Raw genomic sequence first — 56,794 nt, 5'->3', positions numbered from 1 at the left:
CAAGGCGGGGTCTACCTTGGCACGCGCCAAGGCTTCGCGAATCACGATTGAGCCCAACTCGGTAGCCGCTACTTTGGCGAGTGAACCGCCAAATTTACCTACGGCAGTACGAGCGGCTGAAACGATAACGATGTCTTCCATGAAAGTCTCCAACTAATGATTTGAAAGGTTTGAAAATTAATTGCTTGTGCGTTGTTTCACATAGCGGCCGGGGGCGTTCTCGATCGCTTTGTATGCGCCTTTGCCGTATGTCTTGGGCGCAAGGATTTGCTTTCCAGCATGCGATTTGAGCCAGGTTGACCAATCGGTCCACCAGCTGCCCGCGTGTTCTTTGGCTTTGCCAATCCACTGATTGGCATCGCTAGGAAATGTAGTCTCGCTGCCCGTCCAAAAGCAGCGTTTATTGGCTGCAGGCGGGTTAATCACGCCGGCTATGTGGCCTGACGCACCCATGACGAAACGCTTTTTGCCTGGAAAAACTTGCGTGGTGGCGTAAGCGCCGCCAATCGGCACGATGTGGTCTTCGCGCGAACCGTAGATGTACACGGGAAGATCGACTTTACGGAAGTCAATTTTCTCGCCACACACGGTGGTTTTGCCTGGCTTGATGAGGTTGTTCTCAAGATAGGTGTTGCGCAAGTACCAGGCATACATGGGGCCAGGCAAATTGGTGGAATCGCTGTTCCAGTAGAGCAAGTCAAACGGTGGCGGTGTTTCACCTTTGAGGTAGTTGCCCACCACGTAGTTCCACACCAAATCATTGGGGCGCAAGAAGCTGAAGGTCGACGCCATGTCTTTGCCCTTCATCAGGCCACCTTTGGCAAACTGGCCTTCGCGGTATTTCACAAATCCTTCGTCGATGAACACATCCAACACGCCGGTGTCGGTGAAGTCAATCAAGGTGGTGAGGAAGGTGGCACTGGCCACAGGCTTTTCGCCACGCGCTGCCAACACCGCCAGTGCATTAGACAAAATCGTTCCACCAACACAAAAACCCAGAGCATTGATTTGCTTGGTGGCACCAATTTCTTGCACCACAGAAATGGCTTTGATCGCCACCTGCTCCACATAGTCATCCCACGTGGTGTTCTTCAGCGACTCATCGGGGTTGCGCCAGCTGACCACAAATGTGCGGTGGCCTTGGCTCACTGCATAACGAATGAGTGAGTTTTCGGGCTGTAAATCGAGAATGTAGAACTTGTTGATGCAAGGAGGAATCAACAAGAACGGACGCTCGTAGACCTTGGCGGTGAGCGGTTTGTATTCGAGCAATTGGAAGAACTCGTTTTCAAACACCACTTTGCCTTCGGTGGTGGCGACATTTTTACCGACCTCAAACAAGCTTTCGTCGGTCATCGAGACATGGCCTTGTTGCAGATCGTGCAACAAGTTTTGAATGCCTTTGGAAATGCTTTCACCCTTGGTCTCAATCGCTTTTTGTTGCGCTTCGGCGTTGAGCGCCAAATAGTTGCTGGGGGCAGAGGCTGCGGCCCATTGCTCAACCGCGAATTGAATACGGGCTTTGGTTTTGGCGTCTGTTTCGGCGGCTTCGGTGAGCGCCATCATGGTGCGGGTATTGAGTAAGTAAGCCGCGGCTGTAAATGCAGCCATGGGGTTTTGTCCCCATGCTTCACCTTTGAAACGGCGATCTTTCACCTCAGGCTTGCCGTGCAAGCTTTGGTTCCACAGCTCGGTGGCTTCAGCGATGTACTGCTTTTGCAAGGCCTCGAGTTTGTCTGGAGAGAAGCTCAGCGAAGGCGTCTTTGCATCTCCTCCACCGATTGTTTGAAATGAGGCCAAAGCTTTGAGCCAGCTATCCCCCAGGCTCTTGAGGGCCGCATTCTGATCCATCGCGTATCTCCTATACAGTCGCTGTTGTCTTTTTAACTGTCTCCAGTATGTCAGCGAATTCCCTTCGAATTTCTGACAGACATCAAACTCAAGCGAAAACCCCTAGATGTATTTAGTCCTGATCGCGTGGATTTACGTGGCTTTCATGATGGCAGTGGCCGAAGCGACAAGCCCTGTGGGCTCTTTGCTCGGCGCAGTGTTTACTTTCTTGCTGTATGGTCTGCTGCCCATGAGCGTGGTGGGCTACATCATGGGCAGCCCCGCCAGACGCAGAGCCATCAAGGCCAAACAAGAGGCTGAGCGCGCACAACTGCAAGCAGAAAACGGTATACAACCCGCCGACAATGCCCGCGCGTCAGTTGCGCCAGATGCACACGGCGAAGCGTCCGGTCACACCATCGCGCCTGAACGAAAAGAGCCTTGAACGCTGCGACACAGTGCACCACTCGGGCGCACTGTCGTTACCCGCCACTGAAGTGACACCTAAGGCCTGCAAACGCATGCGCGCTAGGCCAGCGAGGTCAGCCAGCCACTTGCCCGCGTGCGTGGGATGCGGTTTGAAATAGCGCTCAGCATCAGATGCGTCTCCCTGTGCGGTGAACGCCATACGCACATCGTCGCCCACTTCAAACACCTCCGGCCCAATGCAAGGACCCAACCACACACGTACCTGCGCAGGGACAACGCCTGCGGCTTCACACACGGCACGCACCGTTTGTTCAATCACACCGGCAGCCAACCCACGCCAGCCCGCATGTGCAGCCGCTACAACGTGGCCCGACGCATCGGTGAACAACAAAGGCAAGCAATCAGCCACCATGATGGTGCACGCCACTCGGGACTCTTGCGTGACGCATGCATCGGCATGCGTTCCATCGGGCGTTGCGATGTTGAGCTGAGCCACATCCACACCATGCACTTGGCTTAAGAACACGGCTCGCGCGCCACCCAACTGGGCTTGTAGCAAAGCACGGTTTTGCGCCACGGCTTGCGGGTCGTCTTGCACATGATCGCCCAAATTAAAGCCATCAAATGGCGCCTGCGACACACCGCCTAAACGTGTGGTACACACCGCCTGCACACCTGCAGGCAACGCCCAATCCATGGGCCAAAACAAAGGCGGCGTAGTTGAATTGGATGTGTGACTCATAAGGCGAAAGGATATCCCGAATGCGACGCTTGGCTGGGCGCGGTGACGGTAGACTTGGGCTCAGTTTTAACTTGCAAGACACACACCATGATTCTCGAACTCGCCGACATCCGCATTCAACCCGGTCAACAAGCTGCATTTGACGAAGCCATTCAGCGTGGCGTGGACACCGTCATCGCCAAAGCCAAAGGCTTTGAAGGCTACAAAATCAACCGCGGCATTGAGTCGCCCGAGCGCTATGTGCTGCAAATCTTTTGGACCACGCTTGAGAACCACACCGTGGACTTTCGCGAGTCGCCCGCCTTCGGCGAGTGGCGCGCTATCGTGGGTCCCTTCTTTGCCCAGCCACCAGTGGTAGAGCACTTTGAACTCGTGAGCAAATCACAAGGCTAAGCCTTTTCAACTGGAGACCACCATGAGTTACGCGTTTGAACCTACGCCCGTTGTGTCTGTGCCCGTGGTGGGCAAAGCGGCACGTTTTCCTGTGCACCGCATTTACTGCGTGGGACGCAACTACGAAGAGCACGCCAAAGAGATGGGCTTCACAGGCCGCGAACCGCCCTTCTTCTTCATGAAGCCCGCTGACAGCGTGCTGGTGGTCAATGCGGGCGAAACGGGTGACATGCCCTACCCCAGCCTCACCAAAAACTTGCACCACGAAATTGAGTTGGTGGTGGCGATTGGCAAAGGCGGCAAGAACATCCAAGCAGCGGATGCCATGAGCCACATCTACGGCTACGCCGTGGGCTTAGACATGACACGTCGCGACTTGCAAAACGACATGAAAAAACAAGGCCGCCCTTGGTGCATTGGCAAAGGCTTTGACCACAGCGCGCCGATCGGCCCGATCACACCTGCAGCACTTGCGGGCGACGTGGCCCACGCTGAGATTTATGTGCAAGTCAACGGCCAAGACCGTCAACGCAGCAGCGTGAGCCAACTCATTTGGAACATCGCTGAAACCATCGAGCACGTGTCTGCTGCGTGGGAGCTGCAAGCCGGTGACTTGATTTACACCGGCACACCCGAGGGCGTGGGTGCTGTGGTGGCCGGCGACACCATGGTCGGCGCCGTGGCCGGCTTGGGTGAACTCAAAGTTCGCATGGTTTAAACCCATGCTGCACCGTCCGCTCATCCAACATTGCAAATCGTGCGGCAGCGCGGTGACTTACCGCGTGCCTGACGATGGCGACACGCGTGAGCGTGCGGTGTGCAACGCCTGTCACACCATCCACTACGAAAACCCACTCAACGTGGTGGGCACCGTGCCGGTGTGGGGTGACAAGGTGTTGCTATGCAAACGCAACATCGAACCGCGCTTTGGCAAATGGACGCTACCTGCAGGCTTCATGGAACTCAACGAAACTGTGGCCCAAGGCGCAGCACGTGAGACCGTAGAAGAAGCCGGTGCGCAGTTTGAAATGCAAGAGCTGTTCACGCTGATGAACGTCACACGCGTGGGCCAAGTGCATTTCTTTTACCGCGCACAACTCACCAGCGACCAGTTTGACCCTGGCCACGAAACGCAAGAAGCACGTTTGTTTGCCGAGCATGAAATACCCTGGGACGAGATTGCGTTTCGTACGGTCAAAGAAACCTTGCAACATTATTTTGCTGATGCAAAGAAGGGCAAGTTTGAACTGCACCACGTGGACATTGTTTAAAGCGATTTAAACGACGCCAGAAAAGACAAAAGGGTTAGCAACTTGCGTTGCTAACCCTTGGTCATTTTTGGTCGGTGTGAAAGGATTCGAACCTTCGACCCCTTGCACCCCATGCAATTAAAACAAAATATCCTTAACCATCCTTGAATGTCATTGCAGTGATTTATCTATATAAATCAACAGTTTAACAAACTCAAGATGACAAGGCCGTACAATTCACGTCATAGAGTGGCATTTTTTGGTTTACCCCTCGGTTTACCCCTAGCCATGAACAGGACGAATCCATGACCCGTTACCCAAAATCCGGCAAAGGTAAGAAATGGACGCAATTGGAGCTGAAATCTATCCCAGTTGAGTGGCGCGGGGACACGCTCAGTGACAGCGATGGACTATACGGAGAGGTGCGTGTTGTTTCAAATTCAAGTCAAGTCTCCATACGATTTAAGTACGCATTCAAGTGGAACAAGAAGCTGACTTGGTATCAATGCGGAACTTGGCCAACTTTAAATATGGAAGCAATTCGCGCCAAACGTGAGCAAGCGCGAGAACTGGTCAAACAAGGTATCAATCCCAATGACGGCGTTGAATTCCACTGGGTAGCCACCACCGAGCATAAAACGGGAAAAGGCAAGGTGGAGTTCTTGATACCCGAGCTCACGGTCAAAGTTCTGAATCTGATGAGCCACTATGCAAAGCCGCTTCAAGAAAAGCTGGCTCTTGAAATTGTGGAACTGGAGTGCAACCCCACGCATCAGGACTTAACGAATCGGATGCTGCGGTTGGCAAAGGCGAAGAGAGACGCTAGAAAATTATTTCTTTGCATTAGCAAGTCTGGGCAGAGTGAATCAACAGGCTATCACTTTGACGCGCTGTCCAATGGTGGGTCGAAGGTCTCATTCCGGAGGTTGGCGAAGGCTGCCGGCACCGACTGGCAGTTGGCACCCCATCAGTGCCGCAGAACTTACGCGCGCAATATTGTGGAGTCGCGCATGGGGCGAGCCTCGCTTGTATTTCTCAAATGGCAATTCAAGCATTCCAGCATGAGCATGACCCAGTTGTATGCATCTAACCCGATGCAAGACGCATCGCTGTTCGATGAAGTGCTGGACGAGATGCCCGAGTTCAAGGTGGACTTGATTGAGTCCTGGCTTGGTGATCAGGCCTTGAGCGGCGGTGCTGGACGCGAAATCAAAAAGGCGCGTGCGATTACCCTGAAAAGTCGAACCGCATTGTTGGCTGAAACAGCAGCCCAGGTTCACATCCGCGCCACGGGCCACGGATGGTGCCTGGCACAAGAAAAGGGGTGTGGTGGCGCGGGTCTGTATGAAGCGACCCGGTGCGTTGGCTGCAAGAATGGTGTCATTGATGAGTCGTTTACCGAAATCTGGAAAGGCATCTATGAGCAACAAACCGAATTGTTGGCCATTGACGATGCTGGCCCGGCGGTCAAGCAACGTGCTGAGCGTGACGTTCAGTGGGCGCACCAAGTGATGGTTGACCTTGGTGTTCTGCTGACACCGGACACCTCAAATCTGAATGGAACATCAAATGAGTGACCCCAAGGCTCGCAGCCGAAAAAATACCGTAGATGAAATCCAACAAGCCATTGCGCAGGTGCAGGCTGGTCAAGGCAAGGTATCCATCTCTGCTGTTGCAAAGTTGGCCGGGGTCACCCCTGCCTTGATTCACAACACCTACCCGGACCTCGCAGAAAAAATCAGAGGGCTGGTAGGCAAGGCGACGCGAACACAGCGTGATGCCAAGCATGACGCGCTGGTTCGTGAGCGAGAGATCAACCGTGCCCTGAGGCAGGAACTCGCAGAGTCGCGTGCGGACTTGGCCAAACTTGCATCTGTCAACCAAGTGCTTTTGAACGAAGTAGCCTTACTCAAAGGCGTGGCTACAGGCAAAGTGGTATCGATTCTTCAACTAAAGGGCGCAGGCGTTTAGCCCTGTTCAAAGGCTCTGGTCATGTTCGCTCTGGTTGATGGCAATAATTTTTATGTCAGTTGTGAGCGGGTGTTCCGGCCCAGCTTGAACGGTCGTCCAGTGATTGTGCTATCTTCAAATGATGGTTGTGCGATTGCGCGCAGCAATGAGGCCAAGGCGCTGGGTATCAAGATGGGCGCGCCGTGGTTCGAGATCCGGCACTTGGAAGAGCAGGAAGGCCTAGTCGCGCTGTCGGCCAACTTCGCCTTAACCCAGTAAAAACTCATGAACAGTGAATTTTGTATTGCTATTCGACAAAAGGAACAACGAAGAAGCGAACAGCAAAATTAGAGGACACCATCTTTCCTCATTGGATAGGTCCCCTGATTTGAATGCGGCAGTTGCTTTGAGGCTGCCAATTTGGAGAGAAAATGACCATCGTTTTACCCTGGTGTTTTAAATGGATGTCTCCACCGAAATTGTTTTATCTGACGACCACCTAATGCGACACGGACAGGGGTGGCCAGGCGTGCCCATGATCCTTGTCGATGGGCTGCTTGCAATGGAGCAAAGCGCGTGGCTTCTCGATTTGCGCATCCGAGGTTGCTCGCCGCACACCCTCACTTCATACGCCAAGACGCTTGCGCTTTGGTTGAAGGCGCTGGCCGCAAATGACCTCCATTGGCGAAACATTGGAAGTGGAGCCGCAGAACGTTTCTCCGCGATGCTCACGCGTGAAGGCTGCGCGAATGGAACCGTCCGCCTGCGGATGATTCATATCCAGGAGTACTACCGCTGGGCTCAGGTCAAGGGCCACATCAAGACTCTTCCCTTCCACCTGCAACGCAACGATGGCGTCCAATCAAAGAAGGCGGAAGGCTCGCCACCCGTGAAGCTCGCAAACAAGACCCGTAGGAGCGTGAAGCCGCAGACGCGCGCGGACTTCGACAAGGTCTTGGCCGCGACCCCAAGGAAAACCACCTCCCTGCTCCTCCGTGACGAGCTCATTGCCGAGGCCGCGCGATACATGGGTCTTCGACGCAGCGAGGTCGCGGCTTTGCGCGTGGATCAATTCGAACCGCTCAACCCAAGCAACAAGACGCAGAGCATTGAAATCTTCTCAGCCAAGAGCGGCAGGCTCGACTCCGTGCTGGTGCCAGCTCCCTTCATTAAGAAGGTCCAGGACTTCATATCCATCCACCGCGTTGCAATGGTCGAGGGCTTTCAAACTCGGGACGCAGACTATGAACCGCCGCCCAACATTTTTCTGAACGAACGCGGCAAGCGCAGAGGACAGGCCGTCTCGCCGGACTATATCGGCGAATCATGGAGGCGATCGTCCGTGGCAGCAGGCCTCGACACGCGCTTTCACGACCATCGATCCTCATTCGGCACGAACGCGGCGAAGGCCGCCCGGCTCGCCAACGCGAATACCCGGGCCATCGTCAAAGAGCTTCTACGCCACAAGCATGAGCACACCAGCGAAATTTACGTCAAATTCGACGAGCTTCAATCGGATAGACTTATACGGGCCCGCATCGTCAACGACGGGTGCTTTGATGCTCCCACGCAGGAGCATCCTGAGTGAAAGAACGCCTAACGGCTCTCGACCTAACCTTTGGCGCGGATGTCGTTCAGTTGGACGCTCCTCGGTCACCAATTGCCCAGGACCTCGACGGCAATGCTTACGACTTCAGGCCGACGCCCACATCAAACACATGTATCCCCAGCCTGCTCGCGAAAGCGTTTGTCCTCGGCCAGTCCAAGAACGACCGACCGGTCTCGCGCCGGCGCAGCAACCTTCTCTCATCGACATTGCTCCGCCAGTTCGCCAACTTTTGCGATGAACGAAGCGAGACCCATCTTTCCGCATCGTTGCTGGCCGACTACCGCAACGAAGTCTTTGGGCGGAATGCCGCATCAACCGCGCAGTCGGCTTACGGAAAGGCCGCCAGCACGGCGCGCATGCTCATGGCCCATGGCGCGATTACGCGGTTTCAGTTGCCGGACAACGCAAGCTCGGCGCAGGTTGCGGCTAGCCTGAGTAGTTCTGGCGCCTCGTTCGCCACCGCGTTGAACGCCCCCACGCACGCCGACGGAATCGACACATTCAACGAAGAGACCCTCGCCGCGTGGATCAAGGCGGCTTGGACGGAACTCGACGCCATGTTTTCCCGCATCCAGATCGCCAAAGGTTGGCGGGAAGAGGTGGTCGCGGGCTGGCGTCCGCCAGATTGGTTCGCCTCCTACCGCGAGCTACCGTCGCTGACCCGCGCCGATGCGTTAAGCCTTTGCAAATCGATCTGCGAGAAGCACTTGGGAGGCGTAGTCCCCGTAAACGTGACGCGGCCGCGCGAAAGCGAACCTCCATCCTGGACACGCAGCCTGAAAGCGATCGCCTCCCAGTATGGGGTGTGGCACGGGATGGGAGTGACGGTCGCGCAGATTAAGGCGGCTCTACGCGACCCTGATGTTCCCTTGCTCGAAATTCCAGTTTGGGCGGAAGATTTCGAATGGTCCATTGGCGGACATCGATCCGACTGGATGAAGCTGATAGTTCAACTGCTGCACCTCGAATACGGAGGCTTTCCTTTGGGTCGACCGTCCGCGCTAAGAAGCGTAATGGACTCAGACTCCCACGCGGGGCGTGCCCTGGGCATGCTGATCGAAAGGGCCCGAGAGCGGGATTGCCGGATAACCACCCCCGAGGTCGTCTCCCACTTCCACCCCTCCGCGGCTACGGCGGGGCTCGGCGTTTCGCTGTTGTGCGCGGCGCACGTGAACCCCATGAGCGCAACCCAGCTCAAATTAGCCAGTCTCGTAGACGACGAACAACCTGGCGTTAAACGCCTGCGTTGGGATAAGCCACGCGGCGGCGGCGAGCAGCTGGCGATGCCATTTCCCCAAGGCGGCATCAACGCCAAGACGATCCCTCGCATGTGGGAAAAGATCGTCCTAGCTTCCTCGGAACTGCGCAGCCAGGCCCCAATCCACTTGCGCGGCGAGTTGTTTCTGTGGGCCAATGGCGAGGGCAATGAGAGACGCGTCAAAAGCTTCGCCGACAAAGCGTGGACGAACGATGTCTGGGTTTTTACTCGCAGATACCTCGGTGGATATTTTTCGCCGATGCAGCCCGCGTCGGAGACGACCGAAACGCTGTCTCCTTTGCTCGCGCATTTGGAGTCAATCTCCCTGGCGTTGATCCGCAACACCGCGATCAACATCGCCTCGGCCAGGCTCGGTCGAGATTTCAACTCCACCGCAGCCATGGACGGCCGCCGCGACGTGGGCGTGTTGGAGTCGGCCTACTTAAACAACATCCAGACCCGCGATCACCTGGATCGGCAAGTCAGAGAAGGCCAAGCGAGCTTGGTGGCATGGCTATCCGCACCACCTATCGTCTTGCCGCCCGACGCCGACGCCGAGGCCGTAGCGACGACGCTGTCTATCGAACGCGACGCCGCGCGGGCGGTGGTTGACGATGATCTCAATCTCGGCATGGGTGCTAGCATGATTGACGACAAAGTCATCTTCATCGACACACCTTTGAATGCCCTCCGGGTAATCCAGTGGATCGCGCATTTGGATGCGGCGCGGGATAGGTTGCTAAGAGACAGCCCGGGTCGATGGAGACGCCAATACGAACCACAGCGCACTCTGTTTGCCCAGGCGTTGCAACTGTTCTCCCGCCGCAACAGGGCGGAAGCGGCTGCGATGGACCGCGACATACAACTTCCATTTCCCGAACTGCACTGAATCCACATGGACGGCAAATGACTACTTCTTCGGCCCCCCACGCACCTGCCCGCATCGAGTTCCCGGCGCCGCGCCTCAACGCTCGCACGTCGCCGTCGTGGACGAACGACGCCTTCGACGCGGACGCGTGGCGGGCCAACGACGCGAACCCATCACAGGGCAGAGCGGGCGTGATCACTTTCAGCACCATTCCCTACAACTTCCGAACAGCCTGTAAAGAATTTCTGTCTGCCATGGACCAAGGGGTGGACGCTGGCTATCGCAGGGTTCGCAGCTCCGGCACCGCGGTTCTCCTCGCTGGGTTCCTGCGTCACTTGGCCACGCACCTCGAATCGAAAGGTGTTCATTCCTTCTTGGCGGCAATAGCGGCCGATGTTGAGGAAGCGCAGCTTCGACATTCCGGCTTGCTCGATGGCGCCCCGGTTACGTCGTCACACGCGAGACGATTTCTAGCGACGTTGGGGCACCTTCATCGCCTCGGGCCGGCGGGATCAGGCACCATTAGCGACGGGCTGTCGTTCGATCCGAGCCAGCGAGCCGTCAACATCGGTCTAAGTCGCAACCTGAAGCCCACGGGATCGACTCCAATGCTTTCCGAGGACACCGCACGCCTCTTGCTCACGATGGCCGTGGACTGGGTCGAAAACAAGTTCGAGGCCACCAAATGGATTCTGGCAGCCCATGACCTTTATTCCCAAGCTGAAGGCAACAACCTTTCTAAGGCGCGGCGCTTCATGCGCGAGAACCCAGGATTCGAAGCTAGCTTGAACCAAGCGAGAACGACCTTCGGTGGGCCTCTCGTTGGACTCCTTCCAAGGCGCCTCACGCCCTCGATTGAAGAGAGGGGCATCACCGACATCGAGCTAGACCTCCTTTGGCTAGGCCAAGTCGCGCGCTCCGTCCAGCTCGCTTTCCAAGGCTTCTGCTACGTCGTCTGCGCAGGCTTCAACGGATGGCGAGCAAGCGAAATCATGTCCATCGAATGGGATTCTCTGAGCGAAACACCTAGCGGACACGTCCTTACCACCAAAATCCGCAAGACTGCCGCGAACCCGCGTCAGAGCATTTCTCGCCCTGTCCCACCCATTGTTGCACTGGCGGTCAAGCGCCTGTCTGAGCTCAACGCGCGGGCCGCGTGGCCCACCACTCGCCGAGACCGGGACGTGGAGGGCGGCTCGATCTTCCGGACCTCTGTCGGGGGACTCACCAACAGCTTGTCCATCAACGACAGCCTCAGCGCGTCTTGGACCCACTTCACCGGCGACGAGCAGCGGATCACAACACACCAATTCCGACGCTTCTTCGCCTACTTCTTCCTGCGCAGACATCAAGGCAACCTCGACGCCGTGAGGAGACATTTTCGCCATGTGTCGCGCGACATGGTTTGGGCCTACGCCAAAGACGCTCTGAACGCCAGCTATCTGACTCTCGAGAAACAAGGCCTGGCCCAAGATATCGCAAAATCTGTTGTATTCGGCGAAGGGCATGTCTCGGTCGGCGTCGCCCAAGATTTGAAGGCCGTGTGCGATACATTGCGTCTAGGGGCGAAGGTTCTCACCGTGGAGGATGCCGCCACCTACATCGACAGACAGATCAAGAAGTTTTTTTTGGACGTTCAGGCTATGGAGTGGGGTTACTGTCTCTTACAGGGTGGCGACAAGGGTGGCGCTTGCGAAGGTCAGGTCGGCCCGATTGAAGACCGGTCCGAACCCAGCGTCTGCGGACGCTGCAAGTTCTTTTGCACCGGGCCGGAGAACGAGGAGTTTTGGAGGCAGTCTGCCGGGCTCCACGAGGAGATCATGGCCCATCCAAAATCAACGCGCCTTATGAAGAGCGAAAGCGAACGGTTCGTGGCGACCGCCGAGAGAATTCTCAAGCGGCATGACAAGCCGTCGAACGTGGAGGTTGTCCATGAGTAGAGTTTTTTCCATCGACGGTTATCGACGGACTGCGTCTGAAGCGGCGGCGCCTAGCGTAGCTGAACTGGGCGAGCCAGTCGCTGCTAGGCGGGAGAAACTGGACGAGCCGAGAGTAACGCCAATGCAGGAGTTACCGCAGCCCAAGCTGACCAAAGCGGGCCTCGATTTCAGGCAGCGCTTCCATGACGCGCTTGCCCAACTCAAAGCCGAGGCGACGACGGAAATCAAGGCGGCGGCCAAACCTGCCGACGCGAGAACAAAAATCACCGTCAGCTCGGTCTTGAAGCGAGCCAAGGCATCTCCACTGGCGGCCTACTCGCCACTGCATAGAGACGCTCTGTTGCCTCTCGTGGAGGCCGCCAGCGATGAAATTTCGGCATTGATGGCGGCCTCTTTCAAGCGGAAAACGCGCAGCCGCCCATCGGCAAAAGAGTTGGCTGCCGAGCTTAAAAAAGCTCGGCATGATCACGCCAAAGCCATAGCAAAACTGGCATCGCAACGACTCTCAGAGTTTCTTGCTAAATCTGGATGAAATGGACACCTGTTCTGACAGTACATGGACAGCACAATGTTTTTGCTGGTCAGGCTGCTATTGGGTCAGAAGCGGCCTTTCAGCACCTGGCGCCGACCGACCGCTAGAGACTGAATGCTGTCCTTCATCAGTCGTGAGCCACCGACCGGTTTCGACGACAAAGCGGAAGTCCAAGTGTCTGAACTGGCCGCCATAAAGCAGACATTCACCATCGCTTGTCGACAACTCTGGTGCCGGGCTCAGATACAAAATATGTGGTCGCTCAAGTTTGACGTTTGAACGACTATGGCAAAAAACAGCCTGGGTGTCACCGAAGCGTGCGAAAGAACCGGTGCCCACATCAATGACGGTTCTCGGTACGCCATCAAACAATTCAAGGTAGCTGTTGCCAGCGCTGCCAGTCGTTCGTGAACCACCCAAGCCGAACGCCACCAGTTCCAGTGGTGCAGCGCTTGAAGTTTGAGCCGGATTCCCGGAAGCTAAAGGTGCTGGCGGCCCCGCAATGGCAAGAGTCGCTATCGCAGCGTGACAGCCAGCCTTGTCAGAGCCTTACAGCGGCCTCTATCTTCACGCTGTACCGGACAACGCTCACTTCGACTGCTCGTTGCCGTAGGTTTTGGCCAGGTAATCCACGATGAGCGGAATGTCCGCATCGTCTACCGGCGCCTTGAACACGGTCTTCATGCGCTTGACCATGGCCTCCCAATAGGGACGCGCCGCCGTTGGCGGCTGGTACTGCATGTATTCGGCGGAATGGCAGGCCGCGCAAATGGCCTGCGCCTTGGCGTAGCCCGGCAGGATACTGGGCTTGAGCTGCACGCCATCAGGCGGCAAGTCAATGGATTTGGAGCCAGCCTGGGCCAGTGCAGACACCGCGAGAAGTACAACTGCAATCAGGGTTTTGGGCATAGGGTACCTTGAAAAGTGGGACATGCTCATGCTCCTTAAACTGCGGTGACTTTGACGGACTCGACCACATTGCGCATGTAACCGGCGGGCTGCCACAGCGCTTCCATCGGCTGGCTTTGGCCGGAGCGGTTCCAGGCACGCACACGCAGATCGTGGTTGCCCTTTTCCGGGGTGAATGCGAAGGTGAACTCGCGAAAGGAATAGCGACCCATGTCGGCACCCAGCCTGGCGCCGCGCCAACTCTGCCCACCATCAGTGGAGTAAGCCACTTCGCGAACGCCCTGCCCGCCATCAAAGGCGATGCCCCGCACCACGGTCTGCTCACCCGCCCGCACCCGGCCACCGTTCTGGACCGAGGTGATGAAGGAGCGCACATTGAAGCGACCGATGGGCCGCGTCGCCGCTGGTGCCGTCCCCGGCTCGACACAGGCGCAGTCGTTGTCGGGAATGCGGTAAGCCGGCTTCATCCAGAAGCCCTCGAAGCTCTGGTCCACTACCTCGATCTCGGACAGGTGCTTGACCCAGTAGGTGCCGTAATAGCCGGGCACGATCAGCTTGACCGGGTAGCCGTTCAGCAGCGGAATGTCCGCGCCGTTCATCTGGTAGGCGATCATCACTTCGCCATCCATCGCGTGGTTCATCTCAATCGACTTGACGAAATCACCGCCGCCAAACAGCGCCTGATCCAGGCCGTTGAAGGTGACCTCGCGCGCACTGTTCTTGAGCTCGGCGCGGGCCAGCACGTCCTTGAGCGCCACACCCACCCAGCGCGCATTGCCCATGGCGCCATTTGAAAGCTGACCGCCCGTGACGCGCGGTGAAAAATGGCCGCGGCTGTTGCCTGAGCACTGATTAACCGCCAGGTACTCGATGGGTTTGAACTGCGTCTTAAGATCGGCCAGCGTCAGCTCATAGGGCTTGCCCGCCGCATTGCCGCCAATCTTGATCACGTGTTTGTCCGCATCAATCGTGGTCGGGATGCCGGCATTGTGATAGCGTACAAAGAAAGCGTCGTTGGGCGTGATCAGGCCATCGTTGAACACCTCAAACGGCGTTTCCAGTTGTGGTGGCCGCGACGTCAGCACAATCAGGGGGCGCTTTTCCGGATAAGCGACCAGATTGCGCTTGCCATTGACGAAAGGCAGCTCAACCCCGGCGCTTTGCGCCAAAGCACTTCGACCAAAGGCAGCTGCAGCAAGGGCGCCGGCGCCTCCGGCGAGCAGCCTGCGGCGCAGCAGGTGTTTGGTGTTGTGACCATCTGTCATGGGTGTCTCCTTGTGGTTGGTGAACTGAAAGTGGGTGGCAAAACGCTAAGGGGGTGACTGGGCCGGATCTGCTGGCGAAAATGTGGCTTGAGCGACCGACAGCGCATGCTTTTTCTGCGCCACCATGACCAGCGGCTTACCGTCACGCGACGCCACCACCTGCCAGTACACATTGCCCCACCAGCCGTGGTCTTCGCTGAGCTTCACCGGCTGGTCAAAGGCGAACACCGTCACCATGCCGCCTTTTTCAAAAAAAGTGGTCAGGTGATAGACCAAATGGCCTTCAATATCGCAAGGCCGCATCAGCTGCGGGTAGCCGGGGAGGGTCTGGGATTGACGCAGTCCCAGATGCTCCAGGATTTTCCGGCCTTCCATGAAGTTGCCGCGCAGCGTTCGCTCGTAGTACTCGTGTTCAATCGCACCACGCACCAGCTCTGGAGGCCGCATGGCGAACACGGCACCGACGCCGGTACCCAGCAACAACAAAGCTGCGATCGCGCGCTGTACCGCGGGACGCAACAGCCAGCGACTCTGCCGGAACAGGCTGGCGGGCGCTTGACCCGGCGCGTAGGCCAGTGCCAACTCGGCGCGAGCGCGCAGATCAAATTCGCTGTCGTCGAAGGGCTTCAACCCGATGGTTTCTTTCATGGTCAGGACTCCCGGCTTTTGCGCAGCAACGTGACCTTGCTGTCCTCGGCATAGTCCCCCGCTGCCTGCTGGTCTGTGGATTTCACCGGCGTCATGGCCGCTTTTAGCGCATCACGCGCGCGCGCCAGCCGCGACAAAACCGTGCCGGTCGCCACTTCCAGCGCCTCCGCCATCAGGGCGGTGGGCATGTCGTCAAAGTAATAGAGCACCAGCACTTCGCGGTGGATGGGGGCGATTTTTTGCAAGGCGCGCACCACATCGAGACGGTCGTCAATGCCGGACGCCGGTGCGGCGCGTGAGGCTGCATCCAAATCCAGCGCGTCGTTGTCATCCAGCGAGAGCAGGCCGGGCGCCATATGGCGCAGCGCGCTGCGGCGCATGATCTGGAACAGCCAGGCGCGGGCGAGTTCAGGTTCCCGGAGCTGGCTGCGGTATTTCCACGCACTGGTGAAACAATCCTGCACCACATCCTCGGCCACGGCGCGCGAACCGCTCATGGCCCACGCGCTGCGCATCAGGAATCGGTAGTGGTCACGCACCCATTGGTTGTAGCGGGACTCGGCTGTGTCGAACATGCGTATAAGAGCAGTGGTCCAGGGCGCACATTCCATTGCCCCAGAAAATATTCGCAGGGGTTTACCCGCAGACCTGGAGGCGCGCTCAGCCACCACCCCGGACAGCACCGAGTGCCGGATAACCACCCGGCTCTGGGTTGGGCCCGTTCCGCAGCACCGCCATACGCCCGCGCATAGCGGCGATCTCCACAGTCTGGCTGGCAATGATGTCCTCGGCAATCTGACGCACCAGCGGGTCGCGGCCATGAATCAACACCAGCCGCGCCATGTCCACTGCACCCTCGTGGTGGGGAATCATCATCGCCAGAAAGTCCGCATCCGGGTTGCCGGTGTAGCCCGGCCCGTGCATGTCCTGCATCATGCGGGCCATGCCGGTAGCCATGTCGGATTCAAAGCTGTTGCGCCCTGCCGTCGTAACACCGGGAGCCGCGTGCGCGCTGTGGTCCGTCATGCGGTCTGCCCCTTGGTCCCCGGCCGCACGTAGACCAGGTTGATGCTCTTCTTATTGCGCAATTCGCCGGAAGGCAGTTTGAGTGCGCCCAGCGGAATCTGGGTGATGAGCTTGGGCTCCAGCGGCGACGACACGTCGAAAGCGGAGCAGACTACTTGACCGGCATTGGGAGTGCCGGGCAGTTCGTCCTGTTCATGCGCCACGTAGAGCAAGTTGTTGGCCGGGTTGGTCCAGAGGCCGTGGGCCTCGCGGCCGCCGGTATAGACCATGCCCACCACTTTTTGCTGGGCCACGGGCACCGAGCGGTCGATGATGGCCAGGCGGCTGGAGGCGGCGCCGTTCGGGCCCCCGTCGTCCACACGCGCCAGGCTCATATAAGTCACCTGGCCGCGCGCATTGTCCACAAACTCCAGGTGATTGGGGCGTGCCAGCTCACCTAGCGCAATCGTGCTCAACACCGTGCCCGGGTCTTTCACCGAGACGATGGAAACCGCATCGGCCAGCTTGTGCGACAACCACATCTGGCTGCCGTCCGGCGAGAGTTTCTGGAACGGCGTGAAGGCGGGCTTGTCCTGGCTGCTCAAGTCCACCAGGCGCAGGCGTTTGGGGCGTGAATGGCCTTTCGCGTCGGCGTTGACCTGCAGAATATCGAGCTGCGCGGTTTTTTGGCTGATGACAAAAGCCAGCGTGCCGTCTTTGGAAAACCAGACCTGGGCCGGGCCGTTAAGCGTGGGAATGTACGCGCGAACGGCTTGCGCGGGTATGCCGGTCGGGCTGGTCAGCTGTTGGGTGGCCTGCGCCACGTCGATAATGGCGATGCGGTCTTCACCGCGCAGCGTGACCCACAGCTCCTTGCCATTGCGGGTGAAGGTGGGCTCGTGCGGCTCACGACCCAACAAGATGCCGCTGGACAACCGCTCCGGGTTGGTGGTGGCGCCAGCCTGCGGATTGGCCACATTGCCCACCACGCGACGGTTCACCGCGTCAATCAGGTAAATGTTGCTGCTGCCTCGGCCCGAAGTGGCCAGCAGTGTGCCGTCCGGGTTGGGCACCGCGCCGTGGGCGTCAATGCAGCCGTGGTACAGCGGCTTGTGGATCATGGCGGCATGGGTAGGCATGACGCCGCCCGTGACAAAACGAAACGGTGGCCGCACGTCCTCGTCAAAGCTGGTGAGGTTAATGGTGGTGTCCACTGTGTTGCTGGCTGGATTGATCACGCTGATCGTGTTGGAGTCCTCGTTGGTGATGAAGACGCGATCTGCGGGAGCGATGTCTGCGCTGGCAGAAGCATTCATCGTGGACGCGGGGGCGGATGAGGCACCTTGAGCCAAAGCCCACGGTGCCGCTGCGACAGCCGGGATTACAGCAGCGGCTTTCAGAAAGTCGCGGCGTGAGTCGTTGAGTGGGTCGGTCATGGGGTCTTTCGGGAAGTTAAGAAAACGGGTTTGGCCAAAGTGCAGGCCAAGCACAGCGCTGGTGTAAGCCAGCGGGATGGACCGTCGCGCTCTTGATCGCGCCAACGGCTGTCAGGTTTGTTCGATGAATCGGGTACAGAGTGTGGCTAGCGTGCCTTTCGCAGTCAACGCAATCGGTGTGGTAGGTACGTTCAGCGCGACGCATCGAGCTGCCGGTATACCTCGCCGGACACCCGCGCGAGCTCGGCCTTGTCGGCGTCGGCCGAAATGGCATAGCCGAAAGGTCCATTGACCCAGTAGAAAACATTGACGCCGCCTTCCCGGGCAAAGCGGAAGGCGGTTTCCTGGTTTTTCTGGCCCTGCGCCGCAGCACCTACGGCATTGACCTCATTGGACACATACAGAGTCAGCTTGGCACCGGCGTTGTCGTGGTACATAAATTGCGCGACAGGCCCCTTGTCGCCCGGCAACAGCCGGCCACCGTCGAGCGCGTAGCCCAGGGTTTGCAGATGGGGTGGCTTCATGGGTGAGCCCATGCGCTTGGACAGCCAGGCCACGAGCTGGTCTTCATGGTCGGCACCGACCTCCACGGCCCGCCTCACGTCAGGGCTGTAGACCGCATGGGCAATCGCCGCGCGCTGCGCAAACCCGGTGGCCGACGCGACAGTGATGGCACTGGGCGTGCGCTGGGCCACCATGCCGGCACCCTGCTCGGCGCCCAGCCCGCCGCGCAGACCCCAGCCTGCAACGCCACTGACCACGGCAATCGCGATGCCGGCCGCCATGCGCTGAAGGTACCACGGCGTACGAGGCCTGGCGGCCTCCCGCAGCCGCTGCGGCAGCGGTTCTTCGAGCACCGGATTGAACAATGCGCGCAGTTCGCGCTTTTGGGCCAGATAGCTTTCAACGCGCTGCGCCTCTTCGGGACGCCGGGCCAGATACGCTTCGATCTCGCGCTGACGCTCCGGCGTGAGTTGACGATCCACGTAAGCTTGCAATTCAGCTTCGGTGACGGGCGTTGGGGGGGGCATGACAGGGTTCATGACAGGCTATTCATTTAACGACTTTGAGGCGAACGGGATCAGGTTGGCCTTCCATGAGAGAACGCAAGCGCTCGCGACCACGCGACAGGCGCGACATCACCGAGCCGATGGGGATACCCAGGGTAGCGGCCACTTCGGCATAGCTCATGTCTTCCAGCGCAATCAGCAAAATAATCTCCCTTTGCTCCACGGGCAGCTTCTCCAGCGCCGCCTGCAAATCCATGACGGCCAGACTTTCACCCTGGGTCGCTGCGACCGGTACCTCGGGGGTGTCGTCATCCAGAATTACGGTGTGCAGCTTGGGCCGCCGGACACCGTCCACGTGCAGGTTGTGCATCATGCCGAACAACCAGGCCCGCATGTCCGAGACACCCCGCCAGAGCGCCGATTTGGCGAGTGCCCGCTCCAGCGTGTCCTGCACCAGGTCATCGGCGTCCTCGCGGTTGCCCACCAGCGCCCGCGCGTAACGGCGCAGGCGCGGCACCCAGGTCAGCAGGTGGTCGTCACCGTTCTCGTCGTAGAGGTCGTTTTGCACGCCATTACCTGGTTGTCTTGCCGGTCTGAAAGTCAGCCCATCATTCCTTGATGATGTGCCAGACGTCCTTGAAGTTGTCACCTGTGCGGTCGCCCGCTTTCTGGTCGGCTTTGTAAAAGTACACCGGCTTGCCCTTGTAGGCCACCTGGCGCGCGCCATCGTCGCGCGTCACCACACTGTACTCCCCGGACGGCTGATCAGCAGCCAGCAATGGCGGCCACAGCCCGGCGCAGGGGCCATTGCAAGCGCTTTTGCCGCTGCCGGCCTTGTCCGCGTCAAAGGTGTAGAGCGTCATGCCGTTGGCGGCAACCAGTGCGCCGCCAGACATCTTGGCCGGCGCATCGGCCGCTACGGCAGACACGCTGACGGCCATCGAGGCTGCGCTGATGGCAAGGGTCGCCAGAAAAAGCGGAATTTTCATACTGTTCTCCAGGGAAGGTGTGTGGTGAGCTGGCGATCAATACGCAGCCACTGACAGCTTGGGGTCAATCTGCCAGGTTTCGCTGACGATCTTGCCTTCACGGAAGGTCAGCACGTAGCGAACCTTGATGGGTGCCTTGCCTTCGAACTGCACGTTGGCCGAAATGGTGGAACCTTTTGGATTGGCGGACTCTTCCAGCTTGTCGACACTGACCTTCAGCGGACCTTGCGACTTGGTGAATTTCTCCCACACGCCGCGGATGGCATCCGCGTTGGCGTATGTGCCATCCAGTGGACCACCTACCCAGTTGAATTGGGCCTGGTCGGCATAGCCACGCATGACGATGGACAAGTCGCCCGAGCCGATGGCCTGGAAGTGGGTCTTGGCGTCATCAGCCGGTGCGGCCATGGCGCCAGAGGCGGTAAGCAGCACAGCGGCGGCGCAAGCGGTCAGGGAAAGGGTTTTGAACATGAAAAGCTCCTGTGTAGGTGAGACGAGTGAAGTTGAGGTAAGGACTTGAACTTGGTTGCAGCAGCCAATTGCTGCTGTCATGGAGGTAGACGGTTCGCGACAGCGGTTTATTCCAGAAGCCTGAAAATAATTAACCGATCAGGGCAAACACCCACCGATTGATCAGCGCACCGCCCACCACCAGCCAGGTGAAGAGGATCAGCGCCAGCAAGAGAGGCTTGATGCCTGCTTTGCGTATGGACGATATGTGGGTGGCAAGACCCAGCGCTGCCATCGCCATGGCCAGCAAAATGGTGTCGACCTCGGTCGTTACAGCCACGACACTTGGCGGCAGCAGGTTCAACGAGTTGAACAGCACCACACCGACAAAGGCAAAGGCAAACCAGGGCACAGCCAGCTTGGGCTTGATGGGCGCCTCAAGACGTGCAGTGTGCTCATTGGCAACCGGTACAGAAGTCATTCGCACGGTACGCCTGGCGTCGTCCCGCGCCAGCCAGGCCGACAGCATGATGAGAAACGGCGCCAGCATCATCACACGTACCATCTTGGCAATGACAGCCGTGTCGGCCGCGTGGGGACCCACTGAGCGCGCCGCGGCCACCACTTGGGCCACCTCGTGAATGGTGGAGCCGACGTAGATGCCGAAGCCGTCGGTGCCGCCCGGAACCAGCTGCCACTGACGATTGAGTTCAAACAGCAGTGGGTACAAAAAGATGGCGATGGTGCCGAACACCACCACGGTGGCCACAGCGACCGTCACCTGCTCGGCGCGCGCTTTCACCACCGGCTCAGCGGCCATCACGGCAGCAGCGCCACAAATCGAGCTGCCGGCACCAATCAACATCGCCGTCTTGCGGTCCATGCCGAGCCAGCGGATGCCGATGACGCATGCCAGCGCAAAGGTCGAACCCAGCACCAACGCATCGGTGGCCACACCCGCCAGGCCGACGTGGCCGATGTCCTGCACCGTGAGCCGCAGGCCGTACAGCACCACACCCAGGCGCAGCAGGTTTTGTTTGGAAAAATTTACCCCTGCGCCGCTCATGCTGGCCACACGCGGATAGACCGTGTTGCCGACCAGCATGCCCAGCACGATGGCGAGTGTCAGGGCGCTGAAGCCATGGTCCTGCAGCCAGCCGATGCGGCCCAGCGCCATCGCGAACGCTGCCAGCGCACCGCTGATCAACAGGCCAGGCAGCAGACGCAGCAACGGGTCCATCGCATTTCCAATGGCTCCGCCAGACGCAAGGGCTGGGGCGGAAGAGCGGGAGGGTGCGGCGGTGGTCATGGTGTTCTCCATCGGGTTTGGTTCGTCAGGGTCGAATGTAGGGTTCTGACATTTATCTGTCCAACAACTTGTTTGAGTAAGATATAGCTGTTTTATAGATAAACGAACCACTCGGGGAAATCAGCCATGGACGTACTGCGCCTGACACTGCGCCAACTGCAAATTTTTGTGGCGGTGGCCCAAACCGGCAGCACGACGGCAGCCAGCACGCAAATTGCCCTGTCGCAGTCGGCGACCAGCGCGGCCGTCAAGGAGCTGGAGCGCCTGCTGTCGCTCCACCTGTTCGACAGGGCAGGTAAACGCCTGCTGCTCAACGACAACGGACGGGCCCTGCTGCCGCGTGCGCAGGCTCTGCTGGACGGCGCGGCCGGGATCGAGCAGATGTCCCGTGATGCCATGGCGCAGTCCCAGTCGCTGCGGATTGGCGCCAGCACCACGATTGGTAACTACGTGCTGCCCCGGCTTCTCAGACAGTTTCTTCGTGGACGGCACCAAGACATCGCCACCAGTTGGCATTCAAGGGTGGTCATAAACAACACTGAAGCAATATGCGACGCAGTGGACCGGTTCGAACTCGATGTGGGGCTGATAGAAGGCCCCTGCCACCATACGTCACTCATAGTCACCCCATGGATGCAGGACGAGCTGGTGGTGGTGGGGCGCCCGACTCTTGCAAATGAATCGACGCAAGGGCGCGTGTCGCTGAAAACATTGCGCGATTGGGTCTGGCTGCTGCGCGAGGCGGGCTCGGGTACCCGAGAGGCAACAGATCAATTGCTACTGCCGCATCTCACTTCCTACCGCCACAGCATCGAACTTGGAAGTTCAGAGGCGATAAAACACTCGGCTGCAGTAGGACTTGGAGCGGCGTGCCTTTCGCAATGGGTCGTAAGCGACATGCTAGATGCAAAACTCTTGAAGTGCATCGATACCACGCTGCCGAAAATGACCCGCCAGTGTTACATGGTGATTCATCGAGGCAAACAACATACGCCAGCGTTACTGGACTTTATCGATCAAGCCACATCACTTACAAAATCTAGAGAGAAATAGAAATGTTCTGCGAAAAGTGGAGCGGAAGGTGGTTCGCATCCTTGATTCGTGGATCGAGGGACTTCGGTTCGATCAAGTCGCCTATAGAACTCACAGCATGCGAAAAACTAAAGCGTCCTTGATTTACCGCCGCACGAAGAATATTCGACGGTCCAATCGTTTCTGGGTCATACCAAACTCGAAAACACCGTGCGGTACCTCGGCATTGAGGTAGCAGAAGCCATGTAGCTTTCATAGTAGACAGCGATTTGCCAGAGTCAACATGGCTGCTGGTTGAATGATTTTTGACTTCCAGTTACCGGTCGTTCCGGTGCGTCCGCTTTTGGCCCTTACCTGTCACTCAAGCGTCGAACATGACCGACCGCTTCCGCTGCAAAGCAGTCAGTTGAACCCAGACTTCGAACGACTTTAATGCTGCGATAGCTGCCATCCATGTTGATCAGCAGCGTGACCATGTGTTTTCATATTGGTGTCCACTTTGGCCAGAGGCAGTGCCCCTGAGTGACCAGATTCTGCATTTGTTGCGCAGAGACAGTAATGGCCTTGAAAGTAGATCAATACAATATGAGTATTACTGGGTTATCGCCTTTTATGCCGACATGAGTGACCGCATGATGAGCTTGGCCGCTGGCCTTGGTCACCGACAAGAAATCTATTCCATTGACTTAAGTGCACCAGGCTACTGTTGCGTTTCCTTTGAGAAGGAAGTCGTTGACTGGTGTTGCGATTAACAGAGTAGGGCTGTTGCGTTTCATTGGCAGTGGCGACCATTGCCCGGAAGCCAAGTGGGCACCCGGGTGAGTATTTTGGAGCAAACCCACTAGGCGTTCGCACAACAAGTCCTCCACCGATTTCCATCCCAAACTCATCAACGATTTGCATTCAATTCGGCCACCTATTGCTGCCGTTCAACCTCCAGGACTCTATGACTGCTACGCAGCGGTTGCTGTCGGTCGCGGCCGTGACCTGAGTTCACGGTGCCTGGCACAAAGCTGTCATTGGCTCACCCAGCAGCGCGGCAGCATCGATGACCGGTATCGAGGGAGCTGCAGTCATGGTCTAGCACACGTCTCCCCATGAACGGGCACGACCCTACGCCTACCTGCGCGATGTCATGGCACGCCTGCCCATGCAGCCCGCCACCCAGATCGGCGAGCTGCTGCCATACCGCTGGCAGTCAGCCTGACAGCGCATATTCAGATACACGACCGCGCCCCGCAGTCAAGATGGGATCGCCGCGCGATTACGGGCGTCCTACAACCCTTAACTTAAGTCGGCCTACAGGCGAACAGTTGCCCCTCGGTCCCATGCCCCACGGCTGCATGGAATCCAAGTTCCATACCTAGGCAATTTTCTGACTTACGCTATGCGCCAAACCCAGGAAGGTCGAGATCAGAGGAGCTTGATGCCGCTCCTTTCTACAGATGAAGTGCACCTGTGTCACCATGCTGGTGTCTGAAATAGTTAACTTAACAAGGCGAGGATCTGGCCTGTAGGCTGTTTCCGCCACGACGCCTAGGCCCAGCCCCTCCGCCACCGCCTCTCGAACGGACTCGCGGCTGCCCATCTCCAGAGCCACCTGCACCTCGACGCCTCGCTCCTTTAGTTCTTGTTCAAACACGCGTCTGGTCGTCGATCCTTCCTCTCGGATGACGAACCTCTGACCCTGCAGATCACGCAGTTTGAGAGTGGCCCGTTGCGCGAGTGAGTGTTGGGTGTTGCCGAATATCACCAATCGCTGGGTACGGTAAGCCGCGCCAAATAGATCTGGGTGAGCGACGTGATTGAGCACCATGCCCACGTCTCCCTGGTAGTCAAGAATCTTTTCGGTGATGGTTCGCGAGTCGCCTACGCCAACAGCCACGTTGACCTGGGGGAACTGTTTCATGAACAGCTTCAACACGGGCAGCACGTTGTGCGGCCCGATGGCATGGATGACCAGTCGCCCTACGTATTGATTTTTCGCAGCAGCGAGCAGTGCGTGCGCATCTTCCTCGCCACTGAAGGTACGCCGGGTGTAGTTCAACAGAGTGCGTCCAAAGGACGTGAGTTCAAGCCGCCGCCCGCGCCGATGAAAAAGCTCCACGCCGAAGTCGACCTCCAGGCGCTGTATGTGTGAAGAAACAGTCGGTTGTTGAATAGCGAGCACTCTCGCGGCAGCGGTCATGCTGCCGGCTCGGGCCGTTGCGTCAAAGGCCTTCAAGGCTGCGAGGAGGCTGAGTCCAGACATTGATGTGATCTATGGGTGCCCTCATTTTTAGGGATGAAAGTTTCATATTCATGACACATTGGTCACCCAGACTTGAGCTGTGCTTCCACTGAAGCTGTTTCTTCCAGAACCTCCTCTTTCCCGAGAGATACCTCTGACCACTTGAGTCCTGGTGTGCGTCTAGCGCACCACAACAAATGAAACCGAGCTATGAAAACTGCAATTCGCGAGAGCCATCTGAGCTTGCGGGGTATCACGGTGACCTATGCCGATGGTCACACAGCGCTTGCGCCCACCTCGCTGGAGGTACAGCATGGCGGGTTCCTTGTGCTGCTGGGCGCGTCGGGCGCGGGAAAGTCAACGCTGCTGCGCAGCATCAATGGCTTGGTTAGCCCCACAGACGGAGAGGTGTCGGTGGCCGATCTGCCGGGCGGCACCGTCTCAAAACGCAACCTTCTTGAGCATCGGCGCCACTGCGGCATGGTGTTCCAGCAGCACCACCTGATCGGGCGGCAAAGCGTGCTGGCCAATGTGTTGATGGGCAAGCTCGCCACCCGCGGATCTCTGGCGTCGTTGTGGCCTTGGAGCAAGGCTGACAAGCTGGAGGCGCTGGCGGCCATTGACCGCGTAGGCCTGCTTGAGAAAGCCCTAGCACGGGCAGACACCTTGTCTGGTGGGCAACAACAACGCATTGGCATTGCGCGTGCCTTGGTGCAGAAGCCCCGCCTGCTGCTGGCCGATGAGCCGGTGGCCAGCCTCGACCCGGCGACCGCGCAGAGTGTGTTGACCCTGCTTCACGACATCTGCAAGAAAGACCGACTCACGGCCATCGTGAGTCTGCATCAAGTCAACCTCGCGCGCATGTTCGCCGACCGCATTGTGGGCCTTCGCCAGGGCCAGGTGGTGTTCGACGGGACAGCAGCGCAGTTGACGGAAGAAGCCCAGTCTGCCCTGTACGCGAAGTCGTCACCTGTCGAACCGTCCCGTTCTTCCTCACCTGCCAACATGGGCAGTCAATTTGATTCCCCCTCTCAATCCAAGGAGTTTTTACCGTGCTGAATCGCCGCCGTTTCCAATTTATCGCTGCCGCCACTTTGGCCGCCCTGTTGCCACTTGGCGCCCATGCCGAGGGCAAAAATCCTTCCAAGCTTCGCGTTGCACTGTTGCCGGACGAAAACGCCGCCACCATCATTCAGAACGCACAGCCTCTGAAGCGGTACCTGGAACAGACCCTGAAGAAGGAAATAGAGATTACGGTGACTACGGACTACTCGTCGATGATTGAAGCCATGCGCTTTGGCCGCATCGAGGTGGCCTACTTTGGACCGTTCTCTTACGTGCTGGCCAAGTCCAAGGCGCCCAACATTGAGCCTTTTGCCGTTGGCGTGGAGCGCGGCTCTCCGACCTACCAGTCGGTTCTCATTGCCACGGCGGGCGGCCCGGTGAAGACGCTGGCTGACGTTCGAGGAAAGCCGTTTGGCTTTGGCGATCAGGCTTCGACGTCCAGTCACCTTGCACCGCGCGCGCACTTGCTTAAAAACCACCAACTGAACGGCGAGACTGACTACCGCCCCGTTCACCTGGGCACGCACGATGCCGTGGCCCGAGCTGTTCAGGCAGGGCAGGTTCCCGCCGGCGCTCTGTCAAAACCCATTCTGGACAACCTCATCGCAAAGGGCATGGTGGATGCCAACAAGATTGTGCAACTTGAACTGTCGGCACCCATTCCGAACTATCCCATTGCGATGCAAGGTAATCTCACGCCGGAGCTCAAGGAAGCCATCCGAGCCGCCTTTCTTCAGATGAAGGACGCCGAGATTCTCAAATCATTCCGTATCGAGGCCTTTGCCGCTACCGATGACAAGGCCTACGACATTCTTCGCGACACAGCACAGATTCTCAAGCTTGATCTGGGACGCATGAAATGACATCGGTAGCCTTGGAATCCATCATTGCCATTGACGGACAGCGGCGACTCAGACGGCTGGGCGCCGCCTGTGTCGTTCTGTTCGTCTGTGTGGTGGCTTTGCATGTCACCGGTTTCTTTGACGCGCAGCGTTTCATCGAAGGGGCTCCTGCCATTCAGCAGTTGGCCTCTGAGATGGTGCCGCCCAACTTCGCTCGCTGGGAGCAATGGGTCATTCCACTGCGCGACACCTTGGCCATGTCGATCGCAGGCACGGCGCTGACCGTTCTGGCGTCGTTGCCGCTGGCCCTGGTGGCGGCGCCCAACACCGCGCCGAATGCGGTGGTTGGGCGAATCGTCAGAACCATCTTGGCTGCATTTCGGTCTGTGCCTGAAATCATCCTGGGCATTCTGTTCGTCGCGGCCGTGGGCTTTGGGGCATTGCCTGGTGTGCTGGCGTTGGCCCTGCATTCCACGGGCATGGTGGCCAAGTTCTACGCCGAAGCCATAGAGCACGTGGACCCGAAACCTCTGGAGGCCGCTAAGGCCGCGGGCGCAAGCCGGTTTCAGGTCATCACCCATGCTGTGTTACCGCAGGTTTTGCCCCAGTTGGCGGACATCACCATCTACCGATGGGAATATCACTTTCGCGCATCGGCAGTGATGGGCATCGTGGGTGCGGGCGGCATTGGCTTTGAACTCATGGCGGCTCTGCGCCTGATCAAGTACGACGAAGTCTCCGCCATTTTGCTGTCCATCCTCATATGCGTGCTCGTGGTCGACGGCATTGGGTCGGCGCTTCGCAAACATCTGAAATAGAAAGAGAGAGGAAGGTAATGATGCCGAAAATTGTGGTGACGCAGCCCATCCATGAAGCAGTTCTGGCGCGTCTTCGATCCGCCGGTGATGTAGTGATGAATCAAGGGCCTGAGCCTTGGAGCGAGGAAGAGCTTTACCTCCACCTGAAGGACGCCGACGCCATGATGGCGTTCATGCCTGACCGGGTAGACATGCGAACTTTGTTGAACGCTCCACGGCTCAAGACCATCGCTTGCGCATTGAAAGGGTATGACAATTTTGACCTGATGGCCTGTGAAAAAGCGGGGGTCAGCGTGAGCTTTGTGCCAGACCTTCTGACAGAGCCCACGGCAGAGCTGGCCATCGGTCTGGCCATTGCCGCTGCGCGTCACGTGCTCGCTGGCGACACCCGTGTTCGCAGGGGCTACGCCGGCTGGCGTCCTCAGCTGTATGGAATAGGTCTGCACGGCTCGGTCGTGTCGGTCGTTGGCCTGGGCGCCGTGGGACGGGCCATCGTTGACCGCCTCTGCGGATTTGGTTGCGCTCAACTGCTGGGCGTGGACCCGCATGGTGATGACGAACGCCTGACCATGGTGAGCCTGGGTGAGGCCCTGTCGCAATCCGACTATGTCATTCTGGCCGTTCCGCTGCTGGACGTAACGCGTCACCTCGTCAATGACACCATGCTTGAAGGTGTTCGGCGGGGGCAGATCCTGGTCAACATTGGGCGAGGCTCGGTTGTGGACGAGGCTGCCGTGGCACGGGCGCTCAAGGACGAGCGCCTGGGTGCCTACGCCGCCGATGTGTACGAGATGGAAGACTGGCTGCTGGCAGACCGTCCACGCCAGATTCATCCGGAACTCTTGCAACACCCCTCCACGGTTTTCACACCCCACATTGGTTCGGCGGTGAAGAAGGTTCGCCGAGCCATCGAGTTGCAGGCTGCTGAAAATTTGCTCGTTGCGTTAAATGGTAATGAGCCGCTTGCACACTACGAGGCATCGCACCGAGCGGCTCATGTGGCAGCTTCGCACTGCTCGGTGCAGCCATGAGGTCACCACACCAGAGAATGCTTTTGGACGTTCTATGGTTCTGGCCGATCTAATTCTTTGAGAAGACCTTGGCTACGTGTTTCGGACCCGCGGGCCAACTGCGGGGCCCCTCGTCGTTTCGTGTGGAAACCAACGGCGACAATCGGTGGTGGTCGTAGCGCCGTGTGGGCATGTGGGCAAGTCGCAGAGCGGCTTGTCCACATGCCCATGCGGCCTTGTAGTGCATGAACTGGAGGCTGTCTCGTGAGCGTTGGAGTTGAAACGCTGTTTACCAGCGCGTTGGGTTTGGTTGCGCCGTGGGAGGTGGCCAAGGTGGATCTGGACACAGCCAAGCGGCGCATCGACTTTGAGGTGCGCTGCAACGCCAAGTTGCTCAGTTGCCCGCACTGCAACACCCCGGCGCAAGGCATCCATGACCGCCTTCGCCGCTCGTGGCGACACCTTGATTTTTTCCAGTTCGAAGCCTGGCTGCACGCCGATGTGCCGCGGGTGGCCTGCACTGGCTGCGGCAAGACCACGCAGGTGGGTGTGCCCTGGGCTCGCGAAGGCTCTGGCTTTACGGCGCTGTTTGAAGCCTTGGCGTTGTCGCTGTGCCGTGAGCTGCCGGTGCGGCAAGCCGCTGCACTGCTGCGTTGTGCCGACAAGCCCCTGTGGCGGCGCATTGAGTACTATGTTCAACAGGCCCGCGCAATCGACGACATGAGCGAGGTACGTACCGTGGGCATCGACGAGACAAGCCTGCGGCGTGGGCAGCACTACATCACTGTCGTGCACGATCTGGCTGCCAAGCGCCTGCTGTTTGCCACCGAAGGGCGCAGCCACCACTCCGTGTTGGACTTTGCCCAAGACCTCAAGGCCCATGGCGGCGATCCGGCTGTCGTGCATCACGTCTGTCAGGACATGAGTGCTGCCTACACCAAGGGGGTGGGCTTGGCGCTGCCGGCAGCTGCCATCAGCTACGACCGCTTCCATGTCGTCAAGATGGCCATCGAGGCCATGGACGAAGTGCGACGAACCGAATGGCGCGATCAGCCCCATGCCGTGCACGCGGCCTTGGGCGGCACGGACCGCAAAGTGCTCAAGGGCCTGATGTGGGGCATGCGCAAGAACCCACCTGCCTGGAGCGGCCAACAGATCAGCGCCATGCACTGGCTGCAGCACTCCACGCTGAAATCTGCGCGGGCGTGGCGCCTGAAGATGGCCCTGCGCGAGGTCTATGGCGCAGCGCTCAAGCACAACGACCCCAGGCAGGCTCAGGCAGATCTGAGCGCCTGGTTGAGCTGGGCCACACGCTCGCGGCTGGAGCCCTTCAAGAAACTGGCCAAGACCTTGAAGACCCACTTCGCTGGCGTGATCAGCGGCATGCTGGACAACCGATCCAATGCCTTCGTCGAAGCCATGAACGGCCTGTTGCAGCAGGCCAAACGCGCCGCACGAGGCTTCCGAACGGCAGGCAACTTCATCGCCGTCGCATACCTTCGCATGTCCAAGCTGGCCCATCTGCCTGATCACCCCTTCAACCCGGCATCAGCGAAATGAGGCAGGGGCGTTCCACACAAAACGGCATAGAGCCAACTGCGGATGCTCTTCGCAATGGTTCCGATAAGCCGTGCCGCCAAGTATCCGGGGTGGGATTCCCCCGGTTTCTCGGACGGTTTTCTGGGATCGTTGCCTACATCAACACCGACCGCAGCGGGTCGGGAGAACCAATTCATCCTTGGTGTGATCAGTTGCTCCTGCTACCTTGCCCGGCTCGCATCAATAGAGTGACCGGTCTGAGCAACAAAGCGGTCGCTTGAGACCCTGCTCGGCCAATGACCAGTTGCGCAACACGCGAACTTTCAGGCGTTAGGTTCGAGTGTCGGAGATCAGCCTGATGCACTTCTTGGGGAAAAATAGGTCAAGGACTGCACTTGGCCGATAGGAACACCAACACAGTTGCGCTGGCGCTAGCTTTCTTCGGCTACATCAGCGCTCATTGCTGTTGCCACTGCGCGATTAGGTGGTGGATTGGCGACGCGAATCAGTGGAGGTTTTGTTGTGCGAACGCATTGTGGATTTGCTGCAAAAACTCAACCCAGGCAGGTCGGCTCCGACCTGTCAATCTGCCGTTCCGTCTGACATCTTGACGACGCGCAAGGGCAGATGCGTTACTGGACGCTCGGCGTTGGCTGCTGAAAGGCTGTGTACCGCGTCGCCCACCGCCTTGTAGTCTCGCCAGAACCGCTCAAGTGCAGGCCCGCCTCCGGCCATTTGAACCGCGCGGATGAGGCCGGCGTGGGCTGCCACCATATGCGTGAGCTGGGCTTCCAGCCGCTTGATGTCCTGCCGGTAGCCTGCGGCCTGGTCTTGCAGACTGCCGGCGCCCCCACCTCCTGCGACGATTTTGCGTACTCCTTGCTGCTGTGCCTGGGCCGCAGCGATGAGCGCGCTTCTAGCCTCATTGCGCGTGAACGCTGAAGGGTTCTTCAACGTGCTGTGGCGCCGTGCCACCTCCCGCGCCGTGATGTCGATGTTGTCGGTGAGTAGCGTGTTGAGGATGTCGGCCAGCTCCTCGTTCTTGGGGTCTAAGAGCAGCCTCATTTGAAGATGTCCTCTTTCAGGGTGGAATGGTCGATGCCGTCTGCGAAGACGGATTGGTTCGGTTGGGCGTGAAGCGCAGCCGACACACCAGCAATCAGCCGCTCGGCATGGGCAATCTGGTTCTTGCGCCCCACGGTGGTGGCCGGCTTGCAACGAGCCGCGTCCCGCATCGCCACGAGCTTCGAGCGAAGGTCTTCAAGAGTCACCCGGTGCTCAGCGACCCCGCTGGCCGTAAAGTGCTTGCACTGGTCGAAGCACTTGAGGTGTCGAGTGCAGGGATTGACAGAGAAGCTGTTGGTGCAGAAACCGTACGGCGTGACGTGGAAGCCATCTGCGTTGGCCGCCAAGTAGATGAAGGCTGCTTCATCACCGCTCTCGTGCTGGATGCGCTTAAACGATTGCCCCAAATGGCTTTGCAGCGCCATACCACTGACGACCATCTTGCCCACCAATTCCTTGGCGCTTCCTGCGGGAAGGACCTTGGACGCTGCAGGCGGCAGTTTGACGAAGCTCAACTTCTCTGCGAGGTTGCGATGGTCATACTCGTAGCTCTGAGCGACGGTCCGTCGACCGAACTGGTGCGTAATGATGGTGTCAGGCACATTCTTACGGAACATCTCTGTGTTCATGAGATGCCGAAGACTGTGCGGCTTGATTGACATCAACTTCGACTCAGGCGACCGTCCGTACACACTGAACATCGACCGGCCTGCATGACGTCCTAGCGCGATGAGCATTCCCGGGTACAGCATCGGCTTGATTTCTGTGTCCTCTTGAAGGGGAAGCTGGAGCGGGTAAGTTCGTCCTGCCGTACTCCGCCCCAGGCTCAGAAATAGGCGGTCGCTGGTCCAAACTGGCCGCCCGGAGGAGGTACGAAAAATCCGGCAATCCGAGTCAGGAAATCGGCTGGGGTTCTGCTGTTGCAGGCGCAGCAGCTCTCGGACGGGGCCGACAATCTCTACCATCTCAGTGACCGTTGAGACCACAACATCTTCGAACATCGCGGGCACATGCTGGTGTGCCTCAACAAGCAGATTTGGGGCGCCGTCGATGTGCTTCTCGGCGTAATAGTGCAGTCGCAAGGAGCGTGAGACGCCGCCCACCGTTCCGGCCGGGCGGCCGGTGACTATGTCGAGGTGTTCATCCCAAACCAAGCAGTCGGCGGGTATCGTCAGCACCTCCTCGATTCGCAGTCCCGTGAACAGAGCCAGTTTCACGACACCGAAGCGAACTGCGTCCATGTAGGTCTGGGGCGTCTCCTGGAAGACGATTCGCGTCAGTTCAAGTAGCGCGGAAAGGTCCGGTAGCTTCTCGGCGTGCTGGCGTTCCTGCAGCGAGCCGAGCAACGCTGACGACTCCTTCCTTTTTAGTTCCGGGCGGACTGGGCAATGAACGGAGATGAGGTTCTCGTCGATGTACCTCGCGACCGTTGAGAAGTCGCGCGCCGGCTTGTCGGACCAGGCCTTAAGGCCCAAGACGGCGTCAAAGTTTTCACGTGAAAGCTCCCACGGCGGGCATCGAACCAGAGAGAAGAGGCGACGAGCAGCTCTGGCTATTTGTTGTGTGTCGCCGGTCGAGCGGCCGCTGCTGCAGTGCTCGACGATTAGGGCTTTGATGAAGTCCTGCACGTCTTCACCGAGCACCGCGCCTTCCGGCAATTGGCTGGGGTGCCATCCAGTTGAGGCCGCCATCGCGGTCAGGTCGCGCGACACCGCAAAGCCACAACTTCCAGGGACGTGGAGGTCATGGCTTTTGTTCAACTTGCGTAAGTCCCAGTCCGTGTTAGACGTGGCGGCGCCGTTGCTGTCGAGTTCGATGTGCCAGTCAAGTCCGTGCGATGAAGCGACACGACGCATCCGGTCGATGAAGCTCAGATAGGCCTGCGGCGGTGGCGTCAGTTGAGGCGAGAGGATGTGGATGGTCATCCGTGGTTCTTGGGTCGGTCATCAATCAGGGTTAACGCCTGCTGCGCCCCCGCCAGCGCGCGCGTGAGTTGCCGGTAGGCCGGCGTCTCATCGGAGATTCCCTGCTTTAGGTACAGGCGGACTTGGTCGCGCATCCCTTCGATAGCTTCGACGTGGGACTCCCGGTCTAGGGATGGCATGAACTTCGGACAGCCATAGCAAGACGTCACCGGGTTGTAGGCGCAGCTGCTCTGACCCGCTTTGCACAGTCCCACGCCAGCAACCAGCCGATACCCCACCACAGCGCCAATCTGCTGGTCCTCAGGAGCCAGCTGTATCTCGTCGGCTGAGACGAAACTGCCGGTCGATATGTCCAAGAGGCTGTTGTAGAGTTTCGACGCACCGAGCGCCGTGTTGATGAGCTCGGCTTGCTTGAAGCTTGCCCGGATGTAGTGCGACGCGGCCTCTGCGCTCTTGTGGCCGAGGAACGCTTGGATGCTAGCCCTATCATGCCCCGCATCGGCGAGCGTTTGCGCCCCGGTGTGACGGAGCGAGCGCGCCGTGCTGTCCAGTTGCACGGAGAACCGCTTACAGAGAACCACTGCCCTGTCCCAGAAGGTAATTGGTCCGGTTGCGTTGAATAGCCGCTGCCGCCCGTGAGCGAGCGCCGTCGCGTGCAGCCTCGCGACGAGCGGAACCCACTCCGGTTTGACTTGGCGTAGCAACTCGAATTCGTTGCCTGGTGTTTGCTTTGCAGCATGGAACGAGAGCACGCAAGCAAGGTCGTCGCTTGCATCACGGAAGAAGCGGACATGCGTCACGTCGAGGCACAGCGCCTGAACTGGTCGCATACCGTGTTGGTAGGTGATAAGCAGTGCGACAGCGCCCTCCACCTGTCTGTCGGTCAAGTCGTCCTCGCTCGCCGCCGCATCCAGAACTCGAACAATAGCTGCCTGGGCGTCAACGGAAGCCACACGCTCTCTCTTGCCGATGCTTCGCTTGTTCTGCCGTAAGCCTTCCTTCACGAAGGTGTCCAAGCTCTTCACGAGAGGCATGTGAACTGCTCGCCAGTGGCCGGCGCCAGCCTTGCAAGCTAGCTTCAACACGGCCTTCGCGACGTTCGTCTCCAGCGGGTGGCTCAGCACAGTGGTCCAGGTCTCTCGCAGCTTTTCCGCAGGGGTAGCGAGCAGTTCCAAGATGGCTGGCCATTTGGCTATGAGGACGTTGGCGAAGGTCCGGAATGGTGCTGGGGAGGACGCCCGTCGTGTCAGCAGAACAAGCGCTCGCTGTAATTCGCCAACTTGACCCTCGGCGAACTCCAGCCGTACCGTGCTGCCAGCTGCAAAGACCTCCCAGTGACGGTCCGCCAACCTCACCACCGACTCCCGTCCGGAATACTTGTCGAAAAGGGTCATCAACGCGGGGGCAGCGGGCCACTTCCAGTCCAAGGGAGATTTCCCACCATGCTCGGACTGAGGTTGCGGGAGGGCGATTTCAATGGCGTGGTTCACGCAGAAATCCCCCGCATAAGACTAGTCTTTTCAGCAAACAGTGTGTTCCATGCTTGCATCAAGTCGTCCTGAATCGCCGCACGTGCGTAGTGCTCAGGCATGGCTGACCTCGCTGACCATCCGAAGAACGCCCGCATCCGTTGGATTGCCAACTCGCGGTCGGGGTTCAGCTCCATAAACATCGTGTATCTGGCCGTGGCGCAGGTGTGTCGCAGGTCGTGAGGCGAAATGTTCGTCTTGCCGCCAGATCTATCGAAGAGGCTTTGGATTGCCTCGGGTGCCAGGGCATCCGTCAGTTTCCTGAAGACCTTACTTAGTGCCTCGGCAGAGAGCGGGGCCCCCGCCTTGGTGGTCAGTAGGAAACCATGTCCGGCATCGGTAGGTCGATGCTCGGCGGCGAAGTGCTGGTAGAGCAGAGCTAAGTCCTCTGACACCGGAATTTGCCTGTGGGATTCCAGAGTTTTGATGCGTGGCGTGGTCGACCTCGGATCGTTCTCGAACACCGTGGTGATGTCAAGCCAACGAACCACCTCTCCTGACTCCGGGTCCACGTCTTCCTTCAAGGAGTCACAGGCCAACAGCAGTGCTTCGCCACGACGGAGCCCAGCCAGCAGCATTAGGTTGACGATGAGCCAGTTCCGCACGCGCGTTTGATACCCCTTGAAAGGATTTCGAGGCGAGCTGGGATGCGCTACCTCAAGGAGGTCCAGCAGCGTTGTTTTCGGCAGCGCACGAATGAAGCGGAAGCCACCGAGACGGGGGGCGCGCATCCTGCCCATGGCTGCCAGCATAGAAGCAGCTGCGGCCCACTCTGGGTTACTAGGCGCTAAGCGTTTGGCCAGCGATTGCACGAATGCTCTGACTACGCCCCACCGCTGAACATCAGTCGTGTTGTAGGCCGGGTCTGAGGTTGTCGTTAGATAGAACGACTCCACCATGAGCATCACGCCCTCAGCGTCCCGAGTGCTCATACCCTCGTCGAAGGCGTCGGCACCGAAGCGTTCGTCACAGTACCGATAAAAGCTGTCCAGATGCTGGAGGTACAGCTTTCGCGTGCTGGTCGCCTGAGAACTACTCGTGAGGCCTAGGGACCACGCCGTGGACCATAGTCTTGGCATGTGTCTCACGGGGTCAACGATGACATGTTCAGGAACTGCTTGAGTACGGACGAGCACTGGAGATAACGGTTGGGGATACCTCTACGTACAGAGCTTTCCCTCTAATTGAAATGCAACACTGGCCATGGTACCTCTTAATCGACGAGAGCTTTGTAGACATGACGGGCATCCGTGGTGACCTGACAGAGCGGAGTCGCAAAGTGCGTTCTCGCATCTTGCAGTGGACAGGACTGCCAACCTGCATTGGTCTAGGGCCGACCAAGACACTCTCCAAGCTGGCCAATCACATCGCCAAGACCTCTGAGCGCAAACCTGACGTGTACCCCTCGCACCACGCACAAGTGTGCAACCTAGGCGCTTTAAGCAAGCCTGAACTTGATATGCTGTTACAGGCTACTGATGTGGGTGACGTGTGGGGCGTAGGTCGTCGCATCAGCGCACAACTCATCGTGGCAGGTGTGACCAATGCCCTTGAGCTTTCAAGGCTCGACCCTGCAACTGCGAAGGCTCGTTGGTCAGTGGTGTTAGAGCGAACCGTGCGAGAACTTCAAGGCATGCAGTGCATCGACTTTGAAGACAGCCCTGATGACAAAAAGCAAATAGCTTGCACTCGAAGCTTTGGCTATCCAGTGACAGAACGCCACCACTTGCAAGAGGCACTCACTGAATTCGCAAGTCGTGCCGCTGAAAAGCTGCGGAAACAAAACGGCCATGCTAGCCAAGTGTTGACCTTCATACGCACTAGCCCATTCAGACAGAACGACAAGCAATACAGCCGTAGCGCTGTGATTCCACTGCCCTCGCCAACTGCCGACACCGCACAAATTGCAGAGGCGGCAATCGCCATACTTCACGCCATCTACAAACCCAACTTCAAATATGCAAAGGCAGGCGTCATGCTCCTCGACCTGCAACCCGCAACAAGGCATCAGTACACGCTAGACCTAGACGACGACGCACAACACATAGAGAGACGCCAACGTTTGATGCAAACATTGGATGTTGTGAACAAACGATATGGTCGAGGCACTGTCAAGCTGGCAAGCGCAGGGACTCAAACGCAGCACAGCATCTGGCAAATGAAGCAGCAACGCAAGACACCAAGTTACACGACAGATTGGAATGAACTGGGCTTGGTCAGAGCCTGACTCTGTATCAAGCTAAGGGTGGGTATTTCTCCCAAGGCTTTGGCACCTCGGGCGTAAACCACGCTTTGACTGCAAGCCAAGTCCGGCTAAGGAATGGCTCAGGTAGCTTGGTTTCAGGCCGTGGCCCCTGCCTAATTGAGTAAAGCGTCCACGCATATCTCTCCGCCTCTTCTTCTGGGGTGAAACGGCTCACAAAGCCGACCTTCTTAAAGTCCCCGAAAGCAAAAGCTTCTCCACAATTGACACATGCTCTGTCATTGGAAGTCTTCATGTCATCGGGGATATAAACCGAAACAGATGAATACGAAGTTTTTCTGTGGACATGCCCACAGCTAGGACAGGCAACCAAGTCGTAGCCGCTAATGCGTGTCATTAGATTATTTTGCAACTTTCCCAGCAACCAGCTCCTGCACCTGCTTAGCTAGTGATGTAATTTCTTGGTTGCCGCCAGCTTTAGTTTCAAGCATTTTTGCAACTGCGTTCAATGCTTCAAGCATTTGCTCAGAGCTTGCATCACCGCTGATCATTTCTTTTTCAGCAAGTTGTTTTGCGAGATTGGTTATTGATGAAACTTGATTTGATGTGGCCATGAAAATCTCCTGATAAAAATTAAATCAATCGCTCTTGAAGCGAAGCACTTGCGAGGGGGCGTAATCTTGCGTAGTCCAACAACTCGGACAAATGCGCCCCTTTGCCTTGCCATTCGTACAACACGTTTTCGGCCAACAGTACGTAGTGCCAAGGTGGGCCACCCCGCTGTTCTTCGGTTAGGTTGTTAATGCGCTCACACCAAGCCAAAGCAGCTTTAAGCTTACGTTGCACATTAGGGTGAATGGTTTGCTCTTGCCCCTTTGTTTCTACAAGATACACCGCATTTTCAGTACGCACCAAAAAGTCGGGTGAGTAAAAAGCAGGTAAGCCATCGTCTTTTACGTAACGCAGACGTGCAAAGGTATGACGGTTTTCGCTGATTTTGCAGAAAGCTTGGATGTGGCTATCGGCTTGCGCCCAATAAATGAAAGCTTTCTCTAAGCCACCATTGCGCGAAGGCCAGCCTAAGCGTTCATAAATGCATTTGGACACGTCAACTGATGCGCTCTCGCGCACCATCAGCTTGGGTACTTCACTTAGTCGGCGTAAATGCACTTCGGTTTCACCTGTGGTGTGCATTTCTTCTGACTCAAGTAGCCCCACCGCAAACACTTTGGTGATGTGATCCACGACGGGTTGCAGCAGCAACAAGCGCCAGTTTTCATCTTCGAGCGGATTGAACGTGCCTGCAAACAGTTGTGTCCAAACGTAATCGTCAATCCAGCCGGTTAGTTCAGCGGTGTTCACTTGCAAATACGGTTTGGCTAAGTGTGTGGCAATCTTGTTGCCTTTGGGTAAAGGTTCGCTGAGCGCTTGGCTGATACGGCGTGTGAGGCGTGACAAGTAGTCGTTGTAGCCCGACACATTCATCACCGCGCCATCCACTCGATAGTCGCCAAACAAGGTCGACGACTGCAAATCTTGAGAGACGAAGGTATCGCCTTTGCCCAACATTCCTTTGAGCTGTTCAGCCGTCATGGCCGTGAACGATGGCAGTGTAGCAATGTCAATAGCCGTGTGGTCGCGCAGTTCGTCGGACTCTTGCAAGATAAACGGGATACCGAAATCAAACTTTTCAAAATCTTCACACAAATTGGCAGCTATCACGTCACCCGTGCTTGAACCATCATCATCTTCGCCATCATTGCCTGTTGAACCAACCAAACCTTCGCTAATCAATTCGTCATAGAACGATTGAAAGGCAGGGTGTTCAACAATGGTGAGAACATCAAGCAAGCTGGCAGGTTCTTGGCCATTGTTGATATGCTCGCGGTTCTCTTGCTTGATTTCGGTGTACTCAGGGTCACGCCACATCAAGCGTAAGCCTCGGCCAATGGTTTGCTCTAAAAGAATTTGCGCTTGACTAGAGCGCAGCGGCACGATGACGCAAATGTTGTTGACATCAAAACCTTCGCGCAGCATCAACACACTCACGATGACACGCGGTGTGGCGTGCTTGTCCACGCTAAACAAGCGCTCGCGCACGGGTGCCCAATCTTTTTCACCCAACTCGGCTTTTTTGCCTGAGTCAATCGTCATAACATCGTCTGCGTTTAGCCCTTCTTGGTCTTGCAAGAAATCAGCAACCAGCGGCGACACCGTGGTGTCTTCACACACGACCAGCATCTTGGGGTAGCGGTGTGGGTCTATCTTTGCAAAGTCAGCTTCAAGTTTGCGCAGCTTGACCAAGCCAGCGCGCAACATTACGCGTTGGCCTTCGCTCAAACTTGGATTACCTGATTCATCGCGTTCGGCTTTGAACTCTAGCGGCAGTGCGCCAATTTCTTTGCGGCGGTCCAATACCAACGACTTGACCAAACCTGCGCGCATGGCGCTTTTCAGATCGAAGTCGGTGATGATGTGTGGAAAGTAAACCTTACGCTTATTTTTGCCTGCGCCAACATCGTTGTAAGGCGTGGCTGAAAAGTCCACCTGCACAAAGCGACGGCCCTTGGTCTCGGCAATGCGTGTCAGACTTTTTTGCCATTCCACCTCGGTGGTTTCACCTTCGCGCTTGAACTCGTGGATGTGATGCGCTTCATCGTTGAACACCATCAATTCCGGCAACTGCGCCAAGAAGTCAAGCACGTTGCCGCGCGCATAGCGACGGTCTAACACTTCAAGACTGTTACCTGTGGCGCGCCCCGGTGTTAAAGGTAATACGCCAGCCACCACCGCCTGCGGGTCGAGTGGTGCACCCAGTGTTTCAACTTCTTCAATATCTTCGGCGATATCCCCCTCGGCCAATAAATGCCAATTGGTAATGGCAATCATGCCATTACCTGTGGCTTTAAGGCCAATCTCTGTCTTGCTGCATACATTGCCGCGTACAAAGCCAAACACTATTTCGCGATGCGCTTCTGGAATAAACAAGTCGGCAAATTTGGCCATATCGGACGTGGCGAAATCACGCGAGCCTTGGCTGCCTGCCACGAGCTTCCCGCAAAACGCATCAAGCAAACGCTCGTAAACAATCAAGCCGGGAGCCACAACCATGAACTGGCGTGTAAAACGTACATCGTCGATACCCTCGGCAAGAGCTACCGTTTTGTTGAGCAACTGCCAAATCATCAGCGCTTGCATGACCCATGTTTTGCCTGTGCCTGTGGCCATCTTCAAACAATACTTAGGGTGACCGTGCTTGGGTGCGGAGACCTCTTCCATACGCGTACCAGTTAGCAGCGAATTAGGCGCAGCTTCTTGATACAAGTTCAACAGCGACCATTTTTTAGAACTAGCACCCAAAACCTCGTGCGCCACGATTGCGTTCAAGATGGCTTGCTTTTGCCCTGCATGAAAGTTCAGACCTCGACCTTCACCACCTCGGGCCATCACCATGTCTTCACCAAACCACCACGTCAATAAATCAGCCGTGGTGGGCGTGACCAATTCCAAAATATCAGCAGCGCCCGACTCAAGGCCCAAACACAACTGCTGCGTTTTAGCTGTCAGCCCTATGGAGAGGGCGAGCTGGTCTTCGGCCTTCTTAGCGGTGGTGCTCATGCGGCCCCCACGGTTGTGACAACTTCGGCTTCAAAACCAAACACGTCCACGACGCGAACGCAAACTTTGCGCGTGACCTTGGTCGGCGTGCTGACCTCTGCCTTGGTGACAACTCGCAAAACGTCGGCATCGTTTGCGGTGTTGCCACGGTAGTCTTGCCACACTGAACGGAAGACCTTTCCGTCGTAGTCAGGGTCTACGGCCCAATACTCAATCAGTGCCAAAGGTTCTTGGTTGGCCACTTGTTGCAAGGCTTGGCGGTTGGCATCGTCAAGGTTGATGGCCTCGGGTGAGAGCAGTACATAGTTTTTAAGCTGAATCGTCAGCACATCTTGTACGTCTTCTTTTTTGACTTGGACGGGTTCGATGGTCAGGTATTGCAGCGAAGAGAAGCGCACTTGACCGCGCAGTTTGTCGATGCCACCTTTCTTTTTCAAACGGTCCATCAAGTCTGGCGGGATGACCAACACCTCAAGGCGTGAATCATTCAATGCAGTGATGGTTTCGCCAATCGATGGCTCAAAGTTCCAACCCAACACCACCACTCGGTCCCAGCCGCCCATAAGGTTATCGCGCTGAGCGATGGCCTTTTTGAGCGTCGCCATGCCGGTGAGTTTGTTGGGCGAATCAGCCAACACTAAGGTTTTGCTGCCACGGCCCGCGCCCAATGCGATGCCTGATATTTGTCCCAAGTTTCGCTGAGGATTTGAATCGGCTGGCAATGGAAGAGCGCCATAAAGCGATAGAACAATTTGCGATAAATCACCAATTCGGAAGTCTCGGCCGAGCGTGGCTTTGGCTGCTTCTACTTGGTAGTCGCCTATGGCTTGGTACAAGAATGGTTTGGCGTCTTGATCAATTAGACGCTTTCTCATAATCATGCAAGAAGGCTTTCCAAGGTCCGTAGTTACCCAACGACGACCTAGCTTTTCCGACACCGACGCAGTGGTACCCGAACCACCAAAGAAATCTGCAACAAGATCATTCTTGTTCGATGATGAGGCAATAAATCTTTCGATTAACTTCACAGGTTTTTGGGTGTCGTAATCCGTCCCTGAATCTCCGCCAATGTCGGTCCATATTGATTGCAATTCAACACCGGGTAAATCGTCAACGTATTGTTTTACGTTTGGTCGACCTTTACCTTCTCTTGCCCAAACGATCCTTCCTTGAGCCTCAAGTTCATCAAGCGCAAGCAACGTGTTTTGAGTTGCTTCTTGCGAAAGCAAATGTTTTAAATAACCGGGTATTGCCCAGTGACGTCCTTTACCAATCGTCCCCGGATCTATTCCTCTCCAATTTGAACCAGACATCCCAGCGGACTTACCAGGTGCAGTTAAGGGGCTTTCTCTCCAGAGTCTTCCGTCCTCATCTTGATTACGGAACATTTGTTCAACATAGTCTTTTGTGTAAGGCGTGTGTTGCTGATTCCAATGGGCGGCTTTATCTTTCGTATAAAAGTAAATCGCATCATGAACATGGTTGTAATAAGAGCTCCCACCTCTAGATGTGGTTCGCTTCCAAATTATTTCGTTCTGATGGTTATTTTTTCCGAATACTTCATCTAAAAGTATCTTGACGTAATGACCTACATGCCAATCTAAATGCACATAAATAGATCCCGTATCAGCCAACAGCTCTCTCATTAAAACTAAACGGGGCATGATCATTGCCAAATACGAAGCAGTGCCGTCGCTCCACGTATCTGAGTAAGCAAACTGCTCAATGACAGTCGGCTTTTGTTCAATTTCAACACCGGGTAGCGTGACCTTAGTTCGATAGTCAGCTTTTGAGTCAAACGGCGGGTCGATGTAGATCAAATCGACTTTTCCGCGCAGGCTAGGCGTGTTTTCATCACCAGCTAATAGCGCAGCCATAGCCATTAAGTTATCGCCATAAATCAATCGATTGGCCCAGGGGGTAGATTCAGGCGCTGCGCCAAGGGTTGACTGGGCGTTGTCAACCAAGCTGGCTTGTCCGGGGGCAAACACTTCACGTTGACTGGCTTTGTTTTGGCTATTAATCCAATCCTCGGCTTTGGTGTCGCGAGCAGGTAAAACAACCTCGCGTGTTTGCAAGCTGTGACCTGCCCCCTCTGGCCGTACCAATCAATCGGAAGTAGTCCAAGGGTTCAAGGTTAATCCAAAACTTGAGGGTTGAGATTTGCAGCGGCATTGGTTTGAATCCTTTGCTGCTGCGCGAACTGAGCCGGTGGAATCCGGCCCAGGCTGCTGTGGGGCCTGACTTCGTTGTAGTCCTGGCGCCAATCGGCAATGCACTGCCTGGCTTGGGGCAAGCTCAAGAACCACTGCTCGTTCAAGCATTCATCTCGAAACTTGCCGTTGAAACTCTCGATGTAGCCGTTTTGCATCGGCCTGCCCGGCTGGGTCAAGATGTGCCGCACGCCATGTGCTGTGGCCCAAGCCATAAAGGCCCGGCTTGTGAACTCTGGACCGTTGTCCGTTCTCACGGCCAGTGGGTAGCCTCTGAAGGTGGCCGCTTGGTCGAGCAAGCGTGTCACGTATTGCCCCGAGATCCCGTAGTCCACGGCAATGTCCACGCACTCGTGGCTGAAGTCATCGGCCACAGTCAGGCACTTGATGCGCCTGCCATTGGACAAGCTGTCCGAGACGAAATCCATGCTCCAAACATCGTTGACCTTTTGCGCCAGTTGCAAGGGCACCCGCTCACACGGTGGGCGCTTGGCCTTCTTGCGCCTTCTTACGGCCAAGTTGGCATCTTTGTACAAGCGGTAGATCCGCTTGTGGTTGACGCCCGGAAACTCCGGGCGCAGCAGATCGTGGATGCGGCGGTAGCCAAATCTTCGGCGTACGTGGGCAATGTCCACGATACGTTCGCCCAGCGCCTGCGTGAGCGCATCACGCTTAGGCGGGTGGCGAAAACTGTCTCGGCTTAGCCCCACAAGGCAGCACGCGTGGCGCTCAGACAGAAGATGGGTCTGGATCATCTGGGTGATGGCCTCGCGTTTGACCTGCGGGGCTAGCGCTTTACGCCGAAGACGCTTTTGAGCGCATGGATGTCCAGGTGCGCTTCGGCCAGCAGTTTCTTGAGCTTGTTGTTCTCAGCTTCCAGGTCGCGCAGCTTGGCCGCATCGGAGGCTTCCATGCCGCCAAAGCGCGAGCGCCACTTGTAAAAGGTCGGCTGGCTAAAGCCGCCAGAGCGGCAAATGTCCTTGATGGACATGCCTGCTTCAGCTTGCTTGAGGAATCCGATGATCTGCTCGTCGGTAAATCGTGTGGTCTTCATATCCGCCATTCTCCAAAATTAGCGAACTTAGTTCCATCGATTTGGTACGGCTCAGAGGGGGCAGGTCAGCTGATGCGTTGTCGACTCTCGATGCCCTCTAAGATTTTTTCGGCTTGCTTACGACCATTGGCCACTATTTCAGGAAGTTGTTCTAAAAGGGATTTAGCCATGCATGCGTCTCAACAAGTTGTTGATAAAGATTTCAACAGATTGTTGTAATGATACTCAACAGCTATTTGAGAAAAACATCAACAGGTTTGTAACTTGTTGAAATGAACGAAAAAATTGAATTCACCAAGCGTTTGAGAGCCGCCATGACTCAAGCAGGCTACGTTGCTAGCCCGTCAGTGTTGGAGCATGAGTTCAATTTGCGCTGGCCCGGCAAATCCATCAGCAATCAAGCTGCGTGGGGTTGGTTGAACAACCGCTCAATTCCAATGCAAGACAAGATGCAAGTACTAGCGGAATGGTTAAAAGTTGAACCAGAAGTTTTGCGTTTTGGAGAGGTTGTACGCAAGTCTGTTCAGTCACACAAACAGAGATGGACGACAGGCATTGGTTTTCAGGAACGAGAAACTTTGGAAGAGTTTCTCGCCTTATCTGCGCCAAATAGGAAAGTGGTCAGGGAAGTGATTGCCGCCTTCACCAAAGCCGAGCACGCAAACTGAAACTGTCTGCGTGCTAGCACCCGAGACCTAGAGGCTCAAGGGCACCCCCTCGTATCTCGCTGGGCAACCCACCCCTCAGGGGTGTCCATTGACATTGTGACAATGTCTGATGTGAGTGGCTTGTTAGTGTTAGTTGGTTTTTGTAGTGGCTAATTGAAATCCCGAAACCTAGGCTAGCCGCTTGAATTAAATCCATAAGCAACGATGTCCTTAATCGCGGACACAGGCATGCAAGCAAACTCTGACCCTGAGCGAACCCAGTGGGTTCCAAGTGGGTTCCAAGTGGGATCTCACTCGGCTATTCCCCTTACATTGGGATTCCATTCCAACTCGTTGCTACTTTCAGCAAACAAACTAAGCATCTACGCCTGCACAGGCCCCATACCTAGAGGCTCAAGGCACCCCCATGTATCTCGCTGGGCAGCCCACCCGTCATTGGGCGGAGCATTGACACAGTGACAAGTCTGATGTGTTCACATTGCTAGATTTTGAGGGAAGTTACGAAGCGACATCGACTGCCATTAGCTAGTGCCCTTGCTGATGAGGAAAATTTCGGTTTACCCCTTGGTTTACCCCTCAGCCCCAGAAATGACAAAAGGGTTAGCAACTACTACGCTGCTAACCCTCGTCATTCTTGGTCGGTGTGAAAGGATTCGAACCTTCGACCCCTTGCACCCCATGCAAGTGCGCTACCAGGCTGCGCCACACACCGAATCAGGCTGAAATTATAACGCCTACTCAGTGCTGCTCAGAGAGCAGGTCGCGAATTTGTGTGAGTTCTTTGCGTAAGGTTTGCAGCGCTTCATCGCTGCTACTCAAGGCGAGTGGTGGCAACTCGTGTGTATCGTCTGCGTCGACATCCAAGTCGTCCTCAAACCCATCGTCATCGGGCAAATCCACATCAATCAACTCACCGCCTACGCGGCGGCGTTCGCGCTCGGATTGCACCAGCTCTTGCAACTTGTTGCGCGCACCGGTGATGGTGAAACCTTGGTCATACAAGAGGTCGCGGATGCGGCGAATCATCAGCACTTCATGGCGCTGGTAATAGCGGCGATTGCCGCGACGCTTCATGGGACGCAGCTGCGTGAATTCCTGCTCCCAATAGCGCAGCACGTGCGGCTTGACGCCGCACAACTCGCTCACTTCACCAATGGTGAAGTAGCGTTTGGCTGGAATGGGGGGGAGGGATTTCTCCATGAAAATCAGTAGCTTGTAAACGGGACCGCAGAGGTTACACGAAGAACAGCCCTGAATCACAGGGTGCGACAGTTTTGATAAAAAAAAGAGGTCTACTCGGCCTCTTTTTCAATCAGTTGTCAACTTTGGGATTACTGACGCCCTGTATTTGTTCTTTCAATTTGTGACTCGCATGGAAAGTCACTGCACGTCGTGCCTCAATTGGAATCGCTTCCCCTGTGCGTGGGTTGCGGCCAGGCCGCGGTGCCTTGGTGCGAATCTGAAAATTGCCGAAGCTTGAAATTTTCACATCGGTGCCATCGACCAAGCTTTGTGCGATGAGGTCAAAGAAGGCATCAATCATGTCTTTGGACTCACGCTTGTTCAGACCAATTTGTTCAAACAACAAATCAGCCAACTGCGCTTTGGTCAGCGCGGGCGTTTCTAAGCTCTCAAAAGAAAGTTCCATACGGTTCTCTTTAACGTGTGAGCATCAAGCGCGCAAACGCGCAGACACTTGGGCGGCCAACTCGGCCAGCACAGCTTGCACCACGCCTTCGATTTGCGCTTCGTTCAAGGTGGCTTCGTCGCTGTTGAGTGTGAGGCGAACGGCCAAGCTCTTCTCGTCCATCGCCATGGCAGCACTTTCTGACTTGGGGCGATACACATCAAACAACACGGCATTGCGCAGCAAGCCTTGTGTTTTGGCAGCGTGTACCGCAGCCATCAACTGGGCGTGCGTGACGCTTTCTTTGACGATGACCGCAATATCGCGCTCGACGTTGGGGAACTTGGCCACACCAGTGGACTTAGGTACATCACGATGCAACACGGCATCGAGTGAGAGTTCAAACATCACGGGCGCTTGGGTCAGCTCCCAGCTTTGTCGCCAGCGTGGATGCAACTCGCCCACATGGCCCACGGCTTGCCCATTGACCAAGACCTTGGCACAACGACCGGGGTGCATAGCGGGATGCTCAGCCGCTTCAAACTGCGGGACAGCGGGGGCCAACAAAGCTTCCACATCGGCTTTCACGTCGAAGAAGTCTGCAGCTTGTTCTTTGGTACCCCATTGCAAAGGTGCAGCGCTGCCAAAGGCAATGCCTGCCACGTGCATGGGTTGGTCAAAGCCTTGCACGGTGGTGTCTGTGTTTTGCACCGAGGCGTCTTTGTGGAACACGCGACCAATTTCAAACACGCGCACGCGTGAGGCCTTGCGGTCCACGTTGAACTTCACCACGCTGAGCAAGGAGCCCAACAAGGTGGAGCGCATCACGCTCATTTGGCTGGCGATGGGGTTGAGCAGCTTGATGGGGTTGGCGTTGCCTGCCAACTCGTGTTCCCAACGCTCATCCACAAAGCTGTAGTTGATGGTTTCTTGATAGCCCAAGTCGGCCAAGTGATGGCGCAAGGCGTGCGGGCTGCGTTGCGCCTCTTTGCACACACTGGCCGTGATGGGTGCCAAAGGTGGTGTGGTGGGCAGGTTGTTGTAACCCACCATGCGCGCCACTTCTTCGATCAGGTCTTCTTCGATTTGTAAATCGAAACGGAACGATGGGGGCTGCACGGTGACGACACCCTCGCCTTCTGTCACGGGCAAGCCCAAGCCACGCAAAGCATCCGCCACGCGTTGCTGGGTCAGCGGCATGCCAATGACTTTTTCAGCACGCGCCACGCGCAACGTGACAGGCTTGGCCACCGGCATGTTCACGCGTTGGTCGTCAATCGGGCCCACGGTCGTGTTGGGCGTGCCGCAAATGTCAATCACCAATTGCGTGATGCGCTCGATGTGCTCCACCGTCAACTCGGGGTCGACACCACGCTCAAAGCGGTGGCCCGCATCGGTGCTGAAGTTGAAGCGGCGTGAGCGGCCGGCGATCGCTGAGGGCCACCAGAAAGCAGCTTCGATGTAAATGTTTTGCGTGTCATCGTTCACGGCAGTGGCATCGCCACCCATGATGCCGGCGAGTGATTCGACTTGATGCGCATCAGCGATGACACCCACTTTCTCGTCCACGGTCACGGTGTTGCCATTCAAGAGTTTGAGCTGCTCACCGGATTTGCCCCAACGCACATCCAAGCCACCTTGAATTTTGTCGAGGTCGAAAATGTGCGATGGACGGCCCAGCTCGAACATCACGTAGTTGGAGATGTCGACCAAGGGGCTCACGCTGCGTTGGCCGCAACGGGCCAAGTGGTTCACCATCCATGCAGGCGTTTGCGCTTGGGTATTCACACCGCGCACCACGCGGCCAGAGAAACGGCCACACAAATCGGGGGCGCTGATTTTCACAGCCAAGGTGTCTTGGTTGGTCGCAGCAACGCTTGGGAATGTGGGGGCCTTCAAAGGCGCACCTGTGAGGGCAGAAACTTCGCGGGCAATGCCATAGACGCTCAAGCAATGCGCCAAGTTAGGCGTGAGCTTCAACGTCATCAAGGTGTCGTCGAGGTTCAAATACTCGCGGATGTTTTGACCCAACGGTGCATCGGCTGGCAACTCAAGCAAACCGCCGTTGTCATCGGCAATTTTGAGTTCTTTGGCCGAGCACAACATGCCTTGGCTTTCCACGCCACGCAGTTTGCCCACTTTGATTTTGAAGGGCTTGCCATCTTCGCCTGGAGGCAACTCTGCGCCCACGGTGGCGCACGGAATTTTGATGCCCACACGTGCATTGGGTGCGCCGCAGACGATGTTGAGCAAAGCGCCCTGCCCCACGTCCACTTGGCAAATGCGCAAGCGGTCAGCGTCGGGGTGCTGCACGGCTTCTTTGATTTCACCGACGACGATGCCTGTGAAAGGCGGCGCGACGGGTTGGAGTTCTTCCACTTCCAAACCGGCCATGGTCAAGGTGTCGGCCAGTTCTTGTGTAGTGAGTGAGGGGTTGCAGAATTCGCGCAACCAGGATTCGGGGAATTGCATGATGAATCTCGTGTGTGCGTGAAATTATTGGAACTGGCTCAAGAAGCGAATGTCGCCATCGAAGAACAAGCGCAAGTCGTTCACGCCGTAACGCAGCATGGTGAAACGGTCCATGCCCATGCCAAAGGCAAAGCCGATGAAACGTTCAGGGTCGAGGCCCATGTTGCGCACCACGTTCGGATGCACTTGGCCTGAGCCCCCCACTTCGAGCCAACGGCCCGCCAAAGCACCGCTTTGGAATTGGATGTCAATCTCAGCGCTGGGCTCGGTGAATGGGAAGAAGCTGGGGCGGAAGCGCAGCACCAAATCGTCGCTCTCAAAATAGGTGCGGCAGAAATCGGTGATGACCACTTTGAGGTCTTTGAAACTCACGTTCTCGCCAATCCACAAGCCTTCGCATTGGTGGAACATGGGCGAATGCGTGGCATCGCTGTCCACACGGTAGGTGCGGCCTGGGGCGATGACGCGAATTTCGGGCATGCCTTGACCGGCATCCAAACGCGCTTGGTAGCGCTTGACGTGTTGCACGGCGTGGCGCACTTGCATGGGGCTGGTGTGTGTGCGCAGCAAATTGGGCGCTTCGGCGCTGCCACCTTCCACATAGAAGGTGTCGTGCATGGAGCGTGCGGGGTGGTCTTCAGGCGTGTTGAGCGCGGTGAAATTGAACCAGTCGGTTTCGATCTCTGGACCTTGGGCCACTTCAAAACCCATCGAGCCAAAAATGGCTTCGACGCGTTCGAGCGTGATGGTCACGGGGTGCAAACCGCCAGCCATGCGAGCGCGACCGGGCAAGGTCACGTCGAGGGCTTCGGCTTTGAGTTGGGTCTCGAGCTCGGCATCAGCCAAAGCTTGGCGGCGGGCCGTGAGGGCAGCTTCAATCGCTTGCTTGGCCACGTTGATGGCGGCACCGGTCGATTTCTTTTCTTCGACGCTCAAGGCGGCCATGCCCTTCATCATCTCGGTGATGCGGCCTGACTTGCCCAAGAACTGGGCTTTGGCGTTTTCAAGATCAGCCGGTGTGGTGCTTTGCGCAAACAGGGCCTGGGCACTGGCGACCAGAGAGTCCAACTCGTTCATAAGAATTCGGGGAGAGGAGAAAACAAAAAAGGGATTGAAGCTGTGTAGCCCCAACCCCTTTACTCGTGGGTGGTTAACCCTTGGCTATCAAGCGGCCAATTTGGCTTTGACTTGATTCACGATGCTGGTAAAAGCAGCCATGTCGTGAACGGCCAAGTCGGCCAACATCTTGCGGTCGATTTCGATCGCTGCCTTTTTCAGGCCGTTGGCGAATTGGCTGTATGTCAGACCGCATTGACGTGCGGCAGCATTGATACGAGCGATCCACAGCTGACGGAACACGCGCTTTTTAGTGCGGCGGTCGCGGTAAGCATATTGACCAGCCTTCATCACCGCTTGTTTAGCGATGCGGAAGACGTTACCGCGGCGACCGCGGAAACCTTTGGCTAAAGCCAGAACTTTTTTGTGACGGGCACGGGCCGTAACACCACGTTTAACGCGAGGCATATTTTTTCTCCTTGTTCGTCAGTTAATTACAGGCCGCACTTGGGCAGCATTTGCGCCATGTGACCCATGTTGGTCTCATGCACAGCCACTGAACCACGGAGGTGACGCTTGTTTTTGGTCGTCTTCTTGGTCAAGATGTGACGTTTGAAGGCTTGACCGCGTTTAACGGTACCGCCTGGACGAACGCGGAAGCGCTTTTTAGCGCTGCTTTTGGTCTTCATTTTGGGCATTTAGATGCTCCTTTATTTGTGCTCGTGAGGCGCCTGCACACCGATGTGCAGTCTTGGAAGCCCCGAGACACTAATTTGCGTCGCCTTTTATGCAGACGCTGCCGGAGCAGCTTCTGCAGCGGGTTTGGCGGCGCCACCCGATTTCTTCTTACCAGGCGCGATCATCATGATCATCTGACGCCCTTCGAGTTTGGGGAACTGCTCAACAACGATCAGGTCCGCCAACTCATCACGGATACGCTGCAACAGCGCCATACCGATTTCTTGGTGCGTGATCTCGCGGCCACGAAAGCGCAGCGTGATCTTGCATTTGTCACCGTCATCTAAGAAGCGCTTGATGTTGCGCATCTTGATGTTGTAGTCACCATCATCGGTACCGGGACGGAACTTGATTTCCTTGACCTCGATGACCTTTTGCTTGGACTTCGCTTCAGCAGCCTTCTTTTGCTCTTGGTACTTGAACTTACCGTAGTCCATCAAACGGCACACCGGCGGCACAGCCGTGGCGGCAATTTCAACCAAGTCAACGTCGATCTCACCGGCCATGCGCAAGGCATCAGCCAAGCTCACGATACCGAGGGGTTCGTTGTCAGGACCTGAAAGGCGGACTTCCGGGGCCATGATTTCCCGGTTAAGGCGGTGTTTGCGTTCCTCGCGCTGGCGGCGGTCGCGAAATTCTGTAGCGATGGTGACTATCCTTAAAAATCAAAAACAAACCGACACACGTGTGCGACGCACAACTCTTGGCAATTTCTCAATGAAATCAGCTTTTGAGAGCGATGTCGGAGGCGATCTTTTGAGAGAAGGCTTCGAGGGACATCACACCGAGGTCTTGGTTGCCTCGGGCGCGCACTGCGACGGCGCCAGCTTCCTTCTCTTTGTCGCCTACGACCAAGATGTAGGGAAGCTTTTGCATTGAATGCTCACGTATTTTATACGTGATTTTCTCGTTGCGCAGATCTAAATCGACCCTAAGCCCTTGATTTCGCAGCGTTTTCGCAACTTCTTTGCAATATTCAGCCTGTGAATCGGTGATATTGAGCACCGCAACTTGGGTGGGCGCCAGCCAAGTGGGCAAGGCGCCAGCGTGCTGCTCGATCAAAATTCCGATGAAACGCTCCATACTGCCCACGATCGCGCGGTGCAAGATAACGGGACGTTGGCGTGAGCCGTCTTCCGCTGTGTACTCGGCGTCCAAGCGCTCGGACAGGTTGAAGTCGACCTGAATCGTGCCGCATTGCCACTCACGGCCAATCGCGTCTTTGAGCGTGTATTCGATCTTGGGGCCATAGAAAGCGCCATCGCCTTCGGAGATGACGTACTCGCAACCGGCCGCGGTCAAGCTGTCCATCAAGGCCTTTTCGGCCTTGTCCCACAAGTCGTCCGAGCCAATGCGAGCTTCGGGGCGTGTGGACACTTTGTACAAGATGTCGGTGAAACCGAAGTCTTCGTACACCTTCTTGAGCACCTTGGTGAAGGTGTCGCACTCAGGCAAGATTTGGTCTTCGGTACAGAAAATATGACCGTCGTCTTGCGTGAAGCCGCGCACACGCATGATGCCGTGCAGGCCACCCGATGGCTCGTTGCGGTGGCATTGGCCAAACTCACCGTAGCGCAGTGGCAGGTCACGGTAGCTCTTGATGCCTTGCTTGAAGATCAAGATGTGGCCGGGGCAATTCATCGGCTTCAAAGCATAGTCACGCTTTTCAGACTCGGTGGTGAACATGTTGTCTCGGTACTTGTCCCAGTGACCCGTTTTTTCCCACAGCGACTTGTCAATGATTTGTGGGCCTTTGACTTCGAAGTAATCGTTGTCGCGGTACACCTGACGCATGTATTGCTCAATGGTTTGCCACACAGTCCAACCCTTGGGGTGCCAGAACACCAAACCAGGGGCGTGTTCGTCGATGTGAAACAAGTCAAGTTCACGGCCCAGCTTGCGGTGGTCGCGCTTCTCAGCCTCTTCGAGGCGCTTGAGATACAGCTGCAAATCGTCTTTGCTGGCCCAAGCCGTGCCGTAAATGCGTTGCAGCATTTCGTTTTTGTGGTCACCGCGCCAGTAGGCGCCCGCCACTTTCATCAGCTTGAAATGCTTGAGCTTGCCGGTGCTTGGCACGTGCGGGCCGCGGCACAAATCTTCAAAAGCGCCTTCGCGGTACAAGCTCACGTCTTCGTTGCTCGGAATGCTGGCAATGATTTCGGCTTTGTAATGCTCGCCCAAACCTTTGAAATAAGCCACGGCTTCGTCGCGTGGCAACACGCGGCGCACCACGGCCTCGTCTTTGTTAGCCAACTCGGTCATGCGCTTTTCAATGGCCACCAAGTCCTCGGGCGTGAAGCCACGTGTGAACGAGAAGTCGTAGAAAAAGCCGTCGTCAATGACGGGGCCAATGGTCACTTGCGCTTCTGGGTACAGCTCTTTCACCGCATAGGCCAACAAGTGGGCGGTGGAGTGACGGATCACCTCCAAGCCTTCGGCATCTTTGGCCGTGATGATCGCCAAACTCGCATTACTGTTCATCGTGAAGCTGGTATCCACCACCTTGCCATCGACCTTGCCAGCCAAAGCGGCCTTGGCCAAGCCTGCGCCAATCGACGCAGCCACTTCGGCCACGGTCACGGGGCCTGGAAATTCACGTTGCGAACCGTCGGGGAGAGTAATCTGAACCATGTGTATTTAATTTAAATCGCAGTAAAACACTGATTTTACGCCCCTCGCGATGGGCACTCAGGGCATGGGTATCATCAAAAACAAAGCCACATCACAAGCGATAACGCCATGAATCCATACATTGCAGCAGCCTGCATGAGTACCGCCCTTCTCACGGGCTGTGCAAATACTTTTCTAAAACCTGCAGAAGGCTCGGAGCGCGTACTGTTGATGAAAACAAGTCAAGTCACGACTTGCAGACCATTGGGCAAGGTCAACGTCAGCGTCGTCACCAAAGTCGGCATCTACAACCGTGACGCCAATGCCGTGGAAGCCAACTTGCTGCAGCTTGGTCAAAACAATGCCATTGAACTAGGTGGCGACACACTGGTGAAAGACGCAACGCCTGAATTCGGGAAGCAGGTATTTGCGGTCTACAAGTGCAAGCGCTGATCAGCCAAATAAAAAACCACCCAACGCTCGCGCGTTGAGTGGTCTCAAACCTTGTTCAATCCAAGAGACAGCCCTTTCAGGCCATCTCTCAATTGAAGAGCTTAGTGGAACTGCTCTTCTTCAGTAGAACCTGTCAAAGCCTTCACAGAAGATGAACCGCCTTGGATCACAGTGGTCACGTCGTCGAAGTAGCCTGCGCCCACTTCTTGTTGGTGTGACACGAAGGTGTAACCCTTGTCGCGTGCTGCGAATTCAGGCTCTTGCACCATGTTGACGTAGTGCTTCATGCCTTCGCCGTTGGCGTATGCATTGGCAAACTGGAATGTGTTGAATCTTCGGAGCCAGTTGAAAAATCCAAAGATTTCATAGAGTTAGGCCAAAAATGGGGGCGCTAAAAATGCACCACCCACCGACCTCCCAAAGTCACATCAGAAACTGAGCTGAATTTTCTTATCACCCACGCCAAGCTCCTTATGAGTAAGCCTCCCACCAAATCCCCATCACTGGCAGATGGGCACCTATCGGTAGAGGTGGAGGGGAAAATTATCAACGTTTTTGTCACGCTGCTCTGAATTGCCTTGAAGACATCCGCCTCTACTTTTCAGTTAGGAAAGATCCGCAAAATGTTAGCGCTCATAAAGCGCAAGAGTGCGTGGATCAAAAACGTCCTCCACTCGCTTAGCGCCGTCAAACCAGACGCAAAGCAGCCCAGGGTTAGGCCCCGTAGGCGAATAATCATCTTGTTTGTGAACGGTCATCAAAGGGCCTCCGCTCTTTAATTGAACAACTGCACCAATTTCAAAATTACTCATTTCCGATCTCCTCTGAAGATATCTGAACATACAACGAATCCAATATCGCAAGCAATGTTTGCTCTCGAACTTCCAACTCTTTAACTTGAACGCGACGAGGATCGCTCCCAGGAAGATTCAGCATTTTGAAACGCGACAGTTCAACTCTGTAGTGCTCTAGTAACGCATTTGTAGTGGTCAAGCGTGCCGATTGCAATGCAGCTTCTGCTTGAGCCCTCAAAGCTATCTCTGATTGCTCTTGTGCCTTTGCAGTGCGTTGCAGTTCAAGCCTGGTTAGTTCAAGCTCTTTGCGCTGAAGCGAAAGTTCTTCCCTTTGCAAAAAAACGGTGTAAATAAGACCAGCAAAGGCCAATCCCGAGAAGAGCGCATTCACTACGCCAAATACATCTCCAAATTGCCCACGAGTGGCCCAATCAGGGAAAGCTTGGTAAACGCCAAAACCAATAAGCGCTTGTAATCCAACAATCAATAATGGGATCAAAAATAACAATGAACGATGCACTGGTTCTTGGCATTCCCCCAAACCTCTAGACACTTTTCATAGCGCAGTTTGACGCTGCCGCTCGAACTCATAGGGGCTGAGTTGATCGAGGTGCTTATGGCGTCGAACTCGATTGTAGAAACCCTCGATGTAATCGAAGATGTCCGACTTAGCTTCAGCCCGAGTTTGGTAAATCCGCTTCTTGATTTGTTCGCTCTTCAAATTACTGAAGAACGATTCAGCAACCGCGTTATCCCAGCAGTTGCCTCGACGGCTCATGCTCGGGCTCAGTCGGTTGTCTTTGCACCAGCGGTTGAACTCATCGCTGCCAAATTGGCTACCCTGGTCAGAATGGATGATCACTGAGTCCTTTGGCCTTCTGCGCCACACCGCCATCGTCAATGCATCCAGCACCAAGCTCGTCTGCATGCGTGGGCCCATACTCCATCCCACCACCGCACGCGAATGCAAATCTAGTACAGCCGCCAAATACAGCCACCCTTCATGTGTGCGGATATACGTGATGTCCGTCACCCAAGCTTGGTCGGGTTCGTCGTGTTGGAACTGGCGCTGCAACTGGTTGGGCGCAACCAATGAAGGCTTGCCCACTTTGTACCTAGGGCGTTTGTAGCCTCGAACTGATTTGATTTGAGCCACACGCATCAGCCGCGCCACACGGTTTTCGCTACAAGCCACGCCAGCTTCACGCAGGTCACAGAAGATGCGCGGACTGCCGTAGATGCCCATGCTCTGGTCGTAGAACTCTTTGATCTTTGCCGTCAACACCTCATTGGCTCTTGCCCTTGCTGAGAGCGGCTCATGCAGCCAAGCGTAGTAGCCGCTGCGGTGAACTTTGAGAACGCGGCACATGCTGGTGAGTTTGAATTCGGATCGGTGGGCTTGAATAAATGCGTACTTCACCCGGACTGCTTTGCAAAGTACGCGGCGGCCTTTTTTAGGATATCGCGCTCCTCGGTAGTGCGTCTTAGCTCAGCCTTGAGCTTGGCCATCTCGGCTTGCAGCACCTTTAGATCGTTGGTAGATGGTTCATCAGCCTTTTTGAACTTACTGACCCACGTGTACAGAACACCTTCAGCAATGCCTAGTCGCTTGGCTACATCGACAACCGAGTGGCCTTTATCGATGACTTGTTTGACTGCCTCGTCTTTGAACTCAGGGGCATATTTCGCTCGTTGCATTTGCAATTCTCCATTTCAGTTTTGACATCATATTTGTCTACTGATTTGGGGGAATGCCATCTGTCATAAAAGGCTACTTTTTAAAATACTTACATTTTTACCAATATTGTGACGGGCGAGTTCAACTTAACACCCAGCCCACCTGCGAACAAGTGAGCCGGGGTTTCCTAACTGGCTAATCCGACAGCGTCCCAGTTCACATCAATAGCTTGAGCCACCGAATCAGCCGCAGCCGAAAGCGTCTCTTGCGATAGATGCGAAAGCGCTCTGTGTTCTTGAGCGACGCATGCCCCAGCGCTCGACTCACAACATAGATGCTCGTTCCCGAGTTCACTAGGTTGCTTGCATAGGTGTGGCGAAGATCATGCAGTCGAACATTTGGAAGCCCTACCCTCTGCCTAACGTTGTTCCAACTGAAATAGATGTTGGTGAAAGGCTTGAGGGTTTGGGGATTCACAAACACAAATGGACAACCAGCAATGCGTGGCACCCTCTCAAGGATCGATATAGCGGCACCAGACAGAGGCACGAATCGTGACTTGCCTGACTTGCTCAGGGGGTACACGAAGAGTTTGCCGCTCAAAGCTACTCCCATCGAGCCTCCAAGATCTCCCTCTTACGTGCCTCGGTGAGAAGCAGCAAAGGGATGATGTATTTCAGCTATTGGTTGTCACTGCCATCAATCACCCAACAAAAATCATCCAACGCCTGCG

General features: G+C 56.5%; 54 protein-coding genes, 1 tRNA gene and 4 pseudogenes (1 of these 59 cut by a window edge). 22 read left to right on the top strand and 37 right to left on the bottom strand.

Translation table 11 applies throughout. The features are described from left to right. Together B9Z44_RS12465 and B9Z44_RS12460 are read right to left on the bottom strand one after the other, a co-directional pair. On the bottom strand, positions 1-141 hold the 5' portion of the coding sequence (locus B9Z44_RS12465) for an acetyl-CoA C-acetyltransferase (RefSeq protein WP_108358942.1). It extends 1,038 nt beyond the left edge of the window; only the first 141 of its 1,179 coding nucleotides appear in the window; its start codon is at positions 139-141; the stop codon falls past the left edge of the window. Positions 142-177: 36 nt separating this feature from the next. Continuing rightward, positions 178-1,851 carry a PHA/PHB synthase family protein gene (locus B9Z44_RS12460; protein ID WP_108402582.1) on the bottom strand — a complete coding sequence of 558 codons (1,674 nt, stop codon included), beginning with the start codon at positions 1,849-1,851 and terminating at the stop codon, positions 178-180. A gap of 106 nt (positions 1,852-1,957) precedes the next feature. Here B9Z44_RS12460 and B9Z44_RS12455 point away from each other — a divergent pair, with 106 nt between their 5' ends. Further along, entirely contained in the window at positions 1,958-2,275 is a 318-nt protein-coding gene (locus B9Z44_RS12455; RefSeq protein ID WP_108402581.1) for a hypothetical protein, read from the top strand. Here the strand turns inward: B9Z44_RS12455 and pgeF are convergent. After that, positions 2,207-3,001: a peptidoglycan editing factor PgeF gene (pgeF, locus tag B9Z44_RS12450; RefSeq protein WP_108402580.1), complete on the bottom strand. Its 795-nt coding sequence runs from the start codon at positions 2,999-3,001 to the stop codon at positions 2,207-2,209. The two genes, B9Z44_RS12455 and pgeF, sit on opposite strands and share 69 nt — an antisense overlap. Positions 3,002-3,088: 87 nt before the next feature. Here pgeF and B9Z44_RS12445 point away from each other — a divergent pair, with 87 nt between their 5' ends. The 10 genes and pseudogenes from B9Z44_RS12445 (at position 3,089) to B9Z44_RS12400 (ending at position 12,801) form a co-directional block, all read left to right on the top strand. Further along, positions 3,089-3,394, top strand: a complete 306-nt coding sequence (locus B9Z44_RS12445) for an antibiotic biosynthesis monooxygenase family protein (protein ID WP_108358946.1) — start codon at positions 3,089-3,091, stop codon at positions 3,392-3,394. Positions 3,395-3,416: 22 nt separating this feature from the next. Continuing rightward, positions 3,417-4,112, top strand: coding sequence for a fumarylacetoacetate hydrolase family protein (locus tag B9Z44_RS12440; RefSeq protein ID WP_108358947.1), 696 nt, complete (start codon positions 3,417-3,419; stop codon positions 4,110-4,112). A 4-nt stretch (positions 4,113-4,116) separates the two neighbouring features. Continuing rightward, positions 4,117-4,665 (top strand): NUDIX hydrolase, encoded by a 549-nt coding sequence (locus tag B9Z44_RS12435; protein ID WP_108358948.1) that lies wholly within the window; start codon positions 4,117-4,119, stop codon positions 4,663-4,665. 284 nt (positions 4,666-4,949) lie between these two features. Beyond that, positions 4,950-6,221, top strand: coding sequence for an integrase family protein (locus B9Z44_RS15275; RefSeq protein WP_211308710.1), 1,272 nt, complete (start codon positions 4,950-4,952; stop codon positions 6,219-6,221). After that, positions 6,214-6,615, top strand: a complete 402-nt coding sequence (locus tag B9Z44_RS12425; RefSeq protein ID WP_245912816.1) for a TetR family transcriptional regulator — start codon at positions 6,214-6,216, stop codon at positions 6,613-6,615. The genes B9Z44_RS15275 and B9Z44_RS12425 overlap by 8 nt, the downstream gene beginning before the upstream one ends. 21 nt (positions 6,616-6,636) lie before the next feature. Then, a pseudogene (locus B9Z44_RS12420) lies at positions 6,637-6,864 on the top strand (Y-family DNA polymerase); the annotation flags it as partial. 265 nt (positions 6,865-7,129) lie between these two features. Further along, entirely contained in the window at positions 7,130-8,182 is a 1,053-nt protein-coding gene (locus B9Z44_RS12415) for a tyrosine-type recombinase/integrase (RefSeq protein ID WP_170108503.1), read from the top strand. Beyond that, positions 8,179-10,350 (top strand): hypothetical protein, encoded by a 2,172-nt coding sequence (locus B9Z44_RS12410; RefSeq protein ID WP_108402578.1) that lies wholly within the window; start codon positions 8,179-8,181, stop codon positions 10,348-10,350. The genes B9Z44_RS12415 and B9Z44_RS12410 overlap by 4 nt, the downstream gene beginning before the upstream one ends. Before the next feature lie 17 nt (positions 10,351-10,367). Continuing rightward, complete coding sequence (locus B9Z44_RS12405; protein ID WP_108402577.1) at positions 10,368-12,269, top strand: site-specific integrase; 1,902 nt, start codon at positions 10,368-10,370, stop codon at positions 12,267-12,269. Further along, entirely contained in the window at positions 12,262-12,801 is a 540-nt protein-coding gene (locus B9Z44_RS12400; protein WP_108402576.1) for a hypothetical protein, read from the top strand. The genes B9Z44_RS12405 and B9Z44_RS12400 overlap by 8 nt, the downstream gene beginning before the upstream one ends. A 588-nt stretch (positions 12,802-13,389) precedes the next feature. Here B9Z44_RS12400 and sorB read toward each other — a convergent pair. From sorB to B9Z44_RS12345, 11 genes are all read right to left on the bottom strand, one after another. Further along, positions 13,390-13,710 carry a SorB family sulfite dehydrogenase c-type cytochrome subunit gene (gene sorB / locus B9Z44_RS12395; protein WP_108402575.1) on the bottom strand — a complete coding sequence of 107 codons (321 nt, stop codon included), beginning with the start codon at positions 13,708-13,710 and terminating at the stop codon, positions 13,390-13,392. Positions 13,711-13,745: 35 nt separating this feature from the next. Then, on the bottom strand, positions 13,746-14,975 hold the full coding sequence (sorA, locus tag B9Z44_RS12390; protein WP_108402574.1) for a SorA family sulfite dehydrogenase catalytic subunit: 1,230 nt from the start codon (positions 14,973-14,975) through the stop codon (positions 13,746-13,748). Positions 14,976-15,020: 45 nt separating this feature from the next. Further along, positions 15,021-15,623: a hypothetical protein gene (locus tag B9Z44_RS12385; protein ID WP_108402573.1), complete on the bottom strand. Its 603-nt coding sequence runs from the start codon at positions 15,621-15,623 to the stop codon at positions 15,021-15,023. A 2-nt stretch (positions 15,624-15,625) separates the two neighbouring features. Further along, entirely contained in the window at positions 15,626-16,198 is a 573-nt protein-coding gene (locus tag B9Z44_RS12380) for an RNA polymerase sigma factor (RefSeq protein ID WP_108402572.1), read from the bottom strand. A gap of 85 nt (positions 16,199-16,283) precedes the next feature. After that, positions 16,284-16,649 (bottom strand): DUF305 domain-containing protein, encoded by a 366-nt coding sequence (locus B9Z44_RS12375; protein WP_108402571.1) that lies wholly within the window; start codon positions 16,647-16,649, stop codon positions 16,284-16,286. Next, complete coding sequence (locus B9Z44_RS12370; RefSeq protein ID WP_108402570.1) at positions 16,646-18,064, bottom strand: YncE family protein; 1,419 nt, start codon at positions 18,062-18,064, stop codon at positions 16,646-16,648. Before B9Z44_RS12370 ends, B9Z44_RS12375 begins: the two co-directional genes overlap by 4 nt. 191 nt (positions 18,065-18,255) lie before the next feature. Then, positions 18,256-19,107 carry an anti-sigma factor family protein gene (locus B9Z44_RS12365; protein WP_108402569.1) on the bottom strand — a complete coding sequence of 284 codons (852 nt, stop codon included), beginning with the start codon at positions 19,105-19,107 and terminating at the stop codon, positions 18,256-18,258. A 10-nt stretch (positions 19,108-19,117) separates the two neighbouring features. After that, complete coding sequence (locus tag B9Z44_RS12360; RefSeq protein WP_108402568.1) at positions 19,118-19,642, bottom strand: RNA polymerase sigma factor; 525 nt, start codon at positions 19,640-19,642, stop codon at positions 19,118-19,120. A 40-nt stretch (positions 19,643-19,682) separates the two neighbouring features. Further along, positions 19,683-20,015, bottom strand: coding sequence for a COG4315 family predicted lipoprotein (locus B9Z44_RS12355; RefSeq protein ID WP_425437202.1), 333 nt, complete (start codon positions 20,013-20,015; stop codon positions 19,683-19,685). Positions 20,016-20,099: 84 nt separating this feature from the next. Beyond that, positions 20,100-20,534 carry a nuclear transport factor 2 family protein gene (locus B9Z44_RS12350; RefSeq protein ID WP_108402566.1) on the bottom strand — a complete coding sequence of 145 codons (435 nt, stop codon included), beginning with the start codon at positions 20,532-20,534 and terminating at the stop codon, positions 20,100-20,102. A 130-nt stretch (positions 20,535-20,664) separates the two neighbouring features. Then, the gene (locus tag B9Z44_RS12345) at positions 20,665-21,753 is read right to left on the bottom strand and encodes a YeiH family protein (RefSeq protein WP_108402565.1); all 1,089 of its coding nucleotides are present in this window, start codon (positions 21,751-21,753) and stop codon (positions 20,665-20,667) included. Positions 21,754-21,948: 195 nt separating this feature from the next. Here B9Z44_RS12345 and B9Z44_RS12340 point away from each other — a divergent pair, with 195 nt between their 5' ends. The 3 genes and pseudogenes from B9Z44_RS12340 to B9Z44_RS12330 all read left to right on the top strand — a co-directional run. Further along, positions 21,949-22,875, top strand: a complete 927-nt coding sequence (locus tag B9Z44_RS12340; protein WP_108402564.1) for a LysR family transcriptional regulator — start codon at positions 21,949-21,951, stop codon at positions 22,873-22,875. A gap of 70 nt (positions 22,876-22,945) precedes the next feature. After that, positions 22,946-23,103 (top strand): annotated as a pseudogene (locus B9Z44_RS15380) (tyrosine-type recombinase/integrase); the annotation flags it as partial. Positions 23,104-23,951: 848 nt separating this feature from the next. Further along, a pseudogene (locus B9Z44_RS12330) lies at positions 23,952-24,061 on the top strand (transposase domain-containing protein); the annotation flags it as partial. Positions 24,062-24,217: 156 nt separating this feature from the next. Here the strand turns inward: B9Z44_RS12330 and B9Z44_RS12325 are convergent. Next, complete coding sequence (locus tag B9Z44_RS12325) at positions 24,218-25,105, bottom strand: LysR substrate-binding domain-containing protein (protein WP_094478849.1); 888 nt, start codon at positions 25,103-25,105, stop codon at positions 24,218-24,220. A gap of 189 nt (positions 25,106-25,294) precedes the next feature. Here B9Z44_RS12325 and phnC point away from each other — a divergent pair, with 189 nt between their 5' ends. The 5 genes from phnC to B9Z44_RS12300 all read left to right on the top strand — a co-directional run bounded on the left by phnC (position 25,295) and on the right by B9Z44_RS12300 (position 30,379). Beyond that, the gene (phnC, locus tag B9Z44_RS12320) at positions 25,295-26,143 is read left to right on the top strand and encodes a phosphonate ABC transporter ATP-binding protein (protein ID WP_008903163.1); all 849 of its coding nucleotides are present in this window, start codon (positions 25,295-25,297) and stop codon (positions 26,141-26,143) included. Beyond that, positions 26,137-27,012, top strand: a complete 876-nt coding sequence (gene phnD, locus B9Z44_RS12315; RefSeq protein WP_094478847.1) for a phosphate/phosphite/phosphonate ABC transporter substrate-binding protein — start codon at positions 26,137-26,139, stop codon at positions 27,010-27,012. The genes phnC and phnD overlap by 7 nt, the downstream gene beginning before the upstream one ends. Further along, positions 27,009-27,809 carry a phosphonate ABC transporter, permease protein PhnE gene (phnE, locus tag B9Z44_RS12310; RefSeq protein WP_094478845.1) on the top strand — a complete coding sequence of 267 codons (801 nt, stop codon included), beginning with the start codon at positions 27,009-27,011 and terminating at the stop codon, positions 27,807-27,809. The genes phnD and phnE overlap by 4 nt, the downstream gene beginning before the upstream one ends. A gap of 17 nt (positions 27,810-27,826) precedes the next feature. Further along, positions 27,827-28,840: a phosphonate dehydrogenase gene (locus B9Z44_RS12305; RefSeq protein WP_094478843.1), complete on the top strand. Its 1,014-nt coding sequence runs from the start codon at positions 27,827-27,829 to the stop codon at positions 28,838-28,840. A 243-nt stretch (positions 28,841-29,083) separates the two neighbouring features. Then, positions 29,084-30,379 (top strand): ISL3 family transposase, encoded by a 1,296-nt coding sequence (locus tag B9Z44_RS12300; protein ID WP_094478841.1) that lies wholly within the window; start codon positions 29,084-29,086, stop codon positions 30,377-30,379. A gap of 561 nt (positions 30,380-30,940) precedes the next feature. Here the strand turns inward: B9Z44_RS12300 and B9Z44_RS12295 are convergent. From B9Z44_RS12295 to B9Z44_RS12280, 4 genes are read right to left on the bottom strand one after another with little or no spacing between them, the layout of a single operon-like run. Next, on the bottom strand, positions 30,941-31,423 hold the full coding sequence (locus tag B9Z44_RS12295; protein ID WP_094478839.1) for a hypothetical protein: 483 nt from the start codon (positions 31,421-31,423) through the stop codon (positions 30,941-30,943). Further along, on the bottom strand, positions 31,420-33,348 hold the full coding sequence (locus B9Z44_RS12290) for a hypothetical protein (RefSeq protein ID WP_094478837.1): 1,929 nt from the start codon (positions 33,346-33,348) through the stop codon (positions 31,420-31,422). Before B9Z44_RS12290 ends, B9Z44_RS12295 begins: the two co-directional genes overlap by 4 nt. Then, positions 33,345-34,838, bottom strand: a complete 1,494-nt coding sequence (locus B9Z44_RS12285; RefSeq protein ID WP_108402562.1) for a site-specific integrase — start codon at positions 34,836-34,838, stop codon at positions 33,345-33,347. The genes B9Z44_RS12290 and B9Z44_RS12285 overlap by 4 nt, the downstream gene beginning before the upstream one ends. Further along, positions 34,835-35,629, bottom strand: a complete 795-nt coding sequence (locus tag B9Z44_RS12280; RefSeq protein WP_208110732.1) for a tyrosine-type recombinase/integrase — start codon at positions 35,627-35,629, stop codon at positions 34,835-34,837. Before B9Z44_RS12280 ends, B9Z44_RS12285 begins: the two co-directional genes overlap by 4 nt. A 437-nt stretch (positions 35,630-36,066) precedes the next feature. On the opposite strand from B9Z44_RS12280, the gene B9Z44_RS12275 reads away from it, so the two are divergent. After that, the gene (locus B9Z44_RS12275; protein ID WP_108402561.1) at positions 36,067-37,104 is read left to right on the top strand and encodes a DinB/UmuC family translesion DNA polymerase; all 1,038 of its coding nucleotides are present in this window, start codon (positions 36,067-36,069) and stop codon (positions 37,102-37,104) included. A gap of 377 nt (positions 37,105-37,481) precedes the next feature. Here the strand turns inward: B9Z44_RS12275 and B9Z44_RS12265 are convergent, their stop codons facing one another. The 4 genes from B9Z44_RS12265 to B9Z44_RS12250 all read right to left on the bottom strand — a co-directional run bounded on the left by B9Z44_RS12265 (position 37,482) and on the right by B9Z44_RS12250 (position 43,965). Beyond that, a complete protein-coding gene (locus B9Z44_RS12265; RefSeq protein ID WP_108402559.1) occupies positions 37,482-37,694 on the bottom strand; it encodes a hypothetical protein in 213 nt (70 codons plus the stop codon). A 19-nt stretch (positions 37,695-37,713) separates the two neighbouring features. Next, positions 37,714-40,698 (bottom strand): DEAD/DEAH box helicase family protein, encoded by a 2,985-nt coding sequence (locus tag B9Z44_RS12260; protein WP_108402558.1) that lies wholly within the window; start codon positions 40,696-40,698, stop codon positions 37,714-37,716. Next, the gene (locus B9Z44_RS12255) at positions 40,695-42,776 is read right to left on the bottom strand and encodes a site-specific DNA-methyltransferase (protein WP_211308707.1); all 2,082 of its coding nucleotides are present in this window, start codon (positions 42,774-42,776) and stop codon (positions 40,695-40,697) included. Before B9Z44_RS12255 ends, B9Z44_RS12260 begins: the two co-directional genes overlap by 4 nt. Positions 42,777-42,835: 59 nt before the next feature. Continuing rightward, a protein-coding gene (locus tag B9Z44_RS12250) for an IS3 family transposase (RefSeq protein ID WP_369910052.1) occupies positions 42,836-43,965 on the bottom strand; the annotation gives its coding sequence in 2 pieces (ribosomal slippage) (positions 42,836-43,704 and positions 43,704-43,965; 1,131 coding nt in all). Between the two features lie 314 nt (positions 43,966-44,279). Between B9Z44_RS12250 and B9Z44_RS12240 the strand changes: the two genes are divergently transcribed. Then, positions 44,280-44,633, top strand: coding sequence for an XRE family transcriptional regulator (locus B9Z44_RS12240; RefSeq protein ID WP_245912814.1), 354 nt, complete (start codon positions 44,280-44,282; stop codon positions 44,631-44,633). A 635-nt stretch (positions 44,634-45,268) separates the two neighbouring features. Here B9Z44_RS12240 and B9Z44_RS12235 read toward each other — a convergent pair. From B9Z44_RS12235 to thrS, 9 genes are all read right to left on the bottom strand, one after another. Continuing rightward, positions 45,269-45,345, bottom strand: a tRNA-Pro gene (locus B9Z44_RS12235). A gap of 26 nt (positions 45,346-45,371) precedes the next feature. Beyond that, positions 45,372-45,833 carry a MerR family transcriptional regulator gene (locus B9Z44_RS12230; RefSeq protein ID WP_108358949.1) on the bottom strand — a complete coding sequence of 154 codons (462 nt, stop codon included), beginning with the start codon at positions 45,831-45,833 and terminating at the stop codon, positions 45,372-45,374. A gap of 112 nt (positions 45,834-45,945) precedes the next feature. Beyond that, positions 45,946-46,281 (bottom strand): integration host factor subunit alpha, encoded by a 336-nt coding sequence (locus tag B9Z44_RS12225; RefSeq protein WP_108358950.1) that lies wholly within the window; start codon positions 46,279-46,281, stop codon positions 45,946-45,948. Between the two features lie 24 nt (positions 46,282-46,305). Next, the gene (gene pheT / locus B9Z44_RS12220) at positions 46,306-48,732 is read right to left on the bottom strand and encodes a phenylalanine--tRNA ligase subunit beta (RefSeq protein WP_108402556.1); all 2,427 of its coding nucleotides are present in this window, start codon (positions 48,730-48,732) and stop codon (positions 46,306-46,308) included. 24 nt (positions 48,733-48,756) lie between these two features. Then, entirely contained in the window at positions 48,757-49,809 is a 1,053-nt protein-coding gene (pheS, locus tag B9Z44_RS12215) for a phenylalanine--tRNA ligase subunit alpha (protein ID WP_100134216.1), read from the bottom strand. Positions 49,810-49,896: 87 nt separating this feature from the next. Further along, complete coding sequence (rplT, locus tag B9Z44_RS12210) at positions 49,897-50,256, bottom strand: 50S ribosomal protein L20 (RefSeq protein WP_108282356.1); 360 nt, start codon at positions 50,254-50,256, stop codon at positions 49,897-49,899. Between the two features lie 26 nt (positions 50,257-50,282). Next, entirely contained in the window at positions 50,283-50,486 is a 204-nt protein-coding gene (rpmI, locus tag B9Z44_RS12205) for a 50S ribosomal protein L35 (protein WP_100134218.1), read from the bottom strand. 87 nt (positions 50,487-50,573) lie between these two features. Beyond that, positions 50,574-51,182, bottom strand: coding sequence for a translation initiation factor IF-3 (infC, locus tag B9Z44_RS12200; RefSeq protein ID WP_108282354.1), 609 nt, complete (start codon positions 51,180-51,182; stop codon positions 50,574-50,576). Between the two features lie 67 nt (positions 51,183-51,249). Further along, the gene (gene thrS, locus B9Z44_RS12195; protein WP_108402555.1) at positions 51,250-53,157 is read right to left on the bottom strand and encodes a threonine--tRNA ligase; all 1,908 of its coding nucleotides are present in this window, start codon (positions 53,155-53,157) and stop codon (positions 51,250-51,252) included. A gap of 108 nt (positions 53,158-53,265) precedes the next feature. Here thrS and B9Z44_RS12190 point away from each other — a divergent pair, with 108 nt between their 5' ends. Further along, entirely contained in the window at positions 53,266-53,589 is a 324-nt protein-coding gene (locus B9Z44_RS12190; protein WP_108402554.1) for a DUF4156 domain-containing protein, read from the top strand. Between the two features lie 101 nt (positions 53,590-53,690). Here the strand turns inward: B9Z44_RS12190 and B9Z44_RS12185 are convergent. The 5 genes and pseudogenes from B9Z44_RS12185 to B9Z44_RS15480 form a co-directional block, all read right to left on the bottom strand. Beyond that, positions 53,691-53,921: pseudogene (locus tag B9Z44_RS12185) on the bottom strand (isocitrate lyase); the annotation flags it as partial. 294 nt (positions 53,922-54,215) lie between these two features. Then, complete coding sequence (locus tag B9Z44_RS12180) at positions 54,216-54,401, bottom strand: YodC family protein (RefSeq protein WP_108402553.1); 186 nt, start codon at positions 54,399-54,401, stop codon at positions 54,216-54,218. Next, positions 54,394-54,903, bottom strand: a complete 510-nt coding sequence (locus B9Z44_RS12175) for a hypothetical protein (RefSeq protein WP_146180620.1) — start codon at positions 54,901-54,903, stop codon at positions 54,394-54,396. Before B9Z44_RS12175 ends, B9Z44_RS12180 begins: the two co-directional genes overlap by 8 nt. A 36-nt stretch (positions 54,904-54,939) precedes the next feature. Continuing rightward, positions 54,940-56,081, bottom strand: a protein-coding gene (locus tag B9Z44_RS12170) for an IS3 family transposase (RefSeq protein ID WP_211308669.1) whose coding sequence is annotated in 2 segments (ribosomal slippage) — positions 54,940-55,835 and positions 55,835-56,081 — 1,143 coding nt in all. Because the reading frame shifts where the segments join, the coding sequence is not laid out codon by codon here. A 196-nt stretch (positions 56,082-56,277) separates the two neighbouring features. Further along, positions 56,278-56,676, bottom strand: a complete 399-nt coding sequence (locus B9Z44_RS15480; protein WP_108402551.1) for a site-specific integrase — start codon at positions 56,674-56,676, stop codon at positions 56,278-56,280. Between the last annotated feature and the right edge of the window lie 118 nt (positions 56,677-56,794).

Origin of the sequence: Limnohabitans curvus (genome assembly GCF_003063475.1) — a bacterium.
Taxonomy (GTDB): Bacteria; Pseudomonadota; Gammaproteobacteria; order Burkholderiales; family Burkholderiaceae_C; genus Limnohabitans; species Limnohabitans curvus.
The sequence above is the reverse complement of the archived record's forward strand: the minus strand, read 5'-3'. Positions and strand labels throughout refer to the sequence as shown.

Excerpts from the sequence above, each read along its gene's own strand:
- B9Z44_RS12230 (WP_108358949.1), bottom strand. The coding sequence starts at position 45,833 with ATGGAGAAATCCCTCCCCCCCATTCCAGCCAAACGCTACTTCACCATT.
- B9Z44_RS12280 (WP_208110732.1), bottom strand. The coding sequence starts at position 35,629 with ATGCTGGCAGCCATGGGCAGGATGCGCGCCCCCCGTCTCGGTGGCTTC.
- rplT (WP_108282356.1), bottom strand. The coding sequence starts at position 50,256 with ATGCCTCGCGTTAAACGTGGTGTTACGGCCCGTGCCCGTCACAAAAAA.
- B9Z44_RS12415 (WP_170108503.1), top strand. The coding sequence starts at position 7,130 with ATGATCCTTGTCGATGGGCTGCTTGCAATGGAGCAAAGCGCGTGGCTT.
- B9Z44_RS12435 (WP_108358948.1), top strand. The coding sequence starts at position 4,117 with ATGCTGCACCGTCCGCTCATCCAACATTGCAAATCGTGCGGCAGCGCG.
- pheS (WP_100134216.1), bottom strand. The coding sequence starts at position 49,809 with ATGAACGAGTTGGACTCTCTGGTCGCCAGTGCCCAGGCCCTGTTTGCG.
- B9Z44_RS12180 (WP_108402553.1), bottom strand. The coding sequence starts at position 54,401 with ATGAGTAATTTTGAAATTGGTGCAGTTGTTCAATTAAAGAGCGGAGGC.
- B9Z44_RS12445 (WP_108358946.1), top strand. The coding sequence starts at position 3,089 with ATGATTCTCGAACTCGCCGACATCCGCATTCAACCCGGTCAACAAGCT.
- B9Z44_RS12225 (WP_108358950.1), bottom strand. The coding sequence starts at position 46,281 with ATGGAACTTTCTTTTGAGAGCTTAGAAACGCCCGCGCTGACCAAAGCG.
- phnC (WP_008903163.1), top strand. The coding sequence starts at position 25,295 with ATGAAAACTGCAATTCGCGAGAGCCATCTGAGCTTGCGGGGTATCACG.
- B9Z44_RS12375 (WP_108402571.1), bottom strand. The coding sequence starts at position 16,649 with ATGACGGACCACAGCGCGCACGCGGCTCCCGGTGTTACGACGGCAGGG.
- B9Z44_RS12385 (WP_108402573.1), bottom strand. The coding sequence starts at position 15,623 with ATGAAAGAAACCATCGGGTTGAAGCCCTTCGACGACAGCGAATTTGAT.
- B9Z44_RS12455 (WP_108402581.1), top strand. The coding sequence starts at position 1,958 with ATGTATTTAGTCCTGATCGCGTGGATTTACGTGGCTTTCATGATGGCA.
- B9Z44_RS12305 (WP_094478843.1), top strand. The coding sequence starts at position 27,827 with ATGATGCCGAAAATTGTGGTGACGCAGCCCATCCATGAAGCAGTTCTG.
- B9Z44_RS12275 (WP_108402561.1), top strand. The coding sequence starts at position 36,067 with ATGCAACACTGGCCATGGTACCTCTTAATCGACGAGAGCTTTGTAGAC.
- B9Z44_RS12345 (WP_108402565.1), bottom strand. The coding sequence starts at position 21,753 with ATGGACCCGTTGCTGCGTCTGCTGCCTGGCCTGTTGATCAGCGGTGCG.
- B9Z44_RS12405 (WP_108402577.1), top strand. The coding sequence starts at position 10,368 with ATGACTACTTCTTCGGCCCCCCACGCACCTGCCCGCATCGAGTTCCCG.
- B9Z44_RS12400 (WP_108402576.1), top strand. The coding sequence starts at position 12,262 with ATGAGTAGAGTTTTTTCCATCGACGGTTATCGACGGACTGCGTCTGAA.
- B9Z44_RS12460 (WP_108402582.1), bottom strand. The coding sequence starts at position 1,851 with ATGGATCAGAATGCGGCCCTCAAGAGCCTGGGGGATAGCTGGCTCAAA.
- B9Z44_RS12365 (WP_108402569.1), bottom strand. The coding sequence starts at position 19,107 with ATGAACCCTGTCATGCCCCCCCCAACGCCCGTCACCGAAGCTGAATTG.
- rpmI (WP_100134218.1), bottom strand. The coding sequence starts at position 50,486 with ATGCCCAAAATGAAGACCAAAAGCAGCGCTAAAAAGCGCTTCCGCGTT.
- B9Z44_RS12340 (WP_108402564.1), top strand. The coding sequence starts at position 21,949 with ATGGACGTACTGCGCCTGACACTGCGCCAACTGCAAATTTTTGTGGCG.
- B9Z44_RS12265 (WP_108402559.1), bottom strand. The coding sequence starts at position 37,694 with ATGGCCACATCAAATCAAGTTTCATCAATAACCAATCTCGCAAAACAA.
- B9Z44_RS12440 (WP_108358947.1), top strand. The coding sequence starts at position 3,417 with ATGAGTTACGCGTTTGAACCTACGCCCGTTGTGTCTGTGCCCGTGGTG.
- B9Z44_RS15480 (WP_108402551.1), bottom strand. The coding sequence starts at position 56,676 with ATGGGAGTAGCTTTGAGCGGCAAACTCTTCGTGTACCCCCTGAGCAAG.
- thrS (WP_108402555.1), bottom strand. The coding sequence starts at position 53,157 with ATGGTTCAGATTACTCTCCCCGACGGTTCGCAACGTGAATTTCCAGGC.
- B9Z44_RS12240 (WP_245912814.1), top strand. The coding sequence starts at position 44,280 with ATGACTCAAGCAGGCTACGTTGCTAGCCCGTCAGTGTTGGAGCATGAG.
- B9Z44_RS12325 (WP_094478849.1), bottom strand. The coding sequence starts at position 25,105 with ATGTCTGGACTCAGCCTCCTCGCAGCCTTGAAGGCCTTTGACGCAACG.
- sorB (WP_108402575.1), bottom strand. The coding sequence starts at position 13,710 with ATGCCCAAAACCCTGATTGCAGTTGTACTTCTCGCGGTGTCTGCACTG.
- phnE (WP_094478845.1), top strand. The coding sequence starts at position 27,009 with ATGACATCGGTAGCCTTGGAATCCATCATTGCCATTGACGGACAGCGG.
- sorA (WP_108402574.1), bottom strand. The coding sequence starts at position 14,975 with ATGACAGATGGTCACAACACCAAACACCTGCTGCGCCGCAGGCTGCTC.
- B9Z44_RS12380 (WP_108402572.1), bottom strand. The coding sequence starts at position 16,198 with ATGTTCGACACAGCCGAGTCCCGCTACAACCAATGGGTGCGTGACCAC.
- B9Z44_RS12290 (WP_094478837.1), bottom strand. The coding sequence starts at position 33,348 with ATGACCATCCACATCCTCTCGCCTCAACTGACGCCACCGCCGCAGGCC.
- pheT (WP_108402556.1), bottom strand. The coding sequence starts at position 48,732 with ATGCAATTCCCCGAATCCTGGTTGCGCGAATTCTGCAACCCCTCACTC.
- B9Z44_RS15275 (WP_211308710.1), top strand. The coding sequence starts at position 4,950 with ATGACCCGTTACCCAAAATCCGGCAAAGGTAAGAAATGGACGCAATTG.
- B9Z44_RS12350 (WP_108402566.1), bottom strand. The coding sequence starts at position 20,534 with ATGTTCAAAACCCTTTCCCTGACCGCTTGCGCCGCCGCTGTGCTGCTT.
- pgeF (WP_108402580.1), bottom strand. The coding sequence starts at position 3,001 with ATGAGTCACACATCCAATTCAACTACGCCGCCTTTGTTTTGGCCCATG.
- B9Z44_RS12260 (WP_108402558.1), bottom strand. The coding sequence starts at position 40,698 with ATGAGCACCACCGCTAAGAAGGCCGAAGACCAGCTCGCCCTCTCCATA.
- B9Z44_RS12295 (WP_094478839.1), bottom strand. The coding sequence starts at position 31,423 with ATGAGGCTGCTCTTAGACCCCAAGAACGAGGAGCTGGCCGACATCCTC.
- B9Z44_RS12355 (WP_425437202.1), bottom strand. The coding sequence starts at position 20,015 with ATGGCCGTCAGCGTGTCTGCCGTAGCGGCCGATGCGCCGGCCAAGATG.
- B9Z44_RS12370 (WP_108402570.1), bottom strand. The coding sequence starts at position 18,064 with ATGACCGACCCACTCAACGACTCACGCCGCGACTTTCTGAAAGCCGCT.
- B9Z44_RS12425 (WP_245912816.1), top strand. The coding sequence starts at position 6,214 with ATGAGTGACCCCAAGGCTCGCAGCCGAAAAAATACCGTAGATGAAATC.
- B9Z44_RS12190 (WP_108402554.1), top strand. The coding sequence starts at position 53,266 with ATGAATCCATACATTGCAGCAGCCTGCATGAGTACCGCCCTTCTCACG.